Origin of the sequence: Legionella longbeachae, from assembly GCF_004283175.1 — a bacterium.
GTDB classification, from domain to species: domain Bacteria; phylum Pseudomonadota; class Gammaproteobacteria; order Legionellales; family Legionellaceae; genus Legionella; species Legionella longbeachae.
The window spans coordinates 115,343-173,013 of sequence record NZ_RXNW01000002.1 but is presented as its reverse complement, the minus strand read 5'-3'; the positions used below and the strand labels follow the sequence as shown (position 1 = coordinate 173,013).

The window sequence follows — 57,671 nt, the reverse complement described above, 5'->3', positions numbered from 1 at the left end:
GTAACCAATGCAAGGCCTAATTGAGCAGCCATACGTTGTGCACCCGATTTAGTAATAAAATTTTGTTCTGTACACGTTAATCCAGACAACCAATATAAGACAGGAACACATTGTGTGTGTATTTGTGGTGGCAAAAAAATTCCGAAACGCATCATACAATGATTTACTGAAGATTGATGTGCGTAAACCCGTTGAATACCTCCAAAACAATAGTGCTCTTCGATTAGATCAATAGTCATTTATTCAACTCAACAAAGATTAAAAAGTGAGAACTGTTCGAATAGATTCACCTTTATGCATTAAATCAAAGGCATTATTAATTTGTTCTATCGGTAAAACATAAGTAATTAAATCATCTATGTTAATCTTTCCATCCATGTACCAATCGACAATTCTAGGAACATCGGTGCGACCTCGTGCCCCCCCAAATGCTGAGCCTTTCCATACCCTTCCGGTAACTAACTGAAATGGTCGGGTTGAAATCTCCTGTCCTGCTCCAGCAACTCCGATAATTGTGCAGATCCCCCAACCCTTATGACAACATTCAAGAGCTTGGCGCATCAGTTTTACATCACCAACACATTCAAAACTATAATCAGCCCCTCCTTTAGTAAGCTCTACAAGATGTGCCACTAAATCATCACCAACTTCCTGGACATTAACAAAATCGGTCATCCCCATCTTTTGAGCTAAAGCCTGACGTTTGGGGTTAATATCAACGCCAACGATTTGTTCTGCTCCAACCATCCGAGCACCTTGAATTACATTAAGCCCAATACCACCCAAACCAAAAACAATAACTCGCGCTCCTGGAGTAACTTTGGCGGTATAGAGTACAGCGCCGATGCCGGTGGTCACACCACATCCGATATAACACACCTTGTCAAAAGGCGCATCTTTACGGATTTTTGCCACTGCAATTTCAGGTAAAACAGTATAATTTGCAAAAGTTGAAGTCCCCATATAATGAAATAATTTTCTACCATTAAGACTGAAGCGACTTGTTCCATCAGGCATTAGTCCCTGACCTTGTGTTGACCGAATAGCCTGGCAAAGATTTGTTTTCTGCGAAAGACAATAGTCACATTGGCGACATTCAGGAGTATACAGAGGGATGACATGATCCCCTGGCTTTAGAGAAGTTACATCAGGACCAACCTCAACAATAACACCCGCACCTTCATGGCCTAAAATCGTCGGAAAAATACCCTCTGGATCAGCACCGGATAAAGTAAAGGCATCTGTGTGGCAAACACCGGTTGCCTTAATTTCAATAAGAACTTCACCTTGTTTGGGGCCTTCTAATTCAACCATTTCGATTGCTAATGGCTTCCCAATCTCAAAGGCCACTGCTGCTTTTACTTGCATCCAAACTCCCCTATATATTCACTTTGAATAGGAATATCCACAAAATAATTAGATAATCGTAACACAATAACCATGTTGAAAAAAATTAATTTTTTTTAAATTAAGGCATTGAAATTAAAAAAGAAATTTTAGTATCGGCACTCTATCTGAAACTCTTGCCTGGTATGATCATTATTTATTTATTTTGAGTACTCTTTTATACTTAACTATTAGAGACACACTATCAATTTTTCGGAAAAAACAGGGCATGATCATTAATAGTGAATTTAAGCCTGCTAAATGGCTTAAAAATCAGCATGGGCAAACTCTGTTTCGAACTTTTACAAATCGATTACAAGCCCCTGTCAATTTTTGTGAGCGCGTTGAGTTACCGGATGGTGATTTTATTGATTTGGCCTGGAGTACGGGCAATTTAAATAACCATTCCCCATTAATTATTCTACTGCATGGATTAGGCGGTAGTATCAATTCAGCATACGTTGCCAGTTTATTTAATTCATTCAATAGATCTGGCTACCGAGCCGTTTTAATGAATCTTCGAGGAGCAAATGGCCCTAATCGTTTGCCGCGTTTTTACCATGGAGGTGATACGAGCGATTTTGCTTATGTTCTAAGTCAATTAAAATTGCGAGAACCTGCAACAAAAAAAGCTGTGGTTGGAATTTCATTAGGTGGTAACATACTCCTCAAATGGTTAGGAGAAACAGGCCAACAATCTTTAATTGATACAGCTGTTGCAGTTTCTGTGCCCTTTCAACTAAACACTGCCGTTCAAAAGATAAATAAAGGATTTTCTCGGGTCTATCAAACCCACTTATTGGAGCGATTGCGAAATCTTTTTTTACAAAAATTAAATATCATCAATCATCAGCTGACACTTACGAAACAAACATTACTGTCCATAAAAACACTGTATGAGTTAGATGAACAAATTACAGCCCCATTAAATGGTTTTTCGAGTGCTCATGAGTACTACCAGAAATCAAGTTCAAGGCAATACCTATGGAATATAACAACACCTACATTGATTATTCATGCTTTAGATGACCCTTTTATGACCCCTGATGTAATTCCAAAGCTTCATGAATTATCATCAGATATTCTTTTAGAGATAAGCCAGTATGGAGGGCATGTAGGGTTTATTGCGCAAAACACTCGATACTGGTTAGAAGAGCGCATCCCATTTTTTTTGAAAGATCACTTGGATTCATCTTCTTGATTATTACTTAAAAGAAGGAATAACATTTTTTTGAAATAGTTAAGAAAAGCCAAAGTCCCAACCTCTTCTACGACTTGCATCACTTTATTGCCCCATTGTTTACGTTCGGTTTTCCACCCTATAAAAAAGGCAGAAGCAATAAGAACTACGACTCCCAAATGATAATGAGTTAATTTACTTTGAACAAAATACTCTTTATGCTCCGTCAGCTCTTTCTTCTGACCTTGCAACACTTTATCCATCTGAGCAATTTGTGCAATGATCTGTTTTCTTGAGTTTTTCATGCTCAGTACTCTGTTGTGAAAAATATTCTCTGGTTTTTTGAAAACTCATATTAGTTAAATTATAAGACAGGTATTTAGTCAGTCCTAGCAATAGCCCTATATTCAGCAGTAAAATGAGAAAAAGGGCTAAAACAAGGCTTTCAGAAGACAATGCAACAAAATATCCTAGTAAAAACATTGCAGTTAACCACACAGTGATAAATATTACTAACAGCATGCATATATTCAACAATAAAGGAAAAACACTAAGCCCAGCCAACCTGGCCTCAAGACGAAATACAGACAATACTGTTCTAATAGTAGATATTTTTGCTGCAATAAGAGCTTCTAATTGTTTGAAAGCTTCCATTATTTTTTCATAAGCTTGGATAATAAAAATCCTATCCCACCAGCAATCAAAACAGAAGATAATGGATTTTCTTGTATCTTCTTTAATATATGATCGGAATACTCTTTAATGCTCTCTTCCACATCGGTTGCCTTATGAATTCCCTCTTCGTAAAGGTTATTAACTTTCTTTTTTCCTTCTTTTAATAATTGACTGGCGGCTGCTTCTATGTGTTCTTTTGGTGTGTATACTTGATTTTCATTAGAGCTTTTCATGTTAATACCCTCCTTAGCATAAGTCCATTGATTCAAAATAGTATGTATAATATTAACTATAGTTATTGGAATAGATAAATCAATAAATTTTATTGCAAATGACTTCTAGCCATTCCTCTATATAAGAACGGTTCAAGACAACTTTTTATTTTTAAATCAATTTTTACATCAATCCAATTTATTTGCCACAAAATAAGGTGGGGATTATTTTGCATTCATCACTTGATTGAAAATAAGTCTTGCCAGTCGTTGTAATGGTACATGATTAGTATTTGTGAGAATGATGATGCTCACATGATCATCAAGATGTCGCTCTATCCAACTGCTGTAACCTCTTATAGCCCCATTTTTGAATGCGCGATGCTTGCCATTGATAGAAGACACTTGCCATCCTAAAGACCAAGCCCAGTTTTGATTACCAGCAGGTTCCCCGTTTGTTAAACGGACTGGTGTCCACATTTGACGATAAGCGGCGGGTGTTAATATTTTTCCTGCAGACATAGCATTATCCCATTTTGCCATATCACTGATATTTGATACGACTCCACCAGAACCTCCCATCTGCTGCCATGACTTTTGATTGGGATTGGGAATAATCTGTCCCTCTTTAGTTTGATATCCTGTTGCCAAATTTGGTGGAAAGAGTGAGTTGGGTAACCCTGTATGATTCATACCTAAAGGAATAAAAATGGTGTGTGATAAATAATCAATTAATGATTGGTGACTTACATTTTCAATAGCACGTCCCAACACCACAAAACCGAAATTATTGTAGGCTACTGCGGTTCCAGGTTGAAATTGCATATTTTTCTTTGCCAGTTCTTTCCATTCTTTTATCCAAGGTAAATGTGGCCCGGAATGTTGAGGAATACCACTGGAATGAGACAGTAATTGTATAATAGTCACATTACGCCATTGCTGGGGAGCTTTAGGCACATAGTCCAGGATAGAGTCACTCAAATTCATTTTTCCTTCTTGTACCAAGGTCATAAGCGCAAAAGAAGTAATTACTTTAGAAACCGAACCAATACCAAAAAGTGTTTTTTTATCTACAGGGGTTTTTGTTGCAAGATTGGCGTAACCATACCCTCTAATGAGGAAAGGCTTGCCATCTTTGAGTACGGCTAAGGATAATCCAGGAACATTATTATTTTGCATAAAAACGGTTACTGTATGATCAATCTTTTGCTTTATTACTTCTGGAGCTGCATTGGTAAACTTACAAGGTAAAAAAATAGTCAGGCAAAGTAGAAGTACTAAATTTTTTGTTAACATATTTAAATTACACTTTTGTGGGTCAGGATTCGGATATTTTTTATGCACCAAAAATTATTTTGTAGTCCTTCAATTTATCCAGTCGAAAACATCATCTAAAAAATAACAGAAATAATTTAGATCAACTATATTTTATTTATCCTAGGATATCTCTTCATGAGAGTAAACAGCTGCATCACCTTCTCCTTATAGTTGTTATTTTAAGGGAGTGGTTTGTGATCCATAACATATAGAAAAGGGAGATAAATATGTTGAATATTGATACAGAAACCATTTGTGATCTTCTTGATAAAGCACGGCAATTTCAAGCTAAGGAAGAAGTTAGTTTTCCCGAGGAAACAGCTGAAATGGACTCACTTTATGTTTTGGCTGATCATCAAGACGACCCAGTATATCAAGAAGTAGTTGAATACATTGATGATTTACGTCCCGATCAGCAAGCAACTTTAGTCGCATTAATGTATTTAGGTCGTGGCGATTATAGCCAAGATGAATGGGAAGATGCCTTTAATTTTGCGCAGGATGAATTAACAAAATGCACCGGCGAATATTTATTATCAAGGCCGTCAGTAGCAGATGATATTGAACGGGGATTAAATATATTGGGTATCTCCTACCGAGAATAATTTAATCCTCGATAACAAATCAGAATATGGCTCTAAACTTTTTCTCTTTATTGATCCATCGAAATGGATTGTATCGTTGCCCCCTAATTTCTTTATCCATATAGGGTTATGTCACTTGCTTTTTCCAAATAAAAAGAGTTCTTGTCAAATTATACTGCTTTATGCAATGATTATTATTGAAACACTTCGATGATGATTATGACACAATGATAATTTTAGGAGGGGCTAAGATGAAGCGATTTTTTACAATGAATAAGGGAATTATAACACAAAAAAAAACTCAACCATTTTTATCCTCTCGAGCTTTTTCCCAATCAATCCTTTCCGCAGGCGAAAATAATTTATTACCAATTCCTAAAATAAATAAAAAAATGGCCTTGAGCCCTGCTACAAAAATACCCGATTCAAGTTTTTTTGAAAAATTAAAAAAAGAAGAACACAAACAATTTTCACACAAAAGACGCAGTAGATTTAGTTATAACGACAACCAAAGCGCCGCACTTTCATTACCTTATTCAAATGATCAATTAGTTACGAAACAAAATGATCCAGAAGAACTTCTAGCACTCTCAAAAGCATCAATAATTGAGCATGCGAATCGACGGGTTGATTTGTTTTTTTACACATTAATTGCTTATTATAAAACATATTTTTTCCCAACATATACGCAAACTACATTACAATATGGTAGAGGCCGAACAATCGATGATGGATGCATCACTGAAGCATGTCATAGCAGCTTCACTCCTTCATTACTTGACAATACCATCTATCAAAACAAAGAAACTGGAGAAAAACTTAAAAGTTTGTTGTCTAATACACACTTTCTGGATAACTTAAACTCAACTGTCGAGTTACCCTCATTTGTTAATGATCTCGATGATGTGTTAGAAAATACCTGCAGACCGCAATGCTTAGAAATTATTCGCCGCACGTCTATTGGTGAAATTAATCCCATTGAAGGATTAACTATTTTTCTCAAAATGATGCATGAAGTTTTGCGAGATCTTAAAGAAAAAGCTGAGCCTAAAACCACATCATGTTTTTCACAGCACTCTTTTCTAAAACAAAAATCAATAAATCCTGTCTTAATTGATCTTGTAACAACTGGAACATTATCGGATACATTTTCTGATGAAACGCAGACAGTTACTGATGAATACATTCAACTTTTATTGAGAATGAAACCCGAAGAAAAAAAACTATGTGAAAAAAAAGGGAATAAAGAAAAAGCATACTTAAAAAAAATAACAGAGATACAAGAAGAAATTTTGTATTCAAAAAGCGATCAGATTTTAATAAAACCCAATTAAAAATAGCTCACTTGCATCGCAGCAATAAAATAACAGTCGTAGTGATGCAAGGAGTCTCCTATTATCTTACTTCACCATGATTCAAGTAAAGGATATTACCTATGGCGAAATTTTTTTTATTTGCATAAAATGATATTTTTACTGCAACTATAATCACTTTTACCCTGGCGGCTATTTATGGATATTCATACAGTTGTTGAAGCGCAGAGAAAATTCGCTATGGCAGGGCAAGCTAAAAAGATTCTTTTCCGAAAGCAGCAACTGCAAAAATTAAAGGATATTCTCAAGCAAAAAGAACAAGAACTTTTTCAAGCTCTTTATGCAGATATTAAAAAATCTCAATTTGAAACCTATTTGACTGAGCTTGCATTGATATATCATGAAATTGATAAAGCCATTAAATATGTCGCCAAATGGTCAAAACCAATAAAAATAAGAACAGGATTGGTAAATCAACCTGGGAAAAGTTTTATCCTTCCTGAACCTTATGGGACTACATTAATTATTGGAGCATGGAATTACCCCTACCAACTTACTTTAAGCCCTTTAGTCGCAGCGATAGCTGCAGGAAATACCAGCATTATTAAACCCAGTGAGTTAACAAAAAATACATCATCTGTAATCGCTCAAATTATCAATCAAAATTTTGATTCTGACTATCTTCATGTAGTAGAAGGTGGTGTTGAAATCACTCAAGAACTTCTCAGCCACCGTTTTGATAAATTATTTTTTACTGGAAGTACAGCTGTAGGGAAAGTTGTTGCTAAAGCCGCAGCAGAACACCTAACGCCTGTAACGCTCGAATTAGGTGGAAAAAGTCCATGTATTGTTTTTAGTGATGCGGATCTGAAAACTTCCGCGCAGCGCATTGTCTGGGGCAAATTTTTAAATGCGGGTCAAACATGTATTGCACCTGATTATCTTCTTGTCGAAGATTCAATCTATCATCCTCTGTTAGCAGAGCTAAAAAACCAACTCAATAAAATTATAGGCCCGAATCCTATTGATAGTGAAAGCTATGTACGCATTATTGATCAAAAACACGTACAGCGCTTGAAAAAACTTATAGACCCACAAAAAGTATATGTAGGTGGCCAAGTCATCGAAGCAGAAAATTACATTGAGCCAACTATTCTAAAGGATGTGGATTTCACAGATGAAATTATGAAAGAAGAGATTTTTGGCCCTATTTTACCGGTAATTCCATTTTCAGAACTAAAACCCATTCTTCAAGAACTAAAAGCACGCCCACGTCCCCTAGCACTTTATGTCTTTGGAAAAAATCAGCAACTGCCAACCCAAGTCATCCACGAAGTTTCTTTCGGTGGAGGTTGTATTAATGATGTACTGATGCATATTTGTGATTCTAACCTTCCTTTTGGTGGAGTTGGGGAAAGCGGGATGGGAAGTTACCATGGTGAGGCAGGCTTTAAAAGCTTTAGTCACTTCAAGAGCATTGTGAAAAAATCCTTTTGGTTTGAGCCACCAATTAAATATAAACCTTATAATCAACTTAAATTAAGAATAATTCGCGCGCTGTTAGGTTAATTTACTACAAAGTAAACATGCTATGAAATTGCTCATTAATAGGGCTTGGGGCTTATTATTAGTGTCCTTTGTTTGTCAAACAACACATCCAGAAACACAAAGTTATGGGAGCTTTTGGTTAACCGGAACCTTTATAGGCCCCATAACTCGAAACCATGAGAAATGGAAATATTATCTCGAACCGCGATTAATCGTGCTGGATGACCGCTATGGCCTTAGTGAACTCCATTTTTATTACGCCACTGGATACCAACTTAGCTCTAAATTCACTCCTTATATAGGTGCAGCTTACTTTTTATCTGAAAATACGGAAGGCGTTATTTCTCATGAAAATGTGATCTGGCAGCAGTTTTTATGGAATATTTATAAAACTGATTTTGTTAACATATCGAATCGCTCTCGTTTAGAGGAGAGAAAAAATACACTTCACTATGAATGGGCAACGCGCTTAAGAGAGCAAATAACTCTTAAAATCCCTGTGCATAATACAAAATACTCTCTTGTAACCTTCGATGAAAGTTTTTTAAATTTTAATCATCCACCATGGGTAAGTGATAAATTTTTTGCTCAAAATCGTTACTTTTTTGGTATAGGCAAACAACTGTCTACAGCCACAAATCTGGATATTGGATATATAAATCAGATTAAATTCGAACGTCAAAATTTGAAAATTTTAGACAATGGTTTGTACATTAAACTTAATGTGAGTCAATAAATTGAAGCCTGGCTTATCCTTTTAGCAGAATTCTCACGCTAGCATAGCTTAACTTTTATTTACGCCATCAATTTCCCTGCTCTTTAAAAAACCTAGATAAATAAAAATTTAAAACAATATTTTTTTCTTATCAAAATGAATCATATAAATTCACTTTTACAAATAAAAATTCTACCTTGTAGATGACCAATAATAGGTCTATAACTTTAAAATAACAATGAGAATTAAATATGGCAGAGAAGACTAGAGACAAAGCTGTTTATCATCAAAAATCTACAGGTCTCCTATCTGTGGATTCAAATACACTAATTCTCACACATATTATCAAAGCCCTACCCGGGAGTGTTTATTGGAAGGATACAGAAGGAAGATATTTAGGATGCAATGATACTATGCTTGAAATGGTCGGAATGAATTCAGTAATAGGTAAAACCGATTTTGACATGCCATGGGTAGAGTCCGCTGAAACAATACGCAATAATGACCTAAGGGTAATGGAGCTAAATTCTTCTTTAGAAATGGAAGAAACAGCAACCTTAGCTGATGGGCAACAAGTTACCGTATTAACTAAAAAAACTCCGTTAAGAGATGATCAGGGAAATGTCATAGGTATTATTGGTGTCTCTTTGAATATTACCCACCGCAAACAAAGAGAAGAACGTCTTCGTTCAAACCAAGAAAATACTCAATCTACATTAGAAAACATTATTGCGCATATGCCGGGTCATGTTTATTGGAAAGATAAAAATGGCGTTTATCAAGGATGTAATAATCTTCAAGCACAAAGTGCTGGATTGCAATTTGGCTATGAAGTTGTTGGAAAAACTGACTTCGATTTACCCTGGGAAAAAGAGCAAGCAGAGTTGATTCGCAAAAATGATCGCCAAATTTTGGAAACTGGAGAAACAGAAGTGATTGAAGAAATCATTCAAGTAAAGGGAAAAGAAGCCATTTTTTTAAGCCATAAATCACCAATACGCAATAAAAATGGTGAAATCATAGGCGTATTAGGGATGTCTGTTGACATTACCGAGAGAAAAAAAATCGAAGCTGAGCTAAATATTGCTAAAGAAAAGGCTGAAACAGCAAATCGTGCCAAGACAGAGTTTCTTGAAAATATGCGCCATGATATTCGTACCCCACTAACTGGCATTGTCGGGTTCTCCGACATCATTAAGGAGGAAGCTCAAAATCCTCGCATCAAAGAATATGCAGATAACCTGGTAGCCTCCAGCCATGCTTTACTTGATTTTATGGATGAAGTTCTTGAAGCAATCCATGTAAGCTCGGGCGAAATACCTAGAGTGAAAAAAAAATTTGAATTACAAAACCTATTACAACATTTGATTGATTTAAATAAAGCTAAAGCATTTTCTAAGCATCTTGAGTTATCGCTTGATTTTGATAAAAATATCCCTAAATATCTCATTGGTGACAATATTCGCATTCATCGAATTATACTCGAGCTGCTTACTAATTCGTTAAATTTTACTGATTCCGGTTTTGTAAAATTGACAGCTCAACTTGCCAAACAAGAAGGTCGTGAAGTCATTCTGAAGTTTATAGTAGAAGACACTGGTATAGGTATTCCCCAAGACAAACAACAAGAAATTTTTCTTCAATTCAAAAAACTCACCCCTTCTTACAAAGGAATCTATAAAGGAGCGGGTCTTGGTCTTGCAGTGCTCAAACAATTTGTTGATGAGTTAGATGGAGAAATTTATGTCAAAAGTACTGTTTCCAAAGGAACAATATTTACCTGCATCATCCCATTAAAAATGGCTCTTTTAGAAGATGATACTGGTGTTGACCAAGATTTTGCTGATCTAAAAAAGATAAATCTAAAACATAAGACGGAAAGCAATATCAATAAATCCGATATCACAACATTGTTTCAACACCGAATTTTAGTCGTTGAGGACAATCCAATTGCACAAATTGTAGCGAAAACATTCCTCAATCAGTGCGACTGTCATGTAGATATAGCTATTGATGGGCAATCTGCCTTAACCTATTGGAGACAAAATAAATATGATTTGATATTTATGGATATAGGTTTACCCGACATGGATGGTTATCAAGTAACGCATCACATTCGTGTACAAGAAATTGCGAAAAATCTCCATACCCCAATCATTGCCCTAACAGCCCATGTAGGGGATGAAAACAAACAACGATGTATTGAGTCAGGCATGAACGCGGTCATCAATAAACCATTAACCCCTAAAAATTGTCGTGATATTTTGAATACTTTTATTCCTTCAATACAAACTCCCAAGATCGAAGCCGCTGATTTATCTAATTCAGAAGCACGTTTTTTTGACCTTTCCGCATTTCCAATATTCGACATTAAAGAAGGAATTAAAACAACTGGCACAGAAAAAACACTTTTTGACATGCTCAAACTTATGCTTGAATATTCATTAGCTGAAGACAGTTCTATGCTAAAAAAAGCACATGCTCAAGGTGATTGGGAAGAAGTGCAAAAATTTGCTCACAAAATAAAAGGCGGCGCTATATATGTCGGTGCCACCCGCATGAAAATTGCTTGTCAATATCTAGAGAATTGCTGGAAAAATGGCCAACATGAATTATTAGAGAAATTATATCAACAAGTTCTTCAAGTAATTGATGAAAGTCAGACTGAAATTAGTTCATGGATAAAAGACAGGAAACTCTAAAAAATCACTTTGTTATTGCAACGACCATTTTATACTTCAAACATAATAATTACTTAATATTTCTACATTATAATGGCTCCATATAACTACAGAGTGAGTCTAAACATGCCTTTTAGAATAGATAATCCTGGTGGTGGTGATTGTGGATTTTATGCTTTCGCAATAGGTTTAATCCATGTAATTCAACAAGAATATTATTCTAGTGGAAAAAGCAAAACTTTTAATCGCTGGAAAAAAGAAGGTCTTGGCATGAGTCTTCAAGACATCCTGGCTATAGACTTAGATTGGTTAGCTTGTTTACCTTACAGTTACAAAAAAGATCAGCTAATTGCACTACAAATGTCTTTAAGAAACATTACGGTTAATGTCAATAAAGAAGATCTGTTAAACCGAACATACATAGAATTAACCTCAAATGAGGAGCAAACTAAGGTTGAAGGTTCAATTGTCTATGGCAAATTCATGGAGTTAGTACAATTTTATTTAAGAAGAAACCGCAGCTTAGAGCAGATAAGCCAGTATAATGAATTAGCATTATCTCCTGAGGTGTTGCAATTAGCGCAAAATACCGCTCGTTCACTTCAACCAATACTTAGAGGGCAACCCTTTGACAAAGCACAAAAAATCGAAAATGCTTATGTGAAAGAAGCGCTGTTAATTGACGTACTGTCTATGAACAGCAGAAATTCTCATTCTATTATTTTAAACGGAATTGAAAAAATTAAGCATAGGGGAAGATGGGCCACGCATAGTGATTTAAATGAAATTGCAGATAGACTAAAAGTAAATCTCCATGTTGCTGGTCAAATTAATGGCACCCCTATCCCTGGTTATCCCACAATCGCCTTAAATAATGAAGGCAATACGCATTGGACAACTACTGTCGAGCAATTATTCGAACATAAACCCCGGGAAATTTCTGCTAAGCGAGTTACTGAACAAACAGAATTAGTCCCACCAGAAAAACACCAAAAAACAGATCATGAGACATGGACTTATCCCTTAAAAACAAATCAAGTTATTGACACCCCGGAAGAAAACTATAAAAAGCATCTCGATAATCTCTTCGATGCAACGAAAAATCAACGTTTCTTTGCCACCCCAACCCGGAGTAAAATCAATGTTGCTTCAATTGATAATGCAAGGGCTACAGTAAAAGAAACTGATGAATCATTTGCTACCCGCTTACAAGAAGCAGAGCTACGACGAATTTTAAGCTACTAATTTTTCTTTTCCCCAAGACATTAAAAGTCTTGGGGGATAAAATCAATTTTTGCGTTATCTAAAAAATTTATTTTACTTATTCTATAATCCCAACTTTACTATTAATAATTGTAGTGAAACTTCTTCAGCGCCTTAAGGATAATTCTGATGCATCCTATTCAACGTTTCATTGATGCACAACAAGGCAAAGATTTTTATCCTTCCTACCAAAGCGCTTATGCAGAAATCAAAGCAGGCAAAAAACAGAGCCATTGGATCTGGTATATTTTTCCTCAACTAGCTGCCCTTGGATATAGTTCTACTGCTAAATATTTTGGCATAGTAGATCTGAATGAAGCTTGTGAGTTTATACAACATAAAGAACTTTTTAATAATTATTACGAAATGGCTCAATTAGTATTACGTCAACTTGAAAAAACTCCTATCACCGTATTAATGGGGGGAACAATTGATGCTCTAAAACTCACATCCAGCTTAACCTTATTTCGAGAAGCTGCTGCGTTTCTTTTAAGCCAAGGTGCTAACTACCACGACTTCATGAGCCTCATAGAATGTTGTGATCAACTTTTTAAAAAACTTTCAAATCAAGGTTATTTTCCATGCAAGAAAACTCAGCTTTTTGTTCAATCATGCTTACCCCAAAAATAATCATTTGAATTCAAATCCTGCCAAATCCGTTTAATGTTAATTTGTGCAGAAACAGATCGGAAAACATGGGAACAGAAAAAAATTAACTCATGAATAAGGATATAAAGTCATTCATCAGGCCCCAGACGAGACGCAAGTACAATAAGCTGAAGGAGTTTACTTGCCTGAGGGATTGGGTGGAACGAGCATACATTTTATATATAGAACTTAAAAGGCCAATACATAACAACTAATTCAAGAACTATAATGTATATACATCCTTTAATTAACGCAGGCTCTCAATAAAAAATACGGAGCATTTATCCATATTCGTTCGGATTACAGATCACTTACATTGACTTAAGGAACTTTTAGCTGGCCTCACACAAGCCACAGGCAAAAGTTGACGGGTGTGAGGAAGGTATAGGTACAGCGAAACGTCACCCTCTGCGCAAGCAGGGAGTCTCTGAAAGCGATGCCGCATGAGGAAATGTCCGGCAAGGCTTGTTATTTTTTGAGACCTCTCGCTGTTGTGGCAGGTGACAGGTATGATAAAAATTTAGGTACAAAAACGTCACCCTCTGCGCAAGCAGGGGGTCTGTGAAAGCGAGGTTGTAAGAGGAAATGTCCGGCAAGGCTTGTTGTTTTTGAGGTCTCTCACTGTTGCGGAAGGTGACAACAGGCGTGAGGGATTTAGGTACAGCGAAACGTCCGCCTCTGCGCAAGCGGGTGGTTTATTGACGCTATGGCTCAGGTAGACGCCTGACCCTAATTTGTTCCATGTTATTCTATCTCAACGATAATGGCGCTAATATATTTATTGATTAAATTGAAGGATGTTGATGAAACATTTAAAATAGAACATTTATGAGGTTTGCTTTGGTTTCTAACATTTACAGCAGTTCTTATTTAAAATTACCCGCTGATTTTTATGAGGTAATTAATCCCACACCTATTGCAAGTCCCTCTTTAGTTAAATTCAATCATGAATTGGCCTCTTTTCTTAGAGTGCCCCACATATCTCCTGCTAATGAGAAAAAATATCTACAATTTTATGCGGGAAATTGGATTCCAGCACATCTTAAGAGCATTGCATTGGCTTATGCAGGACATCAGTTCGGTTATTATGCACCTCTTTTAGGTGATGGTCGTGCAATTTTGCTTGGGGAAGCATGTAGCGAAGAAGGAAAACGATGGGATATTCAATTAAAAGGAGCCGGCAGAACAAAGTTTTCTCGAATGGGTGATGGTAGAGCCCCATTGGCCTCGGTTTTAAGAGAGTATCTCATCAGTGAAGCAATGAATGGTTTAAAAATTCCCACCACTCGTTGTTTGGCGGCGATTGCAAGTGAAGAGCAAATTTATCGCCAAAATGGTCCTGTACCTCTAGGTGTCTTAACTCGAATAGCTTCGAGCAGTTTACGAGTAGGTTCATTTGAATATGCGGCATCACTCAAAGAGCCTCATTTATTAAAATCATTAGCTCACTACGCACTCGAACGACATTATCCTGCACTTTTAGAAAGTGAAAATCCTTATCTTGAATTATTTAAAGCCGTTGTTGATCGCCAAGCCAGCCTCATTGCTGAGTGGATGGGTGTCGGTTTTATTCATGGGGTTATGAATACAGACAACATGACCATATCTGGGGAAACCATTGATTATGGTCCTTGTGCATTTATGGATGAATTTGATTTTGATACTGTATTTAGCTCCATTGATGTTACTGGTCGATATGCTTTTGGCAATCAAGCTTCCATTGCCAAATGGAATTTAGCTCAATTTCAGCATGCATTAGTGCCTTTATTTGATCCAAATGAAAAACAAGTGTTAACTCAATTACACGAGATATTGGATTCATTTAAAGATCGTTTTTATTATTACTGGGGTATAAAGGTAAGAGAAAAATTGGGCTTAATTGGTGAAAACAATCAGATTGCAGAATTAGTTAATAATTTTTTTAGTTTAATGCAGCAATATAAGCCTGATTTTACCAATACTTTTCGTCTTATGAGCAATGCAATTGACTCTCATAACGAACAAATAAATCTACTAAAAGCCCTAGGAGATCAACCCCAGAGTAAGCAATGGCTATCTGATTGGTTAAATCAAATCAAACAACAAGAGGTTGACCTCCAAAAAATAAAAAACAGAATGGATCAGGTAAACCCCGCTTATATTCCTAGAAATCATTTAGTAGAAAATGCAATAAAAGATTTTATTGAAAAAAAAGACAGCACTTTAATGGACACTCTTTTAACCGTATTGAAAAATCCTTTCCAACAACAAAAAAATACAGAACATTTACAATGTTTACCCTTAGCACATGAACGTGTATGCCAAACTTTTTGTGGAACTTAATAAAAATTTGTTAGCGCAGGCCCATTCTTTTTTGTGATGAGGTTCAAATACTCTCGAAAATATTGACACGCCATCGTTATTGGTTACCATCCAAATTGATCGATGCTTTCTTTGAGTTTTGGATGGAGGATTTGCTCAAAACCCGGTGCCAACTGCTGCAGTTTTTCTTTATTTTTAGCAACAAAAAAAGATGTGGTATGAAACAAAGCTGGGGTGATACCTTAAAACCAAAACGAACGTAGGCATTCGTATCTATCCTACTTAAAGTTGGATTTAATTTCCGATTTTTATCCTCAGCATCAACCAATATAACTTGCTCCACACAAGGATAGCGATTTTGAATGGCTTTACGTTGTTCGGGACTCATTTGATTTAATTCTTCAACCGATAAAGACACTCTTGCAACATTTTGGGGGATTGCGTTAAAAATAAGCGTTAATTCTTCTGCGCTCTTTTTCCAAAAATCATTCCCCTCTAAATCAAGCGAAGTCACCGTTTGCGAAATAGCTTCAAAGGCTTGAACCAACTCAGCCCTTGATTTTTTGTAAAGCACATTCCAGCTTAAATCAAGGGTGTTCACCCCTTTAGGAATGGCTGCAAAGGATTGGGCTAATTCTGTACCTGATTTTTCGTAAAAGTAATTCCTGCTTAGATCAAGAGTGCTCACCCCTGGTGGAATGGCAGCAAAAGCTTGTGTTACTTCATTCTCAGACATGGTTCCAAGGTTTTTTATGACGTAAATCATCTTTATTCTCGAGTAAATTTTGGGCTTTATGCTTTTAGTGCCAAAAATGAAGTATATCTCTAGCCAATTGAGACAAAACATATTGAAAAAATGAACAAAAACCGGTAAACAGATATCATCTCTTCGCTGGTATAAAGTACCAATATAAATACCTTGTCCTGATTTTTAGTATCAGTGACAAAGACATTCTAGGTATGCTTTATCTCAGCATCAAACCCGTTTATTCATGAAAACCAGGTAAGTACCAGTCCTCCGAAATATCCTTAAGGAGAAGATCAGTTGCAGTAATTAAAGGGATTTCAATTACTCCCTTTAATTATAGGGGCGATATTGTATTATATAGATAGTTTAAATTCTATTACGAATCTAACTGATCAAATAATAACTTAAATTACTTTTTGATAAAGAACTTCTTTTAATAGAGCACCACCTTCATAAAACTCTTCCAGTTTGGTTGCACTTGTTACTTCAAATCCCAGGGCATCGTAAAACTTCCGCGCTTGATGATTGTCTTCAAATACCCATAAAAGTACTTTTTTATATCCTAATCTCGTAAGTTCAGATATAGCAGCCATGCATAATTGAGTTCCCAATCCCTTGCGCCAATAATCAGGATGCAAATAAATTGCTTTAATTTCTCCCATTGAACCATCAGTACCAAAATTATGAAAAGCACCTATACTCGCAAAACCAACAATTTGCTGATTGATTTCAATGATTAATACTTTTACATCTTGCATTATTAAATCATGCCACTGTTGCGTCCGTTCTTGTAAGGATAGGTTTTGTAATATCGTTTCTGGAATAAAATCTTTGTACATCTTTTGCCAAGAATAGATGTGAATTTGTGCTATAGCCGCAGCATCTTCCAAAGCAGCTGTTCTAATCTTTGACGTTGTTACGTATTGAGTCATAATAAAAACCTTAGAGAAGTCTTTGCTTCTTTAATTTATTTTGAAATTTAATGTTTAAATGACCTATACCCGATATGCTATGTTAGAATGGAAAAATTGTCACTAAAAAGGATTTAAATATGGCCAAAACGAATCACTCAGATCAAATTATATTCAGTATGTTTGCTGTATTGATTGCAACCACTGTAAATGCAGGTACTGTGACTAGTGATATTTATACAACTAATGGAACTTCAGCAGGGAAAGTTGTTTTTGAAGACAGTCAATACGGTTTACTCATTAAACCCCAACTAACAGGACTACCGGCAGGTATTCATGGTTTTCATATTCACCAACATCCAGATTGTGGTGACCATGCTATGAATGCAGGGGGGCATTTAGACCCTGCAAATACAAACAGTCACCAAGGTCCGTATGGCCAAGGCCATCTGGGTGATTTGCCAGTACTAATGGTCGATAGTAAGGGAACCGCAATAACCCCTCTACTAGCACCTCGTTTAAAAACCAAAGACATTCAAGGACATTCTATTATGGTTCATGAGGGTGGAGATAACTATAGTGATAATCCTCCTTTGGGTGGTGGAGGTACGCGTATTGCTTGCGGAAAAATTTCTTTATAATCCCAGAATGATCAAAGTATCATTCTGTAAATAAAAATAAAAAGAGATGTATTATGCCTTATAGAGATAGTTTTTTTTCAAATGTCAGATACAGTTGGAATCAATATAATTCATTAAGAAATAAATATTCGCAATTGATTCCTATTCCTCAACAGTCCTACTTCAGGCCAATTAAAACTTTAGATGAATTTACCAGTTTACTGGCATGCCCCATTTATAACCCTCTTTGGTTAGGTATCAATGCGGCATTATTTTTCTTGAAAAGTTTGATTCATTTAATCGCAACTTTATTGTTAGTTGTTCCTGCCTTATTATTATCGGTTTTTAGCCCTAGTTCAGAAATTAGTTCCAGCACAAGCTCTGCATTTAAGCAATCTCTGGCAAATACAGTGGTTGATGCAACTATGGGTATTATTGCCACTTGTGCGGCGCTTGTTTCTCTTGTATTTAATCCTATTTACTTGATGACTCGTTGTCTCACTACAGTCGTATCTCATTTAAATGAAGTAACTGAATCGTGCTGTGATTTAAACATCGCTCGATTATGATTTATCAAATGACATATATAGGCTATAAAATGAAATGCCCATGAGTCACAAAGCAATTGGTTTATCACCAAATACGAGAGTGAGCTTCCCCACTCTCGTTTCATAATCCTAATTCATTATTTAGTGTGTGTTGTCCCATCTACACAAGTACAAGTACCACTTCTTTTTGTGATATCAATGATGCACGATTTAACTCCTTGGTGTGCTTGACAAAAACGCTCACAATTTCCTTGCTGAGTTGCATTGCACACTTTCATGTCATCTGCAACTGCTAAGAGAGGACTAAAATACATGCCTATACTAAGTACAGCAACTAAAGGTCTAATAAACATTTTTTCTCCTAGTTTTAAAGTAAACTTTTTCTATTCTTGGGCGAATGGTATTTGTATCTCAAGGAGATTAGTCATCCTTTCGCGTTATTGAAATAACCTTATAAAGTTCTTTATTATGCTTTTCTTTAAATTTTTAAAATCAAACCAACATAATTATGATCGAAATCATAGGACTAAAAAAGAGAGATTATGCATTTTTATGAGGTTATTTATTGCTGATTAAAAAGATTTTTGTCGAAAGTCATATCTATGTTTTATAATATAATAAATAGCTTTCTCGATTAAAACTTCCAAGAAGTACCATGAATGACATCAAGATAGAACAATTACAAAGCTTAGTGGATGCAGCAAAAAAAAACATTGAGTCTTCTGAAAAAATCCTAGATGAACTTTGTGAAGATTCCAAACCAGCTGAAGTATCTTTTATGGAAGATACAGTGTACTCCATTCAATTAGTGCTTCAATATAGATTTAGTTGCCAAGATGCACTAGCAATACTTTTTCAACTTGATCAAAACCTTCTTTATCTCTTAGGGATACAACCACAACACACCGCTAAAATGAATTTTGATCGATTAGCTTATGCTTTAGGCAATGATGATTTAAAACAAATGATTCATGCCCTCTCTCTACTCGTGAGTGCTTTATTAAAAATTACCAACCATTATCAAAAGGGGCACGTCCAATTTGGATTAAAATCAAATAAACCAGTAAAGCAAAATTCAATTATTAAAGGGATGCAGAAACTAATCTCGCTTAACAACCATTTCATAAGCATAATTCAACAACTCCAAAATAACGTAAAACTGCTTTTAGAACACCAATCCATTGGACCAATTTTTGATCATATAGCTGCCCTTAGAGGACCTATTTCTCAATTTTATCAAGCAATATTAAATGGCATAGGTGAGGCGAAAGAACTTTATGAAAAAATTAATTTAAATCAACCCATAAATAACAAAGTTGATCTGCTTTTAAAACAAGCAGAAGAAGTACTTCAAATCATGCCCTCTATATATAAACCACGTCCCCAATATACTTTATACCCAGCCCCAAAAATATCTTCAGAACAATTAGAACAACGCGCGACTGCAAAACGCTTACGCCCATTTTTTTAAAAAATTTGAATAAATGGCCAGACAACGTCCCCGAAGTCGTTTTAGGCCTGCTCATCCGTTGATAATGCGAGGATCACCGCAATTACCTCGTTCTATGTATCAGTGCGTGAAATAAATTCAGAAACGTTTCCCTATATTTACTGAATCTTAAGTTCTGTGGCCATATACAACTTTACCCCTCCTTGGTTGACTAAATCCTTTACCACAAAATCGTGGGGACATAAGCTTACAGGAGAAGTAAATAAAAATTACAGGTAACACCCTACCCCATCATAGCCAATAACATGACATTCTTTGTAAGCACGTTGATCGAGGCGATAACTTACCGAACCATAATGAGCAATAATACTGCCATTTTTAGTTTGCTCTATATGAGGTTTTTGAAAACTATCCATAGATTCACAAGCAGTGTTGTCTAATATCCAAGTAACACCCTTCAAAACAACACGCGACTTACCTGGTGTTAATGAATTTTTTCCACAATTCTGCATCGTTAAACTTTCGATTTTTGGGGATGAAAAGAGTAAATCATATCCTGCTGCTGCAGCCTTAACAGCATTTTCAGCATCCAAAATTCCATGACCACAAGGTTTCTTCCCAACACAAGATTTATTCGAGTCAGAACTTACTCCAAAATCGTGTGTTGTCATATAAAGTAACTGTTCAATTTGCTCCGAGCCAAGTTCTTTATTACTTGCTGCAAGAATTAATCCCGCAACACCTGCAACATGGGGAGTTGCCATACTCGTTCCTTGATAAAAATCAAAGCCAGAACCTCCATAGCCACCTCCTGGATTCACTGTGGATAATATACCTCCCCAAAGTCCGTAGCGTTTGTCTCCTCCTGGAGCGGCTAAAGTCACACTAGGGCCATAGTTAGAAAAATAGGATCTAAGACCCTCTGGCCCAGTAGAAGCGACTTTAATAGTTCCATTACAAATTGCCGGGGCATTAAAATGCTCCCATACATTATCATTTCCAGCCGCCACAGCAAGAACCGCCCCATTATCACGTGCAAAAAATACTGCCTCTTGTAACGCCTGATCACAATAGTCAATTTCTTCATTCGGTCCTTTATCCACACCGAAACTCATATTCAATATTTTTGCCGGATGGATATTTTTGGGAACTCCGGGAACATCGCCACCTACAGCCCAATAAATAGCATTGATTACAGAACTTTCATAGAACATTCCATTACTGCCAGGGATTTTCAGCGGAAGAATTTTTAAGTCTTCACCCATGCCACTCATAACATGACCATAACCTGCTATTGTTCCTGCTACATGGGTACCATGATAGGATCTGGTCTCATCCATTAAATTATTATTATTCCCAGCAAAATTCCAACCCCATATATTACCAGCATCATCTTTAACAAGGTTATTTATTAAATTTTCATTTAAGGCTATTCCAGTATCTAATACTGCAACTACTACGGGCTCTTTAGACAAACCGGTAGTATAAAACCAAGCACCATCTCGGGAACCTGGCTTAGATTCCAACATGATTCCCGCAGGGCGAGAAAACTCATCCCATTGAATTTCATGTGATAGTATATTACCAGCATCCAGAATTTCAGGATCGGGAACAGGCTTAAAATAACTTACTCGGTCTTTTACTGCATATAAAACCTGGGGATTTTTACGCAGACGCTCCAAAACCAGGGAAGTAGTATCTTCATTATCCATTTCTTTAGAAAAAGCGCTATTTGTAGCATCTAGAATTAATAAATAGGCTCCATTCGCCATAGGATTTAATTGCTTCACTGGTAATTGGGTGCTTTGTTTTATTTGCGACTTTAAAGAAGAAACGCTCGTTATTTGCTCTTTATACTTGATAATCACTCGGACAGAATCATGTGCGGATGTCGCAAGAGCATTATGGGCGATAGACAATAGACCAAGACTTAAAATCCCTAACTTCAACATGCAAAATCTCCTTATAAAAATGCATAGCCAACCAGTATGCATTAAGATAAATCGCAAAACAAGATCAAAATTATCTCAAAATGGTGCTGCCCTATACGTCATGTTTTAAACTTACGTTTAGGTTATTCGCAAGGATTTTTTTAAGAGTTCACGGAATTAAGGCTACCAGAATAAGCAGCAAATGTTACGCATATTAGGCGCAGTCTTAATACAGTGTATCGGTTGGTTAAGTTTGGGGGAACGCGTTATTTTCAATAACAATTAATGAGCAAGCCTGATTTGTTGAGCCCGTATTACGGCTACGCCTAATACGGGCTACGTATTACTTATACATTAATAACGATAATGATCTGGTTTATAGGGGCCTTTAATATCAACGCCTAAATATTTAGATTGTTCATCGGTTAATTGGGTTAGCTTCACACCTATGCGACCTAAATGCAACCGGGCGACTTTTTCATCCAATAGTTTAGGAAGAACATAAACTTGTTTTTCATATTGATCAGCATTTTTGAATAATTCAATTTGAGCTAAAACTTGATTGGAAAAAGAGGCGGACATCACGAAACTAGGGTGGCCCGTTGCACAACCTAAATTAACCAAACGACCTTCGGCTAACAGTATAATGCGTTTCCCATCAGGAAAAATAACATGATCCACTTGGGGTTTAATATTTTCCCATTGATATTTTTTCAAGCTTTGTACATCGATTTCAGAATCGAAATGGCCAATATTACATAAAATAGCTTGATTCCGCATTCTTTTCATATGCTCATGCGTGACTACATGATAATTACCTGTAGCAGTAACCACAATATCTACTTGTTCTGCAACATCATCTAAAGTAACAACTCGGTAACCTTCCATAGCCGCTTGAAGCGCGCAAATTGGATCAATTTCAGCAACTAAAACAACAGCACCTTGACCCCGTAGAGCCTGAGCACAGCCTTTACCTACATCTCCATATCCTAAAATAAGAGCAACTTTTCCTGCAACCATCACGTCTGTGGCTCGTTTTAAACCATCCAATAAAGATTCACGACAACCGTATAAATTGTCGAACTTAGACTTGGTTACAGAATCATTTACATTGATTGCAGGAATGCTTAGCTCACCATGTTTAGCCATTTCATACAAGCGAGCAACACCGGTAGTCGTCTCTTCAGAAACTCCTTTAATATTGGGTAATAATTGCGGATATTTTTGATGAATAATTTGTGTTAAATCACCGCCATCATCTAACAATAAATTAGGTGCCCAATTATTGGGGCCGGCCAGCGTTTGTTCCACACACCACCAATATTCTTCTTCCGTTTCACCTTTCCAGGCAAATACAGGAATTCCTTTAGCCGCAATAGCAGCAGCAGCATGGTCTTGAGTGGAGAATATATTACAGGAGGACCAACGAACTTCAGCCCCCAAAGCAACCAGAGTTTCAATAAGTACCGCTGTTTGAATGGTCATGTGCAAACAACCTGCGATACGGGCGCCTTTTAAGGGCTTTGTTGCACCATACTCTTCACGTAAAGCCATCAAACCGGGCATTTCCGTCTCTGCTATAGCAATTTCTTTACGTCCCCAAGACGCCAGCGCCATGTCTGCAACTTTATAATCATGGATCATATTGCCTCTTACTCCTACTTTATCGACTAACTCCATCACAGTCTCCTCATAATGCTTTACGCAATTCAGCCACTTTATCTAAACGTTCCCAAGGAAAAGTTTCACGCCCGTAATGGCCATAAGTTGCTGTTTGTCTATAGATTGGCCGAAGTAAATCATGATATTCAATAATGCCTTGTGGTGTTAAATCAAAATGGGTATTGACTAATTCAATGATTTCATTATCTTTTAACCGGCCTGTACCAAATGTTTCCACAAAAATTGATGTAGGTTCAGCAACACCAATAGCATAGGAAATTTGCAATTCACATTTATCGGCTAAGCCTGCAGCTACTATATTCTTAGCAACATGTCGTGCTGCATATGCCGCTGAACGATCAACCTTTGAAGGATCTTTACCGGAGAAACATCCTCCTCCATGCCTGGCCATACCACCATAAGTATCCACAATAATTTTACGCCCTGTTAATCCACAATCCCCTAAAGGCCCCCCAATAACAAAACGACCTGTTGGATTGATGAAATAACGAGTTCGTCGGGTCAACCACTCAACAGGTAAGGTCGTATTAATTATTTCTTCACGCACTGCTTCAATTAAATCATTATGACTAATTTCTGCTGCATGTTGGGTTGAGAAGACAACTGTATCTACTTCAACAGGTATCCCGTGCTCGTATTTTAAAGTTAATTGGCATTTGGCATCTGGCCGCAACCAAGGTAAAGCACCTGATTTACGTAAATAGGATTGTTTCTCCATTAACCGGTGTGCATAGGCAATAGGAGCGGGCATATATACATCTGTCTCACGACTCGCATATCCAAACATTAAACCTTGATCTCCAGCCCCAAGAATTTTAGTTTCTTTATTATCGACACCTTGGGCAATGTCAGGAGATTGTTTCCCTATTGCAGACAGTACCGCACATGACTCCCAGTCAAACCCCATTTGTGAGCTGTTATAACCTATATCTTTAACTACTTGTCGTGTGACTGCCTCTACATCTACCCATGCTTTAGTAGTGATTTCACCACCAACCAATACCATACCTGTTTTAACAAAAACCTCGCATGCCACCCGTGCATTTGGATCTTGCATTAAAATAGCATCTAGAATTGCATCAGAAATTTGATCAGCTATCTTGTCCGGATGTCCCTCGGAAACCGATTCTGAAGTAAAGACATGACTTTCATTCATTGTTAATCCTCTTTAAATTTGTATTCGTATATCATTGGCTTTCCAGATCCCTATCCACTTTCCACAGATCACACTTAGAATCGTGATGAAACAAAAGGACAGCCACTTTTAGCTCATTAGCTGAATAAATTCATTAAATATTATTTCTATATCATGTGGGCCAGGGCTAGCCTCTGGATGTCCTTGGAAACCTAAAGCAGGCTTCTCTTTATGTCTAATACCTTGTAATGTATTATCAAATAAAGAACGATGGGTTATGGCAAGACAATCTGGCAAACTCTCTTCATCCACTGCAAAACCATGATTTTGGCTGGTTATAAAGACACGCTTTTTACCTTCGGTTTCAATAACAGGATGATTTGCACCGTGATGGCCAAATTTCATTTTTTTAGTCACACCGCCACATGCTAAAGCTAAAATTTGAAAACCAAGACAGATACCAAATAAGGGTATATTGTGTTCTAAAAATTCTTGAGTTGCACGAATAGCATAATCACAAGCTTGTGGATCACCAGGACCATTCGATAAGAATATACCATCAGGATCCATTGCCATAACTTCAGCTGCTGAGGTTCTAGCAGGCACTAAAGTCAAATGACAGCCTTTGTCATATAAGATACGTAAAATGTTGTGCTTGACGCCAAAATCATAAGCAACCACATGAAATTGTTGTGGTTGAGAATTTTTTCCCCATTCACCCAAACCAACATGCCAACGCTCTATTGTTTTTCTGGAAACTTCAAGTGCCAAATCCACACCTTGTAAACCAGAAAATGATTTGGCCTTTGTCAAAACCAATTCAGGATTGTCGACATCAGTACTTATACAAGCCCCCAATGCTCCCTTTTCACGCAAACGCAAGGTCAAATCACGGGTGTCAATATCTGCAATTCCTACCACTCCATTTTTTTTGAGCCAATCTTGTAGCGATTGTTCAGCACGGTAATTGCTGTGAAGTATAGATGCATTACGGATGACTAAACCTGAGGCCCAAACCTTATTAGATTCCATATCCTCATGATTGCATCCTGTATTTCCGATATGAGCTGTAGTTAAAGTGATGATTTGTCGTGCATACGAGGGATCAGTAAGCATCTCTTGGTAACCAGTTAGCGATGTATTAAAAACCAACTCGCCAACACAATCACCTGACGCCCCTATTGAAATACCTTTATAAATAGTGCCATCGGCTAATGCTAAAATTGCTGGTTGGTTCATCATGGATCTACTCTAAGTTGTTTATAATGACTTTTAATTTCAGCCTGAGTGACAGATTACATCATCAAATCGATGCTAATCACTCAAGCTCAAAAAATGCACATAAAGATAAATGCCAGCAATTGTAACTTACTTATTTTAAAATTTCATGTCTTCAAAGAACTTTTTCACACCAGCAAACCAGGAATTAGAGCGTGGAGAATGATTTCCTTTAGCATTCTCAAGTGATTCATGGAATTTTGTTAATAATTCTTTTTGCTCACGGGATAAATTTACGGGAGTTTCTACAACTACTTTACATAATAAATCGCCTTGGCCATGTCCGCGTACAGATTTCATTCCTTTACCCCTTAAGCGAAATACCTTACTCGTTTGCGTTTCTTGAGGAATCTTTAGCGTGACTCGTCCTTCAAGCGTAGGAACTTCTATAGAGCCTCCCAAAGCTGCGGTGATGAAACTTATTGGCACTTCACAATGCAAATCATTTTCATGTCGTTCAAATATGGTATGTTTTTTTATACTAACCTGTACATAAAGATCACCTGGTCCACCTCCATGCATTCCAGCCTCACCTTCACCACTTAAGCGTACTCTATCACCATTATCAACACCCGGTGGAATTTTGACGGTAAGTTTTTTACTTTCACGGATTCGACCTTGACCATGGCAACTTGAGCATGGATCAGAAATAGTTTTTCCTTCTCCATGACAATGAGGACAAGTTTGTTGAATGGAGAAAAAACCTTGCTGGATTCTTACCTGTCCGACTCCATTACATGTTTCGCATGTCTTTGGTTGAGTTCCTGCTTTTGCACCAGAACCATTGCATACAGTACAAGTACCATGTCTTGGAACAGTAATTTGTACTTCTTTACCTAAAGCAGCCTCTTCTAAAGTTAATTGCACATTAAATTGCAAATCCGCACCACGTTGGCCACGTGATTGTCGACCTGAGGCTCGTCCACCTGAAAAAATATTTTCAAAAATATCTTCGAAGACATCACCAAAACCACCAAATCCTCCAAAGCCGCCAGGACCACCTCGCATAGAAGGATCAACACCCGCATGACCGAACTGGTCATAAGCAGCTCGCTTTTGTGGATCGGATAAAACACTGTAAGCGCTTTGAATTTCTTTAAATTTTTCTTCTGCTTCAGAATCGCCAGGATTACGATCTGGGTGATACTTCATTGCCAACTTGCGATATGCTTTTTTAATTTCGGCATCACTGGCAGTTCGACTTACTTCTAAAAGTTCATAATAATCCCGCTTTTCCATAACCACTCACAAAATTTAAAAATTAATAGGCTTCATAGTCTAGATTTTTCTAACAGTATGAAACAATAAAGTCTCTATCATTATGTTAAAATTGTTCCCGCGGCAAAACGGGAGCCCATTTATAAATGTTAGCACAATGTACTATAAGAAAATGGGATCTCGCCTGTACGGGAAAAAAATTGCTCTTAACATAATGGCCACGAACAGTAACGTAACCCAAGAAATGAGCATTCATTTCTCAAGTTACGTTTTGCTTCAACTAGGATAGAATACCCAGGCTATCATATAGTACGTTAGAACCAATTACTTCTTATCGTCTTTTACTTCCTCAAACTCAGCATCGACAACACTTTCATCCGTTTTGGCTGATTCATGTGCTTGTGTTTGTGCCTGTTCCTGATGTGCTTGTCCTTGCCCTGCCTGTCCTTCAGATGCTTTTTTAGCATAAACTCGTTCAGCCATTTTTGCAGATGCATCACTTAACACTTTTAATTTGTCTTCAATTTTTGCTTTATCTGTACCCTGAATTGCTTCTTTTAATTCAGCAATAGCAGTTTCTATACCTTTTTTCTCATCATCAGTAAGCTCTGTTGCTAGATCTTTCATAGATTTTTCACAACTGTGGATTAAGCTATCTGCCTGATTACGAAGATCCGCCATTTCCTTAAATTTTTTATCTTCTTCTGCGTGCGATTTAGCATCTTTAATCATGGCATCAACTTCTTCATCGCTCAAACCACTAGATGCTTTAATGACAATTGATTGAGCCTTACCTGTAGCTTTATCTTTTGCAGAAACATTAAGAATACCATTTGCATCGATATCAAAAGTAACCTCAATTTGCGGAACCCCACGTGGCGCAGCAGGAATATCACTTAAATCGAATCGTCCTAAAGATTTATTCGCTGACGCTTGCTCTCTTTCCCCTTGTAGCACGTGTACAGTAACCGCTGTTTGATTGTCATCCGCAGTAGAGAATACTTGTGCTGTTTTGGTTGGGATAGTAGTATTTTTTTCAATGAGTTTAGTCATAATACCACCCATCGTTTCAATACCTAAAGACAAAGGAGTAACGTCAAGCAATAAAATATCTTTCACTTCACCAGATAATACTGCGGCTTGAATCGCAGCACCTACAGCAACAGCTTCATCTGGATTCACGTCTTTACGTGGCTCTTTACCAAAAAACTCTTCTACTGTTTTTTGAACTAAAGGCATACGTGTTTGACCACCAACTAAAATAACTTCATTAATTTGTGACACGGTTAAACCTGCATCTTTTAGTGCAGTTTTACAAGGTTCTATGGTACGTTCAACCAGTTTTTCGACTAAAGATTCTAATTTAGCACGGGTCAACTTAATATTTAAATGTTTTGGTCCAGAAGCATCTGCCGTAATATAAGGCAAGTTAACATCCGTTTGCTGTGACGAAGAAAGTTCAATTTTAGCCTTTTCAGCAGCATCTTTGAGCCGTTGCAATGCTAATGGATCACTATGTAAATCGATGCCTGAATCTTTTTTGAATTCAGAAGCAAGGTAATCAATCAATGCCAAATCAAAATCCTCACCTCCTAAGAAAGTATCACCATTAGTAGCTAATACTTCAAATTGGTGTTCACCATCAACTTCAGCAATTTCAATGATAGAAACATCAAAAGTACCACCACCAAGGTCATATACAGCAATGACTGAATCGCCACGCTTTTTGTCCATACCATAAGCAAGAGCTGCAGCAGTAGGCTCGTTAATGATACGTTTTACTTCAAGACCAGCGATACGACCAGCATCTTTAGTTGCTTGGCGTTGTGAATCATTAAAGTAAGCAGGTACGGTAATCACCGCTTCTTTAACTTCTTCACCCAGATAGTCTTCTGCTGTCTTCTTCATCTTACTCAATACTTCAGCAGAAATCTGCGGTGGCGCTTTATCTTGATTTTTCACGCAAACCCACGCATCACCATTATCTGCCTTGACAATCTTGTAAGGAACCATTTTGATATCTTTTTGAACAACCGCATCATCAAAACGACGGCCAATTAATCGTTTAATTGCAAACAAAGTATTATCTGGATTGGTCACTGCCTGGCGCTTCGCAGATTGCCCAACTAATACCTCACCATCATCTGTAAATGCAACGATGGAAGGGGTCGTACGGTGACCTTCACTATTTTCAATTACTTTAGGTTTATCACCTTCCATCACAGCAACGCATGAGTTGGTGGTACCCAAGTCTATTCCTATAATCTTTGCCATTCTATTTCTTGCTCCAAAGTAGTAATTTTTTTGCGATATTTCTTATATGGGTATTACGTGCCAAATTTCAACCCACTAACCTCATAATTTATTTTTTCGATACAACAACGCGTGCCGGTCTAATCACACGATCGCTTAATTTGTACCCCTTTTGGAATACAGCTAATACGGTATTGGGTTCAACATCCGGAGCATTTTGCATCGACATCGCTTCATGTAATTGTGGATCAAATGGAGTACCAATAGGGTCAATTTGTTGCACTTCAAATTTTTGTAATGCATCAACAAAAAGTTTCAGTGTCAATTCCAAGCCTTCACGCATCGATGCATCTTCTGCTTTTATAGCCAGTTGCAAGGCTTGCTCTAAGCTGTCAATTACAGGCAATAAAGAAGAAATCAATTTCTCAACGCCATAGCGATGGGCATTAGCTATTTCTCGTTCCGCCCTGCGACGAAAATTATCCAATTCAGCTTGAGCACGTACGGCCTTTTCCCAACTCTCATGAGCTTGCTGTTCGGTAAGAGTGAGTTTTTCGCTCAATTCAACATAACTTGGATGCTCTAAAGACGCCTCCTGAGGTTCAAGTGAGTCCAAAGCGACCTCAAGACCTTCTTTTTCTGAATCTTGAGACTGCGGTTCTTCATTTAAATGTTTTTCTTTAAATTGGTGCCAATCTTTTTTGTCTTTCTTACTCATGCAAATACTCCTGATTTACCAGAATTAATGTCCATAGACTAGATAATCCCATACATCATATCCCTGGTATTCGAAAATTAATGTTAGGATTTAACGGACCTAACTAACGTAATTCGACACCAAAAACATGGAAGCTGCCTTTGATGCATTCACGTTATCCCGTAACGCTTTTCCCTAGCAATTCTGGGCGTCGCATTGATAGGGATGCCAATTCTAAATAAAAGCGGTTCGATACACAAAGTATCGTTTTTTTATAACGAACCTACTTTAAGTAAGGCGAACCATGGAAATGGGGTCAGCATCATAAAATTTCAAGCCCTTATTTCTTAAAAAATGTTTGCTTGCAGTATATGTTCATTTATTCCATACTTAGACTTAAAAAAATCACCTAGGTTTATCTATGCAAAAGTGGTCGCCTATATCCTGGCTTCAGTATTCTTATCTACAGGCTGCAACATATGCTGACGAAAAAAAATTAAATAAAGTTGTGGAACAGTTAAGCTTATTACCCCCATTAGTAACAAGCAGCGAAATTAAAAATCTAAAAAGAGAAATTGCTCGCGCTGGGCGTGGTGATGCATTTATTCTTCAAGGTGGTGATTGCGCTGAATCATTTAACGATTGTCGTGCAGAGATCATCAGTAACAAGCTAAAAATTATATTACAAATGAGTTTAATTTTGTTACATGGGTTGCGCAAACCAATTATTCGTGTTGGACGAATTGCGGGACAGTATGCAAAACCACGTTCTTCTGATTATGAAACAATTAATGGTATTACATTGCCTAGCTATCGTGGCGATCTTGTTAATTCTCCTGAATTTACGCCCCAAGCAAGGGAACCCAATCCCAAACTATTATTGCAAGCCTACAACTGTTCAGCGGTTACTTTAAATTATATTCGTAGTTTGCTTGACAGTGGATTTGCTAGCCTTAATCATCCTCAACAATGGGATTTAGGTTTTGTAGAACACTCAAAACAGAAGGAAGAATATCAAACATTGGTAAAATCAATAGCTGATGCTTTGGAGTTTTTAGATACCATAGATGGAATACAATCGAGTAATTTATCCAAAGTAGATTTCTATACTTCTCATGAAGCCCTGCACTTGCATTATGAACAGGCTTTAACACGAAAGATGGACGATGGATTATGGTATAACCTTTCAACACATTTACCATGGATAGGTATGCGTACGGCACAGATTGATAGTGCTCATTTAGAGTTTTTGCGGGGTGTTGAAAATCCTATTGGCATCAAAATTGGACCGGGAGCTACTCCAGAATGGTTGGAAGAAGTACTAAATAGAGCTAATCCACAACGGGAGGAAGGACGACTTTTGTTGTTTACCCGCTTAGGGGTTCGTCATATAGAAAAACTGCTTCCTCCTCTTATAGATGCAGTAAAGAAAACGAAGATTCCAGTAACATGGTCTTGTGATCCTATGCATGGAAATACAGAAACGACTTCCGATGGAATTAAAACCCGTCATTTTGACAATATCCTTTTGGAATTAAAACAAGCGTGGGAAATTCATCGTAGTATGGGTAGTTACTTAGGTGGTGTTCATTTTGAGCTTACGGGTGATAATGTTACCGAATGTATTGGCGGAGCTCGTGGATTAGCTGCAGGCGATCTGAAAACTGCATATCATAGCTTGGTCGATCCGCGTTTAAACTACGAACAATCAATAGAAATGGCAATTCAATTGAGCCGACAATTTAGAAAAAATTAAATGTATGGGCTTCAATTAGCCCCATATTAACCCCTATGGAAACCATAAAGTTCTTGCAGCCTAGTTGAAATGAAGTAAAACGCTTGAGATTTTTCAAATCTTAACTGGCTTGTTTATGTACTGCAGTCTCTGTAATTACTTACAAGCCCTATCGCTCCTATCACCAAAAGTATAAGCAAGTATTTTACTCGTGTAATGATTCAGAGCAGGCGATAACCAACGTTGATTTGATTTATCACATAAAAAAGCCCATGGCTCATTTAACTTCAGTGCACCAGGTAACAGTAAAACAGGTTATTTCCCTAATTTTCTTTTAGTGGATAACCGTTTTTTCTAATTGACCTCGAGACGATTTCAGGCTTTATAGTACTAAGCGAATTGAATCGTCTTGCCACAATCAGAAAACTGACGCTGGTATCGTTGCTCGCCAAGCTCAGATTTTCAGTGTTTGACTCCTTTAACACTAGTGCGTTCAACACAACTCACTTCAATAATCGTCACACCCCCACCCCCCAAAAATGTCGAATATTAATACATCAACAGTTTAAGAGCATTACTCTCTTCAGCATTCCTTAAGAAAGATGTCACATTTTCTTAAGAATAACTAATTAAAATATACATTAAAGACTGCATAAGAGATTGAACATGAGAGATAAAATAATAGACGACGAATTGCAAGCTGACGGGTTTGATGGGTTTGTTCTCGACGATCCAGTACCTCAGAGAGAAATTGATAAGACGAAGTTTGTCTATCGTCCTGAAACAAATTGGGAAGTAAATAACGGGATGAACTCCTCTCGTTTACATAAATTATACAGTTTATTTTTTGATGAAAAATCGGCTTTTAATCTGGGTGACGATGTTACTGTAACTGGAAAAAGTCCTTTAGAAGGCGCTTACAATTTACAGGCTAAAAACAGCGACCAACAAATTTTTTTATTCAGGCCGGATGGTGGTAATATTGCATACTATGATGCTGACTCGAAATCGGAAGCAGGTTGGCTCGATGACCAGCTTACAAAAAGTTTGGCAGAAATTACAGCGTTTTGTGCGACAACATCAAAACCCACCACGTTGGTAATTCCTTGTGTAGAGATGCCTACCAATTTAAGTAAAGGAGTTCAGCATCAAATATTGCTTACTTTTAATTATGATCCAATTAAGAAACAACTAACGCCTACAATATATGATTCCATAGGACGAGATACTTATGCCGAATCATTTTCATTTTATTTTAAATCAAAATCCAGATCGACTTGTGATGATATTTTAAATCAAAGTATTAAGAAAGCAGCTAAAGAGGTTGATTCTTCTCTTATTGTTAGTGATCTTAATCGAATTGCCTATAATCATCAAAATCGCCTTACTGAAGGTAATTGTGGCTCTTATACATTCAGAACAATTAAAGAGGTTGTTTCCTCGGCGGCTCAAGGTATTGCTGTCAAAATTCCAGGTTCGGGCTATATTACTTCGGACAGTTACTTGACCGCGCCCCACGTTCAGCAAATTCAAGAGTGTATCAAGTATCGAACTTTGGGTTTTATTGAGATTGAGCGCACAATGAACGAAGGGAGTGCTCCTCCTACTGATCTCTCAGAGTTCATCTCTGCACTGGAAGTTTATGGTCAATTACGAGCGCAGCAGCCTGAAAAAGGGATGTTAAATTTTGTGGGTTACAGCAAACTAACCAAACTAGCGGCTGTTGAATTGTTAACCGGTATTTTAAAAGACATTAATGACGGGAAAGAGATAAGTGAGTCACAATATATAAAATTAAAGGAGCAAACCCCCTGTTTAATGGATTCTACTTTAGGCAGTTTGGTGAAGTTTCATCTTAAAAACTTAGGCGCTGAATCCCTGGAGACACTGGTTATGCCTCATATGAAACTGGATTTCGTACTCATCGAAGAAGATCTATTCGATGTTCCAGAGATTACTGGGACAGATCTTGCTACAAATCGACAAGCTCCGGTGAGTGAAGATGCCCTGCAACGACAACAACAAATGAGAGAGGGTGTTGCCGATATTCGTCGTGAAAATGAAGCTGCCACAGATTTAACGGAGCGTGTAGTAGTAACCACTAAGGTATGAGCGCTACTTGAATGCAGACTGATTAAATAAGGGTGATACTCTAAAAATGTTGATGGTGTCATATTCGACATTTTTTGGAGTGTGACTGAGTGGCGATTATTGAAGTGAGCTGTGTTGAACGCACTAGTGTTAAAGGAGTCAAATACGGAATATCTCAACCTGGCGAGCAACGATACCAGCGTCAGTTTTCTGATTGTGGCAAGACGATTCAATTCGCTTAGTACTATAAAGCCTGAAATCGTCTCGAGGTCAATTAGAAAAAACGGTTATCCACTAAAAGAAAATTAGGGAAATAACCTGTTTTACTGTTACCTGGTGCACTGAAGTTAAATGAGCCATGGGCTTTTTTATGTGATAAATCAAATCAACGTTATTTACGATGGCCTGATACGAATCATTACACGAGTGAAATACTTGCTGATACGTTTGGTGATAGGACCGATGAGACTTAAAAGTAATTACAGAGACAGCTTGCGCGATTTAAGATAACCCACTATTTCACTGACAGGCAGGGAGCTTGTCAGCGTTCCTTGCCTTATGGGCAACATGAAGAAGGCAAGCGTAATACACAAAAGATAGAACGTAAATTTTTGACTTTTCGCACACGAATTAAATGATTAGCCGGAAACAATTCGTTTTTCTTAATCTGAATTGATGCATGATCCCGTGATCAGGTTTGTTCATTAATCAATTTGAGTCCGGCACAAAAACCTGATCAACACATTTGATGCGCTATTTACCAGTCAACTAATCAACGATGATAATTAGGGCTGTATTCATGGACCGCCTCAATCATCGCAGCAACGTGTTCTGGCGGCACATCTGGGGTAATGCCATGCCCAAGATTAAACACATGCCCACTCCCGTGTCCGAAAGAAGCCAACACTTTTTTAACTTGCTCATGAATGCATTGCTTTGAAGTGAGTAATACGGAGGGATCTAAATTTCCTTGTAGCGCTACTTTATCACCAACTCTTCGTCGTGCGTCACTCAAATCGCAAGTCCAATCGATACCTAAGGCATCACACCCAGTAACCAACATTTTTTCCAACCACTGCCCCCCCCCCTTAGTAAATAAAATCACAGGTACATCAGGAGCATGATTTTTTATTTGTTGCACAATTTGCTGCATGTAATGTAAAGAGAAATTTTGATAATTTTCTGGGGTTAAGATCCCTCCCCAGGTATCAAAAAGCATCACCGCATTAACACCTGCGTTAATTTGCTCACAAAGATAGTCTGCAACTGATAGCGCTAATTTATTTAATAACAGATGTGCTGCTTCGCTGTTGGTATAGATTAAATGCAAAATACGTTTAAAATCCCTACTACTCCTGCCTTCAACCATATAACACGCTAAAGTCCAAGGGCTACCTGCAAAACCTATCAGAGGCAGCTCTTTTGGCATTTCTTTACGAATTAAACGCACTGCATTCATCACATACGCTAAAGAATCTAAATCAGGCACTTGAAGATTGGTAATTGCTTGTATCTCCTGGATAGGCCGTTCAAAACAAGGCCCCTCTCCTTCGGCAAAATACAAACCCAATCCCATAGCATCAGGAATAGTTAATATATCAGAAAACAAAATAGCAGCGTCTAAAGAATAACGGCGTAAAGGTTGCAGCGTCACTTCACAGGCAAGCTCTGGATTTTTACACAGGCTTAAAAAATCACCCGCTTGAGCCCTTGTTTGCCGATATTCAGGTAAATAACGACCCGCTTGACGCATCATCCATACTGGTGTTCGTTCAACCGGTAGGCGTCTTAACGCACGTAGAAACAAAGATTGATTTAGATCGTACATTGTTTGCCTCAATATCCTAAAAATGGGGTAATAGTAACATACTTATTCTGATCTACTCCAAATTATGGAGTAGACCATTATTGACTATTGATGCAATCAGAAACACAATGCGCAATCTTATATCTATTTTGGAGATTTATTATGGGATTAGTTCAAAATTCATCGCTGTCTATTGGTGAAGATTACCCTCAGAATACAGGAAGATTAAAAAAAGTGTTTGGAAATTCACAAGGGAAAATACAAAAAGTTGCTTTAATGGGAGACTCAACTATAGATAATGGTTACTGGGTAGATACAAAGATACCTTATGCCGAAAAATCGCATACTGTAACTCATCAAACTGCTTTAGCACTTGCGAACAATAGCCAATCAGGTTCTTATTATATTGGAAATTTTGCTGTAGATGGAGCGACCACCACTGATGTCATGCGCTACTGCCGATTAGATAAGGTTCTCCCAACGGATGCAGATCATACTGGTTCGAGGGTACACCAACTTGAAGCAGTTACCGAATGGAAACCTGATATTGCTGTATTAAGTGTAGCCGGCAATAATTACCGTGAGGCTCTGGCTTATACGTTAAGAAATCAAATAAATTATCCCAAACTTCTTTTAAGAATAACTCCAAAATCAGCCAAATCAATTATTAATTCAGCGTTTCAGCAAGTAAAAGAAAAAATATTGCTTGATTATAAAAAGATTATCGACCAGTTAGTGGAGCAAAATCCCCAACTCAGTCGTATCGTGTTATTATCTCAATATTATCCTTCAATTACCGAATTTACTCCTTATTTTATTTATACTGGTTTTTCTCATCTCGCACGATCAGAAGGAAGGAATCAAGGACCATTTCCAGTAGTTGAAGAAACCATGAATGAACTTTATCGAGAAATTTTAGCCTACGCGATAACTAAAGGAAAAGAAATTGTCTTTGTTGATGTAACCTCGTCCTTAAATCCTTTAGGTGGAAAACATTCACATCAAATTGAACCCAATGAGCAAGGTTCTGTCATTATGGGACGCTTAATTGCCAACGCAGTTCATTACCATTTTCCAAAACAAGAGGCTGAAGAAGATAAGAAAAGCATTGCGAGACTTTATCTGAATGCAGACGAAAAACATATCCAATCACAAATGATGCAAGAACAGGAGATTAATAAATTTACTGTTAAAAGAATAACTCAATTTATCAGCGAAAATCGATACCGTCATCTAGGTTTGTTATTTTCACCGTCTTCAAGCTTGGGAGCGCGTTATGAAGGAGCTTATCATGCCATTATGGGAAAACAATTTGATGCTGAATACAAAGGATTATTCGCTTTCGGCTTACTTGATTTGAGTTTAATAACAGTTATGGCTTCATATCTATGGCGTGTTGCAGTAAATGAAAACGTTCATAGCTCATTTCGAATGATGGCAGGCACTGTTGCCGCCCCTGTTTTATTAGGTAAAATGGTTCTTGGCTTATCATTAATGCTCACGCTTGCTTTACCTATTCTTGGATATCATAAAGCAGTGAATCTTGTTACCAATCCCAGTGTCCCCAAAAATAAAGATGAACTCCTTCCAGAAACAGATGGATTAGTTCCAGCGCTCCACTAAACTGTTCAACACAAAAGGCATGAAAATGCCTATTGTTATCGTTGTTTCTTTATTCCCTAGGGAAATCACTCTATACAGAGAGCTATTAATTTAGATAAAATATAAAAAAACTACTTTTACAAAAAAAATGGATACCTTAAACATAAAAGCCCTCAATGTCAGTACAAAAATTGGCGTGTATGAATGGGAACAACGTATTAATCAGCACTTATTAATTGATATCAGCATTGATACTGATTTCAGTGCTTGCGATGAAGATTTGACTAAGACCATAGATTATGAAACTCTTTGTGCGCAAGTTACTCTATACGTAGAGTCAAAATCATTTCAATTAATTGAAACAGTTGCCAATGAAGTAGCCACTCTAATTCAAGAACAATTTAAAATAACGCACCTTACAATAGGCGTAAGCAAACCACATGCAATAAAAAATGCAGAAAATATTCAGGTGATTGTGCGTCGTTAATCAAACTAACGAACATATAAAAAGCAACCATGTATGTTAGTGAATACATCAGTTCAGCTCGCTATTCATGTACGAATCCGAAATTGAGTACGTCTATTAGCCACTCTATTTATCACGCATTAATTTACCCAAACTGAGCAATTAATGAATTCAAATCGAATTTACAATATAATATTGTCCCAGGATTTAAATGATTTACTCAAATTTCTTTAAATCATTGCAACTTATCTTCTCCTTAAGGACAGAAGGAGAACTGGTATTCTACCTAGTTTTTATGAATAAACGGGGTTGTTGCTGAGATAAGCATATATAGAAGGTCTTTATGTCAGCGAAGAGATGCTATCCGTTGATACAGCATGCAATTTCTTGGATCTATGTCTTAAGAAGAAATAATCTTCACAAAAAATCGGGAACAGAATTAGCCCAGGCTTTAGCATCCATTCCACAAGGAATAGCTACACTTGATTTAAGCGAAAATGATTGGCAAAAGACCCCAGATGAGTTGACACTGATTTTTAAAGCAATACCTCAAAATGTTGCGACTGTGTCTTTATCGGTTAACGAGTTAAATCAAATGAGTCCAGAACAAATTAAAGCCATTCAAACGCACTATTCTTGCACTGAGCAAATTATTTTGGTTGATACTGAAGATAATAATCGCAACTTAGTTTAAGACTCTAGTCTAGGACCCGTGCCAGATTACTGGATCTTTCAGACAAGCCGAGGGACATAGATTGAGGCAAAAACTTTAACTTAGTGCCCTCCGCTTCTTCAGCATCATATTCACGTAACCTGTACTCAAAGCTACCCTGTCATCAAGAGGACAAGCAGACCCTGTGCAGATACCCAATCATCCACCAGTAGTAATCATCCCATTCAGACGTTCATTCCGAGCTAAATTGACTTGGGCTTGTTGGGCAAGCCCCCGATTAGAATATGGGCCAACTACCACTCGAAACCAATTGCCTTTAGAAGGGTGACTCACTGGAATGATGTACACACTAAACCCTTTGAGAATCAATGCACCTTTCATGTGCTCTGCATCTTGTCGAGCTTTGAACGAGGCCACTTGCACTAAGTAATTTCCTCTTTCCACAGGAACAGAGGCAGGTTTACCTGCAATAGCTCTCGCAGGAGCTGAGGGTTGCGATGCTTGAGATGGATTCAACTTTACCTGGGGTGGAGTAGATGCTGCTGTAACCGCATTTGAAACAGAAACTGTGGCCGTAGAGGCTGCAGTAACCGCTGTAGTAGCCGGATTTGTATTTGCAGCAGAAGTAGTTTGAGTAGCTGTTGTTGCATTATTGGGCTGCGATCCTGACGATTTATCATTAGCAAGTAAGGTATAAAACTCAAACTTAGGTTTAGGTGGAATCACTGCTTGTTTTGGTGTTTCAGGTTTAGCTGATTCTTTTTTTGCATCATGGTGAGCCAAGACTTGAGTATTTACCCAATGCATTATGGTGTCAAAATCAAAAAAAGAAGCAGCCAAATAACCCAATAAAAAAATAACCGTAATCAATAAAAAATGGTGCGATGCACCACCGCGCGATCTTGAAGAACGTTTATTATTATATTCTCTTGCCATCACATACTCTCAGGAGCGGATACGCCCAATAAACCTAACCCATTGTATATTACCTGACGTACTGCTTCGAGCAAACAAAGACGAGCACATCGTAATTGTTCTTGCTCACACAGAAGTGGAACCGCATTATAATAGCTATGCAAGCCATTGGCTACTTCACGCAAATAGTAAGCTACTTGATGAGGTTCGCAATGCACAGCAGCTAATTCCACTACTTCAGGATAACGACTTATTAATGAAATTAAATGAGTTTCATGCTCTTGCTCTAATAAGTCAAGATGTTTAAGTCCCATTGCTTGATCCCAAAATAACCCCCTCTCCTTCAATTGCCTTAATACAGAACATATTCTTGCATGTGCATATTGAATGTAATAAACCGGATTATCATTAGATTCTGATTTAGCTAAATCTAAATCAAAGTCCATATGTTGTTCTGATTTACGCGCTACATAAAAAAAGCGGGCTGCATCATTGCCAACTTCTTGGCGTAGTTCCCTTAAAGTTACAAAAGATCCACTTCGAGTGGACATTTGTACCCGTTCAACACCACGATACAAAATAGCAAATTGCACCAAGAGCACATCAAGCGTGCTTTCATCATGGCCCAAAGCTTTAACAACGGCACGTAAACGAGTGATATAACCATGGTGATCAGCACCAAAAATATCAATGATACGATCATAACCTCTATCATATTTATTCCAATGATACGCTACATCTGAAGCAAAATAAGTTGTATGACCATTAGCACGAACCAAAACACGGTCTTTTTCATCACCAAAATCCGTAGCTCTAAACCAAAGCGCGCCCTCCTTTTCGAAAGTATGGCCACTGTCTTTTAGTGCTTGAATGCCTTTTTGAATTGAACCATCCTCAAATAATGATTGTTCTGAGAACCAGTTATCATATTTCACCCCAAATTCAGCGAGATCGTCTTGGATATCCTCCAAAACCGTATTTAGGGCATGTTGATGAAATAATGAAAAAACAGGCATGCTCAACAGTATTTTCATACGCGCTACTAAAGCATCGATATAAATTTCTTTATCACCACCATGAGGTTCATCAAGAGGTAAACCCTCGATGACTGTAGCCCAAGGGTGAACATATTCTCTATTATGCTTTAGCCAAAGTTCTTGTGCAATTTCTGAAACATAATCGCCTTTGTAAGCATTTGCTGGAATCGCAACAGGTTCACCAGAAAGTTCCAGATAGCGTAACCACACACTAGCAGCAAGGATGTTCATTTGCCGTCCAGCATCATTGACATAATATTCTACAGTCACATCATAGCCAGCGGCTTTGAGTACATTTCCTAATGTAGCGCCAAATGCTGCCCCTCTGCCATGCCCTACATGTAATGGTCCTGTAGGATTGGCAGAAACAAATTCAACCAATACTTTTTGATTTTTTCCAATAGTACTGCAACCGAAACGATTACCTTTTTCCAATGCTTCTGCGATAATTTTTGAGCGAGAATTACTGTGTATAAAAAAATTGATAAATCCTGCCCCTGCGATTTCTATCTTTTCCACAACAGGATCAGCAGGAATTGCTTTTACCAAAAGTTCTGCTATTTTACGTGGAGATTGGCGGCAAGGCTTTGCCAAAACTAAAGCCAGATTACTGGCATAATCCCCATGAGCTGAGTCTTTTGCACGATCAATTTTAATTTCAACATCCAAATTGTCAGGCATTTCACCTGATTTTTGTAATGAAATTAACGCGTGTTTTAAAAGCTGCTCTACCGTATGTTTCATAGTGCCTAATTTTCCATCAAAAAAATGATGCTATTATGCGCTTTTTTGTACTCTATGAAAAGACTTTAATATACTTCACATAAAGACACGCTAAATCTAAAGAACTTCAAATTGTTAGCTCATAAACTATGCGGTACACTTAAATATAACTTTTAACATTCTTAACCCAGTGTTATCTAATTCATGTGAATCATTAACGGGTATAGGCCCTACACTTGCAGCGAAATTGGCTAAATGCGGCATCCATTCCGTACGCGATCTGCTTTTTCACTTGCCTTATCGCTACCAGGATAGAACTCGAATCACCCCCCTCCAAGATTTACAACCCAATACCTGGTGTGTTATTGCTGGAGAAGTATGCAAAACTGAAATTAAACCAGGCAAGCGAGCTATGTTGCATTGCTATGTTCAAGACAAAACAGGTGTAATAAAGCTGCAGTTTTTTCATTTTAACAAAAATCAAATTAAAAATTTAAATAACAGTGTAATGATTCATGCTTTTGGCGAGGTGCGTGAATTCAACAACACATGGACTATGACTCATCCTGAATATCAATTATTCGAAGATGAAAATCAATGCCATGTCCATGAAACTTTAACCCCTATTTATCCCAGTACCCAAGGCTTAAGCCAAACCCGGTTAAGGCAATTAGTCCTCGTCGCCCTAAAAAGCAGTGAACACGAGTTACAACAATTAGAGTGGATGAGTGATGCGGAATTAAAGGCAAATAATTTTTATCATCTTGGGGAGGCGATTAGATTACTCCACAACCCACCTCCTGATATCTCATTACAGGCTCTTGAGAGTGGGCAACATCCGGCATTGAAACGATTGGCTTTTGATGAATTATTAGCGCAACGATTAAGCATGCAATTTGCCAGAGAATCACGTAGTACCCTGCATGCAACTCCATTACCGCGAGATCATCACTTAAACAACAGATTCCTAAGTGCCCTTCCTTTTACTTTGACTCAAGCACAACAAAGGGTAGCCGAAGAAATCAACCTGGATTTAATGCAAAAAAAACCAATGCTGCGTTTAGTACAAGGCGATGTTGGCGCAGGAAAAACAATTATTGCGGCTCTTGCAGCATTACAAGCCATAGCCAATGGTAAACAAGTTGCTTTTATGGCACCTACTGATTTACTGAGTGAACAACATGCCAGCAATTTTATGCGCTGGCTTGAGCCTTTGGGCATTAAAATATTAAGATTAACTGGGAAAATGAAAGCAAGCGAAAGACGTCATGCATTGAGCGCTCTTGCTGACAACAGCTGCCAACTTATTATTGGTACCCATGCATTATTTCAAGAGGCAGTTCATTTTTCACACCTGGGTTTAGTCATTATTGATGAACAACATCGATTTGGTGTAGAACAACGATTACTTTTACAGCAAAAAGGACAGCACGAACAACGAGTTCCTCATCAGCTACTGATGACTGCCACGCCTATTCCAAGAACACTTTCCATGAGTTATTTGGCGCATCTAGATATTTCCATTATCGATGAATTACCTCCTGGACGTATCCCCATTACAACTGCTGTATTAAACCAAAATAAACGAGAAACAGTAATTGAACGATTACTCGTTGCACTCTCTACTGGTCGACAAATCTATTGGGTATGCACCCTTATTGAAGAATCCGAAAAATTGCAATGCATGGCAGCAACAGAAACAGCACATACCTTACAAGAACAACTCCCTGCTGCTCGTATAGGCCTGATCCATGGGCGTATGAAACCATTAGAAAAAGAAGCAACCATGGCTGCATTTAAAAATGGTGAAATCAATTTACTGGTAGCCACCACCGTTATTGAAGTCGGGGTTGATGTCCCCAATGCAAGTTTAATGATCATAGAAAATGCGGAGCGTTTAGGTCTATCACAACTCCATCAATTACGTGGTCGTGTGGGAAGAGGGAATACCCAATCTCATTGTCTTTTGCTCTATCAATCTCCTTTATCCCAGCAGAGTACAGAACGTTTAAAAATTATGCGCGCAACCAATGATGGGTTTATTATTGCTGAGAAAGATTTGGAATTAAGAGGGGCTGGGGAAATTTTAGGAACAAAACAAACGGGATATCGTCAATTTAAAATCGCAAACATCCAGCGGGATCATTCATTACTGCCTCTTTTGCCTTCTCTAGCTCAAAAACTAATACGCCATACCCCTGAAATCGCTCGTGATATCACACAACGTTGGTTAGGGAATTTTGAACAGTTTCTGCAAGGATAAAATATTTTTAAAAATGTATTAGTCAAGACTGTTTTTTATTTTTTTCTTTGTTAATATACTCAAGCCTATTTCTTCAATTCTCTTCTTTTTTTGTGGATAACTTTTCTGTTTCAAACAGCTTGAACAAAAATTAAATCGATTTTTTATTCAAAAGCACTTGTTTTATAAGGATTTTAAGTTCTTTCTCATATATTTTCAAAAAATGAGTTATCCACAAAATCTGTGGATAACTCTGTGTACAGAACGTTTAAGATCTTGTGAAATATGTTCCCATCATATCTGTTTTAGATCTTATCAACGTGTTTCTAAAAAATTAACCTCTTCCGAAACTTGTTATAGAGATACAAAAAAATCTCTAACCATGTTTAAATATCGATAAAAATGACTGATTTTGGATAAATAAAACTCGATCCAATCAAATTTTTATCGATTTGAATTATAGTAGGTTAAATTGACATGGAGCAGTTCTAAATAAAAACCGTTTGCTATAAGAAATTAACTTATTATTATATCAAGCTCACATTAGTAAACATTAAAATGATTCAACATGACAGATACCAGCAAGCAAAAAGAGTAACCCTTTTAGGGGCTATTGCAAATGCCCTTCTTGGCATTGTTAAACTCATTGGTGGATATTTCTTCCACTCCCATGCATTAGTAGCTGATGGGGTTCATTCTTTTTCTGATCTCATCACTGATGCGATGGTTTTATTCGCTTCTAAATATGGGAGTCTTGATGCGGATGCCAGCCATCCCTATGGACATCAACGTATCGAAACAGCTGCAACTTTACTCTTAGCTCTTTTACTTGTTTTGGCAGGTGTTGGTATCGCCTGGGATTCATTATATGACCTGCTCAAATCGAACTATATCAAACCCAGTTGGTTATCGCTTCCAGTGATTTGCATTTCGATTATGAGTAATGAACTTTTATTTCATTACACCTTATATATTGGAAAACGTATCAATTCCAAGTTAATTACCGCCAATGCCTGGCATCATCGTTCCGATGCTGCATCTTCTCTTGTTGTTTTGGTAGGATTAATTGGCAGTTTATGGGGATTTAGTTCTCTAGATGCCATAGCAGCCATAATTGTAGGTTTTATGATTATTAAAATGGGTTGTGATTATGCCTGGAATAGCGCTAAAGAATTAGTCGATACAGCCGTCGCCCCAGATTTATTAGCACAAATTGAGCAAGTGATCCAAAATGTGGATGGAGTTGAAAAAATACATCAATTACGCAGCCGGTCTATGGGTGAAAACGTATTAATTGACGTACACATTTTAGTATCACCTAAAATATCAGTCTCTGAAGGACATTATATTGCCCAACATGTACACCATGCATTAACAGAGCAGATTGAAAGTGTTAAAGATGTAATAGTTCATGTTGATCCAGAAGATGATGAACGCTTTTGTCCTTCGTTACATCTGCCCAGCAGAAAAGAATTATATGAACAGTTACTTCATGAAATTCACCGAGATTTTCCCCAAATACTATTTTGGAATTTGCACTATTTAGATGGAAAGCTTGAGATAGATATGGTTTGTAAGAAACACTTTACGCAATGGCAAGAGTTACATGAAAGAGCACTACAAGTATTGAAATTACAAACTGATGTTGTAGAAGTTCGCTTATTTAGCTTGCATGAAATCATGCATCACAACTAAACTATTGTGTTTGGCTTGATGTAGCCTGAATGCAGTAAAGATGAATGAATACCGATTTTACTTTGTGTTTAGGTTGTATTTCTTTTCTTAGATATAGAAATAGGATAAGTAATGGTGTCCGCTACCAGTTTAAAAATATTTTTTGCCTTTTCCATTTTTATAGTTATTTTAATGGCAGGCTGGTATCCCTTTAGAAAACGAATTAAAGATGATAAACATATTGATTTTCCTATAGGGGAAACATTAGCTACAGGAGTATTCTTAGGAGCCGGATTATTACATATGCTCCCCGACGCAAATTCTTTATTCATTAAAATGGGATACAACTATCCTTTTGCGTTTATCATCACCGGTACTGTATTTCTTATTTTCCTATGGTTTGAACACCTGGGCAAAGAACTTTATCATCATAATAGTGCGACACATCCAGCATTTGCTATTTTAGCGTGGGGAATGCTCTCTGTTCACTCGATTATGCTTGGAGCTGCATTAGGGATAGCACACCATAATTCAATGATTATTATGATTTTTCTTGCAATAATTACCCATAAGTGGGCAGAAAGTTTTGCAATCGCGGTGCAATTAAATAAAAGTTCAATGAGTATGAATACGAGTCTCGTCTTTTTTCTATTATTCAGCTTTATGACACCTCTAGGGATTTATCTAGGTTGGTATTTTGGCCAAGGGGTAGAAACCAACTCCATATTTGATCCAATATTAATCGCCTCATCTGCAGGTACATTTCTTTATTTGGGAACATTACATGGCTTGGAGCGATGTGTTATGGTCGAGCGTTGTTGTAATCTTAAAGATTTTAGTTTTGTGATTATAGGCTTTTCACTGATGGCTTTGGTAGCTATTTATGTCTAAACTCTTACAACAAGAATCAATAATTCTCGCCTCAGCCTCATCAATTCGCTTACAACTCCTGCAATCGCTCGGTATTGAATTCTCGGTCATCCCCGCTCGTTGTGATGAAGAAGCTATCAAAGCGAACTTTGATTCAGAAAATACACTTAATTTAGGGTACACTTTGGCAGCAAGCAAGGCGTTGGAGGTGAGTCAATCACATCCACAGGATTTTATTATTGCGGCAGATCAATTGTGCATATATGAAAAATCAATTCTCAATAAACCCTTAAATCACCAAACTGCAATCGAACATTTACGTTTGTTAAGTGGAAAAACACATCAACAAATCGCATGTCTTTGCATTGCCAAAAACAATGAAATACTTTGGCAACATCATGAAATAGCCTATTTAACCTTGCACCATTTAAGCGAACAAACAATTGAAGTCTATCTGCAAAGTGAAAAACCTTATCATAGTTGCGGTGCTTATCACTATGAAACTCAAGGTAAATGGTTATTTAAAGAGGTCCAAGGCAGTGAAGATACCATCTTAGGATTACCTTTGCGTCCTCTTGTCGAAATTTTAATGCAGCTTGGGGCAGTACGTTTTACTTAAAACAATACAAAAACTTTTAATACAAATAGGATACAATATGCAAATAACCAAAATTCAAGCACGTGAAATTTTAGATTCTCGTGGTAATCCTACTGTTGAGGCAGATGTTATTTTAAAAAATGGTACTCAAGGCAGAGCCAGCGTTCCCTCTGGGGCTTCAACTGGAAGCCGTGAAGCGTGTGAACTTCGAGATAACGATCCGAAACGTTATCATGGGAAAGGCGTGCAACAAGCTATAGCACATATAAATCATGAGATCAATCAAGCCTTACATCTTTGTTCTATTGAAAATCAAGAAGCCTTAGATAATCAGTTATGTCAATTAGATGGCACAGAAAATAAATCACGTCTAGGCGCCAATGCCATTCTTGCGGTATCACTTGCTGCTGCAAGAGCACGAGCCAACGCACACAACTTACCCTTGTATGCGGCCCTAAATCAAGGTGAAAAAATGTGCATGCCAGTCCCAATGATGAATATTTTAAACGGAGGGGCTCATGCTGATAACAACGTAGATATTCAAGAATTTATGATAATGCCTGTGGGAGCTCCTGATTTCCCTACCGCATTACAGATGGGAGCTGAAATTTTTCATGGGTTAAAAGACGTACTCAAGAAACAAAGCTTAAATACTGCTGTAGGTGATGAAGGCGGTTTTGCACCTAATATTCGCTCCAATCGCCAAGCACTCGATCTGCTTTGTGAAGCGATTGACAAAGCTGGCTTTAAATTAGGAGATGAGATAGTACTGGCTCTAGATGTCGCGGCTTCTGAACTTTACAAGCAGGAAATGTATCATATGGCTTCAGAAAATCAAAAATTCAACTCAATGCAACTTATTGATTATTATGCAAATCTTGTTGCAAATTATCCCATAGTGAGTATTGAGGATGGCTTGGATGAAAAAGATTGGATGGGATGGAAGCATTTAACCGAGCAATTAGGCGATAAAATTCAATTAGTAGGTGATGACGTGTTTGTAACTAACCCTAAAATACTCCAAGAAGGCATCACTCAAAAAGTAGCCAACGCGATTCTTATTAAAGTAAATCAGATAGGAACACTAAGCGAAACACGACAAACAATCCAATTAGCACATCAAAATGGATATCGTTGTGTCATGTCACACCGCTCTGGAGAAACAGAGGACACGTTTATTGCCGATTTGGCAGTAGCCACAGGCTGTGGTCAAATTAAAACAGGATCACTTTGTCGTACTGACCGTATTGCCAAATACAATCAACTCTTACGGATTAATGAAGTTGCAGTATTACCCTATGCGGGAAAAGCCATATTGAAAAAATAGGGATCGCAAACTTAACCAATTTGGTTTGCCTGGCGAAGAATCGCTATCACAATTGTGATAGCGATAACATGATAACCTATAAAAAACCACATATCTCGCAGTAACGTTGGTGAACCTTCGTCATTGATACTTAAATTTTGAAATTAGTCTTTATTTCCGCATCAATTTGATGCAACATGAAATGCTGGCTTTATGTAATGAGTTATTGCAATTGGTTCTTACTGGAAAATATCCCTAATTTTACTGTATTTTGAAGGAACAATCATGTCAGTGTCCCATCTACGATATCTTGACACAGCTATAGAAGAAGCACGCCGAAGTGTTGCTCAGGGAGGAATACCCATAGGTGCCGTACTTGTTTATAAAGACAGGATTATTGGACGTGGACATAATCAGAGGGTTCAAAAGGGCAGCACCATATTACATGGTGAAATGGACGCAATAGAAAATGCGGGTAGACAGAAAGCTAAAGTTTATGAGCAATCCATTTTATACACTACCCTTTCTCCTTGCGCCATGTGCAGCGGAGCCATCCTTCTTTATAAAATCCCTTATGTGGTGATTGGAGAAAATCAAACCTTTATGGGTGAAGAAACGCTATTAAAATCACGTGGTGTCAAACTTGAAGTATTACAAAACGATGAATGTATCACCATGATGCGAGACTTCATTACTCAAAATAGTAAACTATGGAGTGAGGACATAGGAGAATAATTTAGTGTCCTGTAGACGTTATTTTAGCGGTCGATACCTGCATTTGTATAGTGTTGAATCAAAGATGACTCCCTCATCCATATATTTTTGTTGAAAAATTAAACAAAAATATACGCTACAAATTTTTTGGTACACATTCATTATTGAAACTCATGCCTGCCCCATGGATCACTATGATTTTAGATGAATGTCTCATATTATTCTTACATTTTTAATTTTTAGGATTCCCTAGATTAGAATGCACAGGCACCTGGATTTCATTGACTATTTGAGGTGACTCGACTGATTTGAATCGATTTTTCTCATCAGTGACCTCAGGTATCCCTCTGTAAGGCCAATTAGAAGGTTCCGTAAAAGTGATATTGTTTTTTGTTAGGGCTTTTTTTAACGATTCGATAGATCGTGACCCCATATAACCACTTTCATTATAAAACTTTTTAAACATATCATTAAAGAGTATTTTGGGATCAATTGTATTGAGCTCAGGCTTACATACAATTTGGGGAATTTTGCCTTCTACTGCCCTTATTTCAAAATATTGATCTAAATGCCCTAGCTTTTTTTGAATCTCTTCAAGGCTAGCACCTCCTTTAACCCAGCCTTGATACTTAGCGTATTCTTTTACAAATTTATTCATTATCTGGCTTATTAAGTTTAGATTCATCTTTCCTTTGCAGTTACTCCAGCGCTCTTCTACTGTCTTTATTTTAGGCTCTTCTAGCCTTATCACATTTTCACTCAATTTCTCTGTTGAATTTATAGAGGCTCCATAAGATTCAATTGCCTCTTTTATTTTAAGATTAGGTTTGAAACCGATGCACCCTAATCTGTTGACATGTAATTTCTTTTCTAAATTTTTATACACATTATCAATAATTTTGCTAACAACTTGTTTATCATCACCTATCTTTATGGGAGCTAATTTTTCTTCTGCAAGATTTAACCCCTTCTTCAGATTACCAAGTACATCCAGTATTTCTTGAGCATCGATTTGAGGAAATTTATTGTTCAAGTCTTTCAATGATTCAATTGATAGCTCTAATACTTTTCTAACTAAATCATTTTTAATTTTTGTTTCGAAACATAGAACTTTTTTCCCATGGTACACTTCATTCAAATCATCTAACAATTGGGTGACAATAATTTGCATCTCTTTTTTTCTATTTATTTCTTTTGGATCCGTACAGATTTTAATAATATTTTGAGCGCCTTCCAGTTCATTGATTACATTATTGAAAAATGCATCTTCACGTTCTCCTTGTTGTTTTTGGTACTCAACATACGCCTGATCATCATAGTTGATGATAACGGAGTTTTTATCTGTAATAAGAGGAACACTCCAGTTCATATAGCTATACCAATCATTTGGCGTCTCGTACGTAACACCATGTTCATCAAGAGCACTTTTTAATGCATTCATTGATCGAGAAAAGACTGTTGTTTCATCGTAAAATTTTTTAAATAGAGCATTCAAAACATCGACTGGATTTGTGGAAAGAAGATTATTGCCTTCTTTCAGCTTTATTGTTAACCCTTCGCTAGTTATTTGGATATCGTAATATTGTTCTACTGGTTTTAACTTTTCTCTCAATTCAGAAGCTGTAGCACCCGATTTCATATAATTATCCATAAATGAATTGAGAATAAGTATTAGTTTATTCGTAGATCCTTGTTTAGGAAAACCAATTTTCTCTTCATATTCTTTTCTAGTTTGGGCATATTCAAAAAATAATTGATTAAGACGAACAGCACCTGGATAGCCAATGCCAAATTTATCTTTATGAAGGTACTCGGATACTTGTACCGCATATAACATACTATAAATCAGTCTCTTATGAGGCTCTTGTTTTCCTTCCATGCTATTGTAGTATGTTGTTAATATGTCAAAAAATTGATCTCTTTTAGAAAACATTAGATGAGTATAAATTGCTTCCATGCAATGATTTATGCCATTCAGATTAGATTGTAAGTTATTGAATTTTCTATTAGCTTCAAATAGTTTTTTTTCAATCTGATCCTTCTCATAGTTTATTTTCAATTCATCATATTTTGGGATTATAGATTCATATTCTTTGGATTCTTTCTCATCAAGATTTGAAGACTTATATTTTTTTTCTAGCTCCTCTACTCTTCTCAAACAACCGCTCAGTTCCTTTTGCCTTTTTCCCAACTCAAGCAATTCTTCTTTTACAATTTGATACTCTTCTAATACCTTAGGAATAATCTTTTTTAATTCACTGACCGACATTTCCTCTGGTAATAAATTATCCTGTAACGTCTGAGACATGTGTTTGTTTTGATTGTTTTTGCGTGTAGGAAACTTTTTGTTCTCCGTTAATACTTCCAATTCGTTATTATAATTCTCTGATTTTTCAATTACATATAAAAACTCTTTTGCTCTAACTTCCGGTGATAGCATTCCTGTAAGAAAATCTTTAGCAGGATTAGAAACATTATTGAGCTTTTCTGAAGGTTTCTTTTCTTTCATTTTACAGCTCTTGCAACATGAATATATATATTATATACTATTTGGTATTTTTTTAACCTTTTAGTATGCTTTGCACTCATGCAGCATGAGGCTAATGTAGGCTTTCGCGCAATAGACGCCAGATAAAGTTTTTAATCAAGGAGATAAAAAATAGAGGGTCACAGTTTTTGGTTAATCCTCCGAAAACTGAATATGTGTATTGTATTTCGTTCTATTAAGACAAAAACTGCTACGAAACATTTTAATATTGGCTTCATTTGCAAATACTCTGCGTGCAAACTCATTATAATGATTCATGTCTGACACATGAATGATTAATAAATAATCAGTCTCTCCAGAAACGAAGTAGCATTGCTTTACTTCCTCTTGCTCTGCCATTTTACGCTCAAAATGAGCTAATAAGTCCTCTCTTTGTTTCTCCAAGGTAATATTTGCAAAAACAATGAGGCCCCGGCCTGCTTTAAAGGGATCAACCAAAGAAACATCTTTAACAATAATGCCTGCGTCCCGTAATCGTTTAACGCGCCTAAAACAAGGAGGTGCTGAAATTCCTACTTTTTCTGCCAAAGCAATATTCGTAATTTGATTGTCTTTTTGTAAAATATTTAAAATTTTTCGATCAGTTTTGTCTAAAAATATTGCTTGATTAGTTTCGGCTGATGGCTCTTCTTCTTTATTCTTTTTCATATATTACCTAAATCATTAAATATCTAATTATAAAATGAAATAAAAACGCAATAAATCAGAAATTTATTTATTTATATTTCGTGATAAATTACTCGTCAAATCAATAAGATTAAAAAGAGAGCAATTATGATAAGACCAGCACAGAGTGATGATATACCGCAACTAAATCGACTTATTGAACATTCAGCTAGAGTTTTAAGCTCTAGCGACTATACAAATACGGAAATTGAAGGAGCAATTCATGCGATTTTTGGTGTAGATAAAGAACTGATTAACGATCAGACATATTATGTCATTGAAAAAAATGAAGTGCTTGTTGCATGCGGAGGTTGGAGTAAACGAAAAACTTTATTTGGAGGTGATCAATGCAACGCTCGTGAGGAGGGATTTTTAGATCCTCAGAAAGACTATGCCAAAATTAGAGCATTTTTTGTTCACCCCAATTATGCACGCCGAGGACTAGGAAAAATGCTCTTGGAATATTGCGAACAACAAGCTTTGGCTAATGGATTTACCAAATTTGAAATGATGGCCACATTACCAGGCGCAAAACTTTATCAGATTTGTGGTTACCAAATGATTGAACCCAAATATTTCGCCCTTCCCATGGGCCGGTCTTTTAAAATGCTAAAAATGACCAAATATGTAATCTAAATTCTTATATAAAGACGTGGTATAGCTTTTTTATTGGCTAAAACCATGTTTCTTAATATCCCTTTAAGATTAATCGGCTAATATTTTCTCAGTGTAACAATTTATTATAATAATCATGCCAAAAATATATTTACTCACAGCACCATTTGATGAGGACGCAAAAACTGGAGATGGGCAATATGCTGCTTCTTTAGAATTAGGTTTTGCAGAAAATTATGACATATCCTGTACCTGGTTAAAAAAAGACAAAAAACACTACAGCATTCCATTTCCGAGCGGAACTACTTCTATTCCAGAAGAAACCATCCCAAGTGCCATAGTCTTACAGCCAGTTGCCAATGAAAATACCATAATTAGCGGTTATAAATTAAAAGAAGCTCTTTCTTCAATGGAAGATGCCCAGGAAGTAAATATCAAAACCGTTAGCCCCAGAACACCAAAAGTTCTTGTAGCGCATGATAACAGCTTACAATCACTTACTATAATGGATATTTACTCGCAAAAACCCATCCAACTTGATGAAATAAGCGTTGATAAAATAATTAGCGCCTTAAAAGCAAAAAAAAACAAGTTAGAGAAAGCCTTAGAAGATAATAATGATGAACTAAGTAACATTAAAAAACCAAAAAGCAAGTTAGCACATTTAATTAAATTATATAATGAAAATAAAAAGAATATTAAAGATCATTGTTCCTTAAATGAATATATTGAAGCTCATTTAATGCAGCAAGACTTTTCAACGAGGCATACAAAAGCCCTCAAGAATTTCTTGGCCCTTAAAGAACATTTTACTGGTCCTGTCAATTTAAAGGCATTGGAAAAATTAACTGATAAACTTACAGGAATCAAGGAGTACAACTACGACTTCCACAGTAATAACCTGCCCTATGATTTAGAGCGGGATAAAAAATTTAGAAATTTTTATAGCTTTGACGAATTAAAAAGATCCATTGAGGAAATCATTACCCAATTAGAGGAACTTAGCCGCATCCGTCTTGCTGTATCTGAACTTTATGCCATTGATTTTAAAGAAATTAATGCAGTGGATAAAGATTTGCAAAGTAAATTATCCATTATCAGCCAGATTTTCAATGAAGGATTTAAAGAAATTTACGACCAAGAAAAATTTATCAAGGCCTTATTAAATCCTGTGGAAGATGCGATTCGTTCCTATACAAACATTAAAAACAAACTAGAAAACATCCATGATATTTTTGCAAATGTAGGCGGTTATAGAGATAATTTAATTTCAGAATTGCAGACCTTGATTTTAAATCAACAAGAGCCTTATCTTTCTGCAAACAAAAAGCTGAGTGGTTATTATGGCAAAAAAGCTCTTTTGGCAAGTGAAGGATTTCATTTAGCCTATCAGGCAAACCGACGCGATCCAATCAAACCTGATGTGATTAAAAGTATGATTGTCAGCATGCAACCAATTGAAGAAGACACTCATCTTGATATCCATATACGCCCACCAGATTGCGGTGTATTTATTACTCCAGAAGATATTATGAAATTTCAGGAAGCAAAGATCAAAGTCAATATCACCATTCATGAGTATAAACAAAATTACACGCGGCGATATTTACAACAATATACCCATGACTTAATGCGTCAGGCAAATAGTGTGCAATTTTTTAATGAAGCGGATAGAGATAACGCAATCATTGCAGCTACTTATGGTGATTGTGACAAGAGAAATACAACTGAGTCTACTGGCGTTGCAAAAAAAATAAGAGAAGTTGGAGAAGATTATACGTTAAATAAATATCCCGTTATAAAATATGATTTAAAAGGTAAATCTGGATTAACCGTTGCATCGCAAAAATTAAGCACAGCTCCTGACCACCCTTTGGATGTAGTGGCTAAAAAACCTAACATCTTATCTTTTGGTACAATACGTCCTGGCAAAGGATTCGAAGAAGCCCTAAAACTTGCTCAACTAGTCAAAAAAAATGCATCAAGTATTGAGAAAAAAATACCGCAAATACCTATTGTAAAACTGGCAGGTGATCCACAAGATAAAGAGTTAATGCAACAAATAATTGAAGAACGATTTGGTAGTATTGCTGTCGGAACTTATCAATCAACACATGCCTATGAGAGTAGATTTACTAACAGCCAACGCAGGGATTATTGGAAAGACCTAGTCAGGGAATTAAATCGAAAGGTTAATGAAGAAGGAGCGATTCTTAATAATCCTTATATAGAAATATATCCTTGGTGTGAGGCGCATGAATTACTGGATTTAAAACAAAGCTGCAAATATGTGTGTCGAATGGATGATATGGGCATGAGAAATAATGGCTCAGCGATAATCAGTGTACTAGACGTTGGGGTCGTTTATACTAAATTTGGTTCAGTTACTGACGATATATTTATTAAAGGCGGCAAGTATGGGAATGCTGTTGATATTGGTGAGTACCGCTATGGTAAATTCAGTTTATTAAAAAAGGAAAAAGACTTTATAAAAGAACATGATAAAGATCCATTACCTAAGTGGCTTATCAAAAATCCGGACTCTGCATATAAGCGCCTTCCAGAATCAAGAGATCCACAGGATATTTTAGACTCAATTGTGGCACGGGAGGAAAATCAGTTGGCATGCAGTGAAAATATTAAAAATTCAGAGAATTATAAGACGATAGTAGAAGCACAAAAGTTATTAATAGAACGATTTACACTCAAAAATGCAGTAGATCATTTATTAGAAAATGTAGGACTCCAAGATTTAATAATTAAAGAAAATATCGATGAATTATTCGAGACCGGGGAGCCACTCGTGGCACAAACGAATAATTTAGAAGAGCTTGCCGAAATTCTGCCACCAAAGCGCCATTATTTATCAAAGTCTTGTCCTGATTTGGTTTTTTTTAGCTCTGGCCGCAGTAAAATGGAAATTGAAGAAGAATGTAATAAACTTAAAAAATCAATAATGGTATTTTAATATGGTAAAAGGAAAATTTATGCCTGGTTCTATGAGAGATGTTGAAGACTTAATATGTGAAGACGGTATTACAGATGAAGTGACACTGTTACTTCATAAGTTAAAACCCATTGAACTAGCATTGCTCAAAGCTACTGGTAGCGACATCGTCAGAAAGCAACTGGACAGCCCTGAGTTAGGACCGTTCTGGGTAAACAAATTTAATAAACTGCGAGTAGCTAATGATCATGCCTTTCAATTCAGAAACCCAGAGCCGCAATCAAGAGCCGATTTCTATTGTGGGTATGTTTTATATTTAGCATCTTTAAAAGAAAACAAAAATACAAACAATAATAAGTACAATGATTATCTTATTCTTTCTTTGTCACGGTTTAATTGCTTTTATGCTGCTCAGGAAGTTTTGACTCATCTTATTATGAATTGCGAAAAAAATCTCAATATAGAAAATGTAAATACCTTATACGAATTTATGACTCGTATGGAATATCTAATACAGCAACACAAAACACCTGGCTGTTTGTTACTCGCCCATACCTATTTTTATCTTGCAGGATTTTATCAGAGCTTAGATCTTAAGAAGGAAAGCACCGAATGTTATAGTTCATGTTGGGAGCAACTTCATTTAGCGCAATTGTTAGAATCAATATCTGAACGAGAAATTCACAATGCCTATTTTGGTCAAGGATTAGCAATGAGCAATGCCTTTGGATTGGACTCAATATCTGAAATTAAAGATCGCTGCCGTCAATTCAACCCAAAAGTATTCACTGATGCTCTTCGAAGTGCTACTGAAGCAAAAGCAGAAATGATGCTTAACAATAAATTCAAAGATAATATGGACAAAAATATAGAAGACACTCTCTCCAAAAATTCTGGATTACAGTGTTAAAATAGATCCAACTAACAGATAGTTTCTGCTTATTTTTTAGGACGATACTCAGGAATTTCCTTGGAATAACGCCCTTTTATTGTTCTAAAAAAATCAAGAATTATTGGAAAATCTTTTTGAATATCCCCTGATGGAAGAAATGCCTTATTGATTCGAAGTTCTTTAGTTGCATAGTCAGGACCTACCATAACTATAGGTAGTTTTGCTTGACAAGCGATATGATAAAACCCCTCTTTCCAACGAGTAACTGGACTACGAGTTCCCTCTGGGGTGATCGCCAACTTAAACTCCTCACGAGAACGAAATATTTCAACTACTTGATCAACTGTCTTATTTTTTTTGGAGCGATCAACGGGTGCCCCACCCAGTGCCCTTAATAGAAGTCCTAAAGGAAAAAAGAAAAGCTGATTTTTAGCTAAAAAATTAATCTTAACTCCTAATTCAAAACGTGCAAATAAACCAACTGCGAAATCCCAATTACTGGTATGCGGAGCAACAACAACCAGATATTTTTTATCTTTAGGTAATTCACCTACAATTTTCCAACCAAATAGTTTTAAAATAAAATGACCAAGTCTTTGCATATTCACAATCTATAATTATTTTCGTTAGGTATCGTTGACATCTGCATCGTTTGTCCGCCTTTACTCATGAGTATGAGCATAGACCATTATAAAATAATAACGATGTTTATGATACAAATCCTCTTAATCCGGTGCATCACCCCCTGAGATTTTCTCAAAAGATTTAAACTAAAAATGCTTCTAAGCCATTCGCTACTTTCAATATTCAGCTCTTAAGGGAGCCCAAAGGGCTTCTCGAAGCCTGATGGAACCTTAGCGATAGGGCTTACCCCCTATCCAGACTCAACGATTTTACGTAACGATTGGCTCCCTTGTGTTTAAATTTGCAAGAAGTTTCTCAGGTATAAACTGCAAGATCCAGGCCACTTAAATAAATTGTCAACGCTTCTTAGTATATACAAATTATTATTTTGATACACCTGAAATGCTTTGCATAGGTACAATTTACCTAAGTTATTCAAAATAAAAGGCGATAAAAAATAAAAAAAACATTCCGGAGTTTAAAATTATACTAAAATGATACATATACAGGCGTAGCTATGGAGTGCTCAAATGAAAAACGAAGATCCCGCACTTAGTATTTCGAATCCGCGTTTACTTGCCGCTGTTTACTATGGATTGCTCTCTGTCGTTGGTACCATACTCATAGACGT

Annotated in this window: 50 protein-coding genes and 1 pseudogene (2 of these 51 running past the window's edge); 28 read left to right on the top strand and 23 right to left on the bottom strand. The window is 37.0% G+C overall.

Annotated features, from left to right (window positions below; genetic code table 11):
* Window positions 1-239: the 5' portion of an S-formylglutathione hydrolase gene (fghA, locus tag EKG34_RS02810; RefSeq protein WP_003635794.1), read on the bottom strand. The gene continues 610 nt to the left of window position 1, outside the view; 239 of the gene's 849 nt are visible here — the first part of the coding sequence; it begins with the start codon at window positions 237-239; its stop codon lies off the left edge, out of view.
* A 19-nt stretch (window positions 240-258) separates the two neighbouring features.
* A complete protein-coding gene (locus EKG34_RS02805) occupies window positions 259-1,368 on the bottom strand; it encodes an S-(hydroxymethyl)glutathione dehydrogenase/class III alcohol dehydrogenase (RefSeq protein WP_003635791.1) in 1,110 nt (369 codons plus the stop codon).
* 247 nt (window positions 1,369-1,615) lie between these two features.
* On the opposite strand from EKG34_RS02805, the gene EKG34_RS02800 reads away from it, so the two are divergent.
* Window positions 1,616-2,587, top strand: coding sequence for a hydrolase (locus EKG34_RS02800; RefSeq protein ID WP_003635789.1), 972 nt, complete (start codon window positions 1,616-1,618; stop codon window positions 2,585-2,587).
* Here the strand turns inward: EKG34_RS02800 and EKG34_RS02795 are convergent.
* From EKG34_RS02795 to EKG34_RS02780, 4 genes are all read right to left on the bottom strand, one after another.
* Window positions 2,566-2,820 (bottom strand): hypothetical protein, encoded by a 255-nt coding sequence (locus EKG34_RS02795; RefSeq protein WP_225316926.1) that lies wholly within the window; start codon window positions 2,818-2,820, stop codon window positions 2,566-2,568. The genes EKG34_RS02800 and EKG34_RS02795 overlap by 22 nt on opposite strands.
* A 1-nt stretch (window position 2,821) precedes the next feature.
* A complete protein-coding gene (locus EKG34_RS02790) occupies window positions 2,822-3,220 on the bottom strand; it encodes a hypothetical protein (RefSeq protein WP_003635784.1) in 399 nt (132 codons plus the stop codon).
* Window positions 3,220-3,474, bottom strand: coding sequence for a hypothetical protein (locus EKG34_RS02785; protein WP_003635783.1), 255 nt, complete (start codon window positions 3,472-3,474; stop codon window positions 3,220-3,222). Before EKG34_RS02785 ends, EKG34_RS02790 begins: the two co-directional genes overlap by 1 nt.
* A gap of 204 nt (window positions 3,475-3,678) precedes the next feature.
* Window positions 3,679-4,749, bottom strand: coding sequence for a serine hydrolase domain-containing protein (locus tag EKG34_RS02780; RefSeq protein ID WP_003635781.1), 1,071 nt, complete (start codon window positions 4,747-4,749; stop codon window positions 3,679-3,681).
* A gap of 248 nt (window positions 4,750-4,997) precedes the next feature.
* On the opposite strand from EKG34_RS02780, the gene EKG34_RS02775 reads away from it, so the two are divergent.
* The 8 genes from EKG34_RS02775 to EKG34_RS02740 all read left to right on the top strand — a co-directional run bounded on the left by EKG34_RS02775 (window position 4,998) and on the right by EKG34_RS02740 (window position 15,844).
* Window positions 4,998-5,375: a DUF3775 domain-containing protein gene (locus tag EKG34_RS02775; RefSeq protein WP_003635780.1), complete on the top strand. Its 378-nt coding sequence runs from the start codon at window positions 4,998-5,000 to the stop codon at window positions 5,373-5,375.
* A 230-nt stretch (window positions 5,376-5,605) separates the two neighbouring features.
* Entirely contained in the window at window positions 5,606-6,688 is a 1,083-nt protein-coding gene (locus EKG34_RS02770) for a hypothetical protein (protein ID WP_003635779.1), read from the top strand.
* Window positions 6,689-6,865: 177 nt separating this feature from the next.
* Window positions 6,866-8,236, top strand: a complete 1,371-nt coding sequence (locus EKG34_RS02765) for an aldehyde dehydrogenase (protein ID WP_003635778.1) — start codon at window positions 6,866-6,868, stop codon at window positions 8,234-8,236.
* Between the two features lie 22 nt (window positions 8,237-8,258).
* Window positions 8,259-8,951: a DUF2490 domain-containing protein gene (locus EKG34_RS02760; protein WP_003635777.1), complete on the top strand. Its 693-nt coding sequence runs from the start codon at window positions 8,259-8,261 to the stop codon at window positions 8,949-8,951.
* 230 nt (window positions 8,952-9,181) lie between these two features.
* The gene (locus EKG34_RS02755; protein ID WP_080619956.1) at window positions 9,182-11,632 is read left to right on the top strand and encodes a PAS domain-containing sensor histidine kinase; all 2,451 of its coding nucleotides are present in this window, start codon (window positions 9,182-9,184) and stop codon (window positions 11,630-11,632) included.
* A gap of 105 nt (window positions 11,633-11,737) precedes the next feature.
* Complete coding sequence (locus EKG34_RS02750) at window positions 11,738-12,856, top strand: hypothetical protein (protein ID WP_003635775.1); 1,119 nt, start codon at window positions 11,738-11,740, stop codon at window positions 12,854-12,856.
* A 147-nt stretch (window positions 12,857-13,003) separates the two neighbouring features.
* Window positions 13,004-13,504 (top strand): DUF1810 domain-containing protein, encoded by a 501-nt coding sequence (locus tag EKG34_RS02745; protein WP_003635774.1) that lies wholly within the window; start codon window positions 13,004-13,006, stop codon window positions 13,502-13,504.
* 846 nt (window positions 13,505-14,350) lie between these two features.
* Window positions 14,351-15,844 (top strand): protein adenylyltransferase SelO, encoded by a 1,494-nt coding sequence (locus EKG34_RS02740; protein WP_003635772.1) that lies wholly within the window; start codon window positions 14,351-14,353, stop codon window positions 15,842-15,844.
* A 76-nt stretch (window positions 15,845-15,920) separates the two neighbouring features.
* Here EKG34_RS02740 and EKG34_RS02735 read toward each other — a convergent pair whose 3' ends face one another.
* Both EKG34_RS02735 and EKG34_RS02730 read right to left on the bottom strand, forming a co-directional pair.
* The gene (locus EKG34_RS02735) at window positions 15,921-16,559 is read right to left on the bottom strand and encodes a hypothetical protein (protein ID WP_223800047.1); all 639 of its coding nucleotides are present in this window, start codon (window positions 16,557-16,559) and stop codon (window positions 15,921-15,923) included.
* 416 nt (window positions 16,560-16,975) lie between these two features.
* Window positions 16,976-17,503 carry a GNAT family N-acetyltransferase gene (locus EKG34_RS02730; RefSeq protein ID WP_003635770.1) on the bottom strand — a complete coding sequence of 176 codons (528 nt, stop codon included), beginning with the start codon at window positions 17,501-17,503 and terminating at the stop codon, window positions 16,976-16,978.
* 119 nt (window positions 17,504-17,622) lie between these two features.
* Here EKG34_RS02730 and EKG34_RS02725 point away from each other — a divergent pair, with 119 nt between their 5' ends.
* Complete coding sequence (locus tag EKG34_RS02725; RefSeq protein ID WP_003635769.1) at window positions 17,623-18,123, top strand: superoxide dismutase family protein; 501 nt, start codon at window positions 17,623-17,625, stop codon at window positions 18,121-18,123.
* Between the two features lie 53 nt (window positions 18,124-18,176).
* Window positions 18,177-18,671: a hypothetical protein gene (locus EKG34_RS02720; protein WP_003635768.1), complete on the top strand. Its 495-nt coding sequence runs from the start codon at window positions 18,177-18,179 to the stop codon at window positions 18,669-18,671.
* A 116-nt stretch (window positions 18,672-18,787) separates the two neighbouring features.
* On the opposite strand, the gene EKG34_RS02715 is transcribed toward EKG34_RS02720, so the two are convergent.
* Entirely contained in the window at window positions 18,788-19,003 is a 216-nt protein-coding gene (locus EKG34_RS02715; protein ID WP_003635767.1) for a hypothetical protein, read from the bottom strand.
* A gap of 302 nt (window positions 19,004-19,305) precedes the next feature.
* Here EKG34_RS02715 and EKG34_RS02710 point away from each other — a divergent pair, with 302 nt between their 5' ends.
* Window positions 19,306-20,121: a hypothetical protein gene (locus tag EKG34_RS02710; RefSeq protein ID WP_003635766.1), complete on the top strand. Its 816-nt coding sequence runs from the start codon at window positions 19,306-19,308 to the stop codon at window positions 20,119-20,121.
* Window positions 20,122-20,369: 248 nt separating this feature from the next.
* Here EKG34_RS02710 and EKG34_RS02705 read toward each other — a convergent pair whose 3' ends face one another.
* The 7 genes from EKG34_RS02705 to grpE all read right to left on the bottom strand — a co-directional run bounded on the left by EKG34_RS02705 (window position 20,370) and on the right by grpE (window position 30,316).
* Window positions 20,370-22,052 carry a S8 family serine peptidase gene (locus tag EKG34_RS02705; protein ID WP_003635765.1) on the bottom strand — a complete coding sequence of 561 codons (1,683 nt, stop codon included), beginning with the start codon at window positions 22,050-22,052 and terminating at the stop codon, window positions 20,370-20,372.
* A 333-nt stretch (window positions 22,053-22,385) separates the two neighbouring features.
* Window positions 22,386-23,711: an adenosylhomocysteinase gene (gene ahcY, locus EKG34_RS02700; protein WP_003635764.1), complete on the bottom strand. Its 1,326-nt coding sequence runs from the start codon at window positions 23,709-23,711 to the stop codon at window positions 22,386-22,388.
* A gap of 10 nt (window positions 23,712-23,721) precedes the next feature.
* Complete coding sequence (gene metK / locus EKG34_RS02695) at window positions 23,722-24,870, bottom strand: methionine adenosyltransferase (RefSeq protein ID WP_003635763.1); 1,149 nt, start codon at window positions 24,868-24,870, stop codon at window positions 23,722-23,724.
* A gap of 108 nt (window positions 24,871-24,978) precedes the next feature.
* Window positions 24,979-26,091, bottom strand: a complete 1,113-nt coding sequence (gene carA, locus EKG34_RS02690) for a glutamine-hydrolyzing carbamoyl-phosphate synthase small subunit (RefSeq protein WP_003635762.1) — start codon at window positions 26,089-26,091, stop codon at window positions 24,979-24,981.
* 135 nt (window positions 26,092-26,226) lie between these two features.
* On the bottom strand, window positions 26,227-27,366 hold the full coding sequence (gene dnaJ / locus EKG34_RS02685) for a molecular chaperone DnaJ (RefSeq protein ID WP_003635761.1): 1,140 nt from the start codon (window positions 27,364-27,366) through the stop codon (window positions 26,227-26,229).
* A gap of 303 nt (window positions 27,367-27,669) precedes the next feature.
* Complete coding sequence (gene dnaK / locus EKG34_RS02680) at window positions 27,670-29,619, bottom strand: molecular chaperone DnaK (RefSeq protein WP_003635760.1); 1,950 nt, start codon at window positions 29,617-29,619, stop codon at window positions 27,670-27,672.
* 88 nt (window positions 29,620-29,707) lie between these two features.
* On the bottom strand, window positions 29,708-30,316 hold the full coding sequence (gene grpE, locus EKG34_RS02675) for a nucleotide exchange factor GrpE (protein ID WP_003635759.1): 609 nt from the start codon (window positions 30,314-30,316) through the stop codon (window positions 29,708-29,710).
* A 400-nt stretch (window positions 30,317-30,716) separates the two neighbouring features.
* Here grpE and EKG34_RS02670 point away from each other — a divergent pair, with 400 nt between their 5' ends.
* A complete protein-coding gene (locus tag EKG34_RS02670) occupies window positions 30,717-32,051 on the top strand; it encodes a 3-deoxy-7-phosphoheptulonate synthase class II (RefSeq protein ID WP_003635757.1) in 1,335 nt (444 codons plus the stop codon).
* Window positions 32,052-32,186: 135 nt separating this feature from the next.
* On the opposite strand, the gene EKG34_RS18940 is transcribed toward EKG34_RS02670, so the two are convergent.
* Window positions 32,187-32,321: an IS1 family transposase gene (locus tag EKG34_RS18940; RefSeq protein ID WP_223800148.1), complete on the bottom strand. Its 135-nt coding sequence runs from the start codon at window positions 32,319-32,321 to the stop codon at window positions 32,187-32,189.
* 375 nt (window positions 32,322-32,696) lie between these two features.
* Here EKG34_RS18940 and EKG34_RS02660 point away from each other — a divergent pair, with 375 nt between their 5' ends.
* Window positions 32,697-34,142 (top strand): hypothetical protein, encoded by a 1,446-nt coding sequence (locus EKG34_RS02660; protein ID WP_041819127.1) that lies wholly within the window; start codon window positions 32,697-32,699, stop codon window positions 34,140-34,142.
* A gap of 305 nt (window positions 34,143-34,447) precedes the next feature.
* Window positions 34,448-34,759: pseudogene (locus EKG34_RS18935) on the top strand (IS1 family transposase).
* A gap of 134 nt (window positions 34,760-34,893) precedes the next feature.
* Here EKG34_RS18935 and hemE read toward each other — a convergent pair.
* Window positions 34,894-35,949, bottom strand: a complete 1,056-nt coding sequence (gene hemE / locus EKG34_RS02645; protein WP_003635743.1) for a uroporphyrinogen decarboxylase — start codon at window positions 35,947-35,949, stop codon at window positions 34,894-34,896.
* Between the two features lie 141 nt (window positions 35,950-36,090).
* On the opposite strand from hemE, the gene EKG34_RS02640 reads away from it, so the two are divergent.
* From EKG34_RS02640 to EKG34_RS02630, 3 genes are all read left to right on the top strand, one after another.
* A complete protein-coding gene (locus EKG34_RS02640) occupies window positions 36,091-37,551 on the top strand; it encodes an SGNH/GDSL hydrolase family protein (protein WP_003635742.1) in 1,461 nt (486 codons plus the stop codon).
* A gap of 127 nt (window positions 37,552-37,678) precedes the next feature.
* A complete protein-coding gene (gene folB / locus EKG34_RS02635; RefSeq protein ID WP_003635739.1) occupies window positions 37,679-38,017 on the top strand; it encodes a dihydroneopterin aldolase in 339 nt (112 codons plus the stop codon).
* Window positions 38,018-38,339: 322 nt separating this feature from the next.
* On the top strand, window positions 38,340-38,690 hold the full coding sequence (locus tag EKG34_RS02630; protein ID WP_012979320.1) for a hypothetical protein: 351 nt from the start codon (window positions 38,340-38,342) through the stop codon (window positions 38,688-38,690).
* A 177-nt stretch (window positions 38,691-38,867) separates the two neighbouring features.
* Here the strand turns inward: EKG34_RS02630 and EKG34_RS02625 are convergent, their stop codons facing one another.
* Together EKG34_RS02625 and argS are read right to left on the bottom strand one after the other, a co-directional pair.
* The gene (locus EKG34_RS02625; protein ID WP_003635736.1) at window positions 38,868-39,605 is read right to left on the bottom strand and encodes an SPOR domain-containing protein; all 738 of its coding nucleotides are present in this window, start codon (window positions 39,603-39,605) and stop codon (window positions 38,868-38,870) included.
* Window positions 39,605-41,365, bottom strand: a complete 1,761-nt coding sequence (argS, locus tag EKG34_RS02620) for an arginine--tRNA ligase (protein WP_003635734.1) — start codon at window positions 41,363-41,365, stop codon at window positions 39,605-39,607. Before argS ends, EKG34_RS02625 begins: the two co-directional genes overlap by 1 nt.
* Before the next feature lie 169 nt (window positions 41,366-41,534).
* Between argS and recG the strand changes: the two genes are divergently transcribed.
* The 6 genes from recG (at window position 41,535) to EKG34_RS02590 (ending at window position 48,769) form a co-directional block, all read left to right on the top strand.
* On the top strand, window positions 41,535-43,607 hold the full coding sequence (recG, locus tag EKG34_RS02615) for an ATP-dependent DNA helicase RecG (RefSeq protein WP_003635732.1): 2,073 nt from the start codon (window positions 41,535-41,537) through the stop codon (window positions 43,605-43,607).
* A gap of 537 nt (window positions 43,608-44,144) precedes the next feature.
* Entirely contained in the window at window positions 44,145-45,281 is a 1,137-nt protein-coding gene (locus EKG34_RS02610) for a cation diffusion facilitator family transporter (protein WP_003635731.1), read from the top strand.
* Between the two features lie 111 nt (window positions 45,282-45,392).
* A complete protein-coding gene (locus EKG34_RS02605; protein ID WP_003635729.1) occupies window positions 45,393-46,151 on the top strand; it encodes a ZIP family metal transporter in 759 nt (252 codons plus the stop codon).
* The gene (locus EKG34_RS02600) at window positions 46,144-46,749 is read left to right on the top strand and encodes a Maf family protein (RefSeq protein WP_003635728.1); all 606 of its coding nucleotides are present in this window, start codon (window positions 46,144-46,146) and stop codon (window positions 46,747-46,749) included. Before EKG34_RS02605 ends, EKG34_RS02600 begins: the two co-directional genes overlap by 8 nt.
* A gap of 37 nt (window positions 46,750-46,786) precedes the next feature.
* Window positions 46,787-48,055 (top strand): phosphopyruvate hydratase, encoded by a 1,269-nt coding sequence (gene eno / locus EKG34_RS02595; RefSeq protein WP_003635726.1) that lies wholly within the window; start codon window positions 46,787-46,789, stop codon window positions 48,053-48,055.
* A 264-nt stretch (window positions 48,056-48,319) separates the two neighbouring features.
* Window positions 48,320-48,769: a nucleoside deaminase gene (locus EKG34_RS02590; RefSeq protein ID WP_003635724.1), complete on the top strand. Its 450-nt coding sequence runs from the start codon at window positions 48,320-48,322 to the stop codon at window positions 48,767-48,769.
* Between the two features lie 211 nt (window positions 48,770-48,980).
* Here EKG34_RS02590 and EKG34_RS02585 read toward each other — a convergent pair whose 3' ends face one another.
* Both EKG34_RS02585 and EKG34_RS02580 read right to left on the bottom strand, forming a co-directional pair.
* Window positions 48,981-51,257, bottom strand: a complete 2,277-nt coding sequence (locus EKG34_RS02585) for a hypothetical protein (protein WP_003635722.1) — start codon at window positions 51,255-51,257, stop codon at window positions 48,981-48,983.
* Window positions 51,258-51,428: 171 nt separating this feature from the next.
* Window positions 51,429-51,944 (bottom strand): Lrp/AsnC family transcriptional regulator, encoded by a 516-nt coding sequence (locus EKG34_RS02580; RefSeq protein ID WP_003635721.1) that lies wholly within the window; start codon window positions 51,942-51,944, stop codon window positions 51,429-51,431.
* A gap of 126 nt (window positions 51,945-52,070) precedes the next feature.
* Between EKG34_RS02580 and EKG34_RS02575 the strand changes: the two genes are divergently transcribed.
* From EKG34_RS02575 to mesI, 3 genes are all read left to right on the top strand, one after another.
* The gene (locus tag EKG34_RS02575; RefSeq protein ID WP_003635719.1) at window positions 52,071-52,598 is read left to right on the top strand and encodes a GNAT family N-acetyltransferase; all 528 of its coding nucleotides are present in this window, start codon (window positions 52,071-52,073) and stop codon (window positions 52,596-52,598) included.
* A 115-nt stretch (window positions 52,599-52,713) separates the two neighbouring features.
* Window positions 52,714-55,545, top strand: coding sequence for a Dot/Icm T4SS effector Ceg32/SidI (sidI, locus tag EKG34_RS02570; RefSeq protein ID WP_003635717.1), 2,832 nt, complete (start codon window positions 52,714-52,716; stop codon window positions 55,543-55,545).
* A 19-nt stretch (window positions 55,546-55,564) separates the two neighbouring features.
* The gene (mesI, locus tag EKG34_RS02565) at window positions 55,565-56,434 is read left to right on the top strand and encodes a Dot/Icm T4SS effector metaeffector MesI (RefSeq protein WP_003635716.1); all 870 of its coding nucleotides are present in this window, start codon (window positions 55,565-55,567) and stop codon (window positions 56,432-56,434) included.
* A 29-nt stretch (window positions 56,435-56,463) separates the two neighbouring features.
* Here mesI and EKG34_RS02560 read toward each other — a convergent pair whose 3' ends face one another.
* Window positions 56,464-57,018 (bottom strand): 1-acyl-sn-glycerol-3-phosphate acyltransferase, encoded by a 555-nt coding sequence (locus EKG34_RS02560; protein WP_003635713.1) that lies wholly within the window; start codon window positions 57,016-57,018, stop codon window positions 56,464-56,466.
* Between the two features lie 552 nt (window positions 57,019-57,570).
* Here EKG34_RS02560 and EKG34_RS02555 point away from each other — a divergent pair.
* Window positions 57,571-57,671 carry the start of a hypothetical protein gene (locus EKG34_RS02555; RefSeq protein WP_003635710.1) on the top strand. 493 nt of this gene lie beyond the right edge of the window, so only the first 101 of its 594 coding nucleotides appear in the window; it begins with the start codon at window positions 57,571-57,573; the stop codon falls past the right edge of the window.

Coding starts and splice junctions, on each gene's coding strand:
- EKG34_RS02760 (WP_003635777.1), top strand. CDS start 8,259: ATGAAATTGCTCATTAATAGGGCTTGGGGCTTATTATTAGTGTCCTTT.
- mesI (WP_003635716.1), top strand. CDS start 55,565: ATGCCTGGTTCTATGAGAGATGTTGAAGACTTAATATGTGAAGACGGT.
- EKG34_RS02800 (WP_003635789.1), top strand. CDS start 1,616: ATGATCATTAATAGTGAATTTAAGCCTGCTAAATGGCTTAAAAATCAG.
- EKG34_RS02640 (WP_003635742.1), top strand. CDS start 36,091: ATGGGATTAGTTCAAAATTCATCGCTGTCTATTGGTGAAGATTACCCT.
- EKG34_RS02750 (WP_003635775.1), top strand. CDS start 11,738: ATGCCTTTTAGAATAGATAATCCTGGTGGTGGTGATTGTGGATTTTAT.
- EKG34_RS02745 (WP_003635774.1), top strand. CDS start 13,004: ATGCATCCTATTCAACGTTTCATTGATGCACAACAAGGCAAAGATTTT.
- EKG34_RS02710 (WP_003635766.1), top strand. CDS start 19,306: ATGAATGACATCAAGATAGAACAATTACAAAGCTTAGTGGATGCAGCA.
- EKG34_RS02590 (WP_003635724.1), top strand. CDS start 48,320: ATGTCAGTGTCCCATCTACGATATCTTGACACAGCTATAGAAGAAGCA.
- sidI (WP_003635717.1), top strand. CDS start 52,714: ATGCCAAAAATATATTTACTCACAGCACCATTTGATGAGGACGCAAAA.
- EKG34_RS02705 (WP_003635765.1), bottom strand. CDS start 22,052: ATGTTGAAGTTAGGGATTTTAAGTCTTGGTCTATTGTCTATCGCCCAT.
- EKG34_RS02785 (WP_003635783.1), bottom strand. CDS start 3,474: ATGAAAAGCTCTAATGAAAATCAAGTATACACACCAAAAGAACACATA.
- EKG34_RS02805 (WP_003635791.1), bottom strand. CDS start 1,368: ATGCAAGTAAAAGCAGCAGTGGCCTTTGAGATTGGGAAGCCATTAGCA.
- EKG34_RS02630 (WP_012979320.1), top strand. CDS start 38,340: ATGTCAGCGAAGAGATGCTATCCGTTGATACAGCATGCAATTTCTTGG.
- EKG34_RS02765 (WP_003635778.1), top strand. CDS start 6,866: ATGGATATTCATACAGTTGTTGAAGCGCAGAGAAAATTCGCTATGGCA.
- carA (WP_003635762.1), bottom strand. CDS start 26,091: ATGATGAACCAACCAGCAATTTTAGCATTAGCCGATGGCACTATTTAT.
- argS (WP_003635734.1), bottom strand. CDS start 41,365: ATGAAACATACGGTAGAGCAGCTTTTAAAACACGCGTTAATTTCATTA.
- EKG34_RS02600 (WP_003635728.1), top strand. CDS start 46,144: ATGTCTAAACTCTTACAACAAGAATCAATAATTCTCGCCTCAGCCTCA.
- EKG34_RS02625 (WP_003635736.1), bottom strand. CDS start 39,605: ATGGCAAGAGAATATAATAATAAACGTTCTTCAAGATCGCGCGGTGGT.
- EKG34_RS02660 (WP_041819127.1), top strand. CDS start 32,697: ATGAGAGATAAAATAATAGACGACGAATTGCAAGCTGACGGGTTTGAT.
- EKG34_RS02715 (WP_003635767.1), bottom strand. CDS start 19,003: ATGTTTATTAGACCTTTAGTTGCTGTACTTAGTATAGGCATGTATTTT.
- EKG34_RS02770 (WP_003635779.1), top strand. CDS start 5,606: ATGAAGCGATTTTTTACAATGAATAAGGGAATTATAACACAAAAAAAA.
- grpE (WP_003635759.1), bottom strand. CDS start 30,316: ATGAGTAAGAAAGACAAAAAAGATTGGCACCAATTTAAAGAAAAACAT.
- EKG34_RS02740 (WP_003635772.1), top strand. CDS start 14,351: ATGAGGTTTGCTTTGGTTTCTAACATTTACAGCAGTTCTTATTTAAAA.
- EKG34_RS02560 (WP_003635713.1), bottom strand. CDS start 57,018: ATGCAAAGACTTGGTCATTTTATTTTAAAACTATTTGGTTGGAAAATT.
- eno (WP_003635726.1), top strand. CDS start 46,787: ATGCAAATAACCAAAATTCAAGCACGTGAAATTTTAGATTCTCGTGGT.
- EKG34_RS02790 (WP_003635784.1), bottom strand. CDS start 3,220: ATGGAAGCTTTCAAACAATTAGAAGCTCTTATTGCAGCAAAAATATCT.
- EKG34_RS02775 (WP_003635780.1), top strand. CDS start 4,998: ATGTTGAATATTGATACAGAAACCATTTGTGATCTTCTTGATAAAGCA.
- EKG34_RS02780 (WP_003635781.1), bottom strand. CDS start 4,749: ATGTTAACAAAAAATTTAGTACTTCTACTTTGCCTGACTATTTTTTTA.
- dnaK (WP_003635760.1), bottom strand. CDS start 29,619: ATGGCAAAGATTATAGGAATAGACTTGGGTACCACCAACTCATGCGTT.
- EKG34_RS02605 (WP_003635729.1), top strand. CDS start 45,393: ATGGTGTCCGCTACCAGTTTAAAAATATTTTTTGCCTTTTCCATTTTT.
- EKG34_RS02730 (WP_003635770.1), bottom strand. CDS start 17,503: ATGACTCAATACGTAACAACGTCAAAGATTAGAACAGCTGCTTTGGAA.
- EKG34_RS02670 (WP_003635757.1), top strand. CDS start 30,717: ATGCAAAAGTGGTCGCCTATATCCTGGCTTCAGTATTCTTATCTACAG.
- folB (WP_003635739.1), top strand. CDS start 37,679: ATGGATACCTTAAACATAAAAGCCCTCAATGTCAGTACAAAAATTGGC.
- dnaJ (WP_003635761.1), bottom strand. CDS start 27,366: ATGGAAAAGCGGGATTATTATGAACTTTTAGAAGTAAGTCGAACTGCC.
- EKG34_RS02755 (WP_080619956.1), top strand. CDS start 9,182: ATGGCAGAGAAGACTAGAGACAAAGCTGTTTATCATCAAAAATCTACA.
- EKG34_RS02575 (WP_003635719.1), top strand. CDS start 52,071: ATGATAAGACCAGCACAGAGTGATGATATACCGCAACTAAATCGACTT.
- hemE (WP_003635743.1), bottom strand. CDS start 35,949: ATGTACGATCTAAATCAATCTTTGTTTCTACGTGCGTTAAGACGCCTA.
- EKG34_RS02735 (WP_223800047.1), bottom strand. CDS start 16,559: ATGTCTGAGAATGAAGTAACACAAGCTTTTGCTGCCATTCCACCAGGG.
- EKG34_RS02585 (WP_003635722.1), bottom strand. CDS start 51,257: ATGAAAGAAAAGAAACCTTCAGAAAAGCTCAATAATGTTTCTAATCCT.
- EKG34_RS02580 (WP_003635721.1), bottom strand. CDS start 51,944: ATGAAAAAGAATAAAGAAGAAGAGCCATCAGCCGAAACTAATCAAGCA.
- EKG34_RS02720 (WP_003635768.1), top strand. CDS start 18,177: ATGCCTTATAGAGATAGTTTTTTTTCAAATGTCAGATACAGTTGGAAT.
- EKG34_RS02725 (WP_003635769.1), top strand. CDS start 17,623: ATGGCCAAAACGAATCACTCAGATCAAATTATATTCAGTATGTTTGCT.
- metK (WP_003635763.1), bottom strand. CDS start 24,870: ATGAATGAAAGTCATGTCTTTACTTCAGAATCGGTTTCCGAGGGACAT.
- ahcY (WP_003635764.1), bottom strand. CDS start 23,711: ATGGAGTTAGTCGATAAAGTAGGAGTAAGAGGCAATATGATCCATGAT.
- EKG34_RS02610 (WP_003635731.1), top strand. CDS start 44,145: ATGATTCAACATGACAGATACCAGCAAGCAAAAAGAGTAACCCTTTTA.